Genomic DNA, 55,292 nt, shown 5'->3' with positions numbered 1-55,292 from the left:
AGGTGGCCAGGAACTTGTCCTTGTCGACGCCTTGGGTAGCAATGAAGTCAGCCATTTCGTCCGGCTTGGTCAGGCGCTTGCCTTGTTTCTGGATGGCGTCGAATACCGCGTTGTGGACCTTGTGCTCCACACCCATGGCTTCCAGGGTCAGGAACAGTTGGCCGTGGGCATCCCATGGGCCGCCGAACATGGCGGGGATGCGCTTGAAGTTCACGTCCTTGGGCAGCTTCTCGACCCAAGGGTTGATGACCGGCTCAAAAGCGTAGCAATGCGGGCAGCCGTACCAGAACAGCTCTACCACTTCGATCTTGCCCGGTACCGAAACCGGCACTGGGTTGGCCAATTCAACGTAGGTTTTACCGGCTTCAAGCGGCACGTCGGCAGCTTGTGCGGTCATGCCGAAGAGGCTGGCAGTGACGAGAGCGGCGCTGAGGATCAGATTACGCATGCTTTACTCCTGGACAAATAAAGTCGCCTCACGCGACCTTTGTTGTGACAGGTCTACGCGGGCATGAGTTCGTTAGTGTAACGGCAGCGGCCACAAAAAAGGGCGGCCTAAGCCACCCTTTTTATGCTTGCATCGATGGATTAATCGAGCGTTAACGTTGCGTGCACCTTAGTGCAGGCCCTGGATGTAGCTGGAGACCGCCGCAATGTCTTCATCACTCAGCTTGCGAGCGATGGTGCGCATGATTGCCGCGTCGCCATCATTGGCTCGCCCGGCCTCTTCCTTACGGAAATCGGTCAGCTGCTTGGCAATGTAGGTCGCGTGCTGGCCGCTCAGGTGCGGGAAGCCGGCGGCGGCTATGCCCGCGCCATTGGGCGAGTGGCAACCGGTGCAGGCAGGCAGGCCTTTATCCAGGTCACCGCCGCGGAACAGTTTCTCACCACGGGCCACCAGTTTCGGATCAGCAGCTCCCACACTGCCTTTCTGGCTGGCAAAATAAGCCGCGAGGTCTGCCAGGTCCTGGTCACTGAGGTTGGTCAGCAGGCCGGTCATTTCCAGGACCGTGCGCTTGCCATCCTTGATGTCGTGCATCTGCTTGGTCAGGTAACGCTCACCCTGGCCGGCCAATTTGGGGAAGTTCGGCGCCGGGCTGTTACCATCCGGCCCATGGCAGGCACCACATACGGCGGCTTTCGCTTGACCGGCAGTGGCATCACCTTTAAGGGGGCCCTCTGCGGCGACGGCAACACCGGTGATGCCCAAGGTCAACAGCAGACTCACGATCAGTTTGTTCATCAGCTAATCCAACTACGGCTAAGGGTTTAAGAGTTATCTACCGGGTTTACTCACCATCAACTCAATGATGGCCTGGTAATCCTCGGTACTGCAGTCCATGCACAAACCACGCGGCGGCATTGCCTTGAAACCCTGGGTCACGTGTTGCACCAGCGTGTCCATGCCCTGCGCCAGTCTTGGCGCCCAGGCTGCCTGGTCACCCCGTTTCGGGGCGTTCGGCAGTTGGCCGGCATGGCAAGCCACGCAAACTCGGTTGTACACCGCTTCCGGATCCTGTGTAGCCTGAGCGCCATACAGCGGAACCAGGGCACCGAAAGCGAGCAACCATCGGGTCATACATCGACCTTTTCAGGGTTTGAGAGCGTTTTGCGTTCTAATGCGCAATAAAGGTCTATCGCTCCCGTGAACTTCATCCTTCGCTGGGACAAAGCACACACAAAATCTGCGGCATTATATACTGGCGCTACTGAAACGGAAACGACACCGCTTGCCGCACCCTTTTTCGGCACCGCCCACATCGGAAATCTCATGCAACTCAAGAACCCCATCCTCGGCCTGTGCCAACAGTCCACCTTCATGCTCAGCGCCGCCAAAGTTGACCAATGCCCCGATGACGAAGGCTTTGAAGTCGCCTTTGCCGGTCGCTCCAACGCCGGTAAATCCAGCGCACTGAACACCCTGACCCACGCCAGCCTCGCACGCACCTCGAAAACCCCGGGCCGCACGCAGTTACTCAACTTCTTCAAGCTAGACGATGATCGGCGTCTGGTCGACCTGCCGGGCTATGGTTATGCAAAAGTACCTATCCCGCTGAAGCTGCACTGGCAGCGTCACCTGGAGGCTTACCTGGGTGGCCGGGAGAGCTTGAAGGGGTTGATCCTGATGATGGATATCCGTCATCCAATGACCGACTTCGACCTGCTGATGCTGGATTGGGCGGTCGCCAGCGGCATGCCGATGCATATCCTGCTGACCAAGGCCGACAAGCTTACCTACGGCGCCGCCAAGAACACCTTGCTCAAAGTGCAGTCCGAAATCCGCAAGGGTTGGGGTGACACAATCACCATCCAGCTGTTCTCGGCCCCCAAGCGCATGGGCCTGGAAGATGCCTATACCGTGCTGGCCGGCTGGATGGAATTGGCTGACAAAGGTGCGGAACTCGCCGAGTAACTTTTCTACGGGCAAAAAAAACCCCGGACTTCGTATGGGGAGGGGAAGTTCGGGGTTCAAGTACCGGACCGCTAGGGCGGGGTCCGGATATCTGCCAACACTTAACACAACATAGGAGCATTGAAGGGCTTCACCACCCATTCAGTAACTCTGAGTAGCAGTTCACAGGTTAAGTTCCGGCAGGTTCAAAAAACTATTGGAAATAACTGCAGCGGATTTCCGATCTAAAGCACTGCGCCACCACGCTCGGTGGTGGCGATGCCGCGAAATCAGTGCGCTTCGTCCCAGTTGTCGCCTACGCCAACGTCCACCACCAACGGCACATCCAACTGCGCGGCCGCGCTCATGTGCTCGCGAATCTTCTCGCTGACCTCGGCCACCAGATCCTCCCGCACTTCGAGCACCAGTTCATCGTGTACCTGCAGGATCACCTTGGCATCCAGGCCCGACGCGGTCAGCCAGTTATCCACCAGCACCATGGCCTTCTTGATGATATCCGCCGCCGTGCCCTGCATCGGCGCGTTGATCGCCGTGCGTTCTGCGGCCGCGCGCTCCTGGGGCTTGTTGGAGTTGATATCCGGCAAATACAGCCGACGTCCGAAGAAGGTTTCCACGTAGCCTTGATCGGCAGCCTGGGCGCGGGTGCGCTCCATGTACTCGCGAACGCCTGGGTAGCGGGCGAAGTACACATCGATGTAAGCCTTTGCGGTCTTGGTATCGACACCGATGTCCTTGCCGAGCTTCTGAGCCCCCATGCCGTAGATCAGGCCAAAGTTGATCGCCTTGGCACTGCGACGCTGATTGGAGGTGACCTCAGCCAATTCGACCTTGAACACCTCGGCCGCCGTGGCGGTATGCACATCCAGGTCGTTACGGAACGCATTCATCAGCCCCTCGTCCTTGGACAGGTGCGCCATGATCCGTAGTTCGATCTGCGAATAGTCCGCCGCCAGCAGTTTGTAGCCCTTGGGCGCGACAAACGCCTGGCGGATGCGCCGCCCTTCGGCGGTGCGCACCGGGATGTTCTGCAGGTTCGGGTCGCTGGAAGACAGCCGCCCGGTCGCCGCCACCGCCTGATGGTAAGAGGTGTGAACACGCCCGGTCCGCGGGTTGATCTGCTCCGGCAAGCGGTCGGTGTAAGTGCTTTTCAGCTTGCTCATGCTGCGGTACTGCATCAGTACCTTGGGCAGCGGATAGTCATCTTCGGCCAGCTTGGCCAGCACTTCCTCTGCCGTGGATGCCTGGCCCTTGCCCGTTTTTTTCAGCACCGGCAGGCCGAGTTTCTCGTAGAGAATCGCGCCGAGCTGCTTGGGCGAACCCAGGTTGAATGCTTCGCCGGCGATCTCGAACGCCTGGCGCTCCAGTTCGACCATCTTGTTGCCCAGCTCGATGCTCTGGACACCGAGCAGCTGCGCATCCACCAGCGCGCCCTGGCGTTCGATACGCGCAAGCACCGGCACCAGGGGTATTTCGATGTCCGTCAACACACTCGCCAGGCTCGGTATGGCGGTGAGCTGTGCGTGCAGTGCCTGATGCAGGCGCAGCGTCACGTCCGCATCCTCGGCGGCATAAGGGCCAGCCTGTTCGAGCGGGATCTGGTCGAACGTGAGCTGCTTGGCGCCTTTGCCGGCGATGTCCTGGAAACTGACGGTGTCGTAGTCCAGGTACTTCTTGGCCAGGCTGTCCATATCATGGCGGGTCGCAGTGGAATTCAACACGTAGGATTCAAGCATGGTGTCGAACGCGATACCGCGCACGCTGATGCCATTCGCCGGGTCGCCGCCGATGGCACAGTTGGCCAGGATATTCATATCGAACTTGGCGTGCTGGCCGACCTTGAGCTTGCTCGGGTCTTGCAATAATGGCTTCAAGGCCAGCAACACAGTGTCGCGATCCAGCTGCTGCGGCGCACCGATGTAGGAATGGGTCAGCGGGATGTAGGCGGCTTCATGGGGCTGCACGGCGAAGGAAACCCCCACCAGTTGCGCCTGCTGAGCGTCGATCCCGGTGGTTTCGGTGTCGAAAGCGAACAACTTCGCGTCGTTGAGCTTCTTCAGCCAGGCATCGAATGTGGCTTGGTCGAGGATCGTGGTGTAGGTCGTTTCTGCGGGTGCCGCGGGCGCGGCCTCAACAATGTCCTCGGCAACAGGCGCGGCCTTGAGCTCCACTCGCTTGGCATCGCGCTGAATCTCATCGAACCAGCTCTTGAACTCCAGCAGGGTGTAAAGCTCCAGCAACTTTTCGCGATCCGGTTCAATCAGGTGCAAATCGTCCAGACCCACGTCCAGCGGCACATCGATCTTGATCGTCGCCAACTGATAGGAGAGGAATGCCATCTCCTTATGCTCTTCCAGCTTCGCCGGCAGCGTCTTGGCACCGCGGATCGGCAGGGTCGGCACAATGTCCAACTGCTCATAAAGCTCTTTGAGGCCGCCGTTCACGCCCACCAGCAAGCCGGAAGCGGTCTTCGGACCAATGCCCGGAACGCCCGGGATGTTGTCGGACGAATCGCCCATCAACGCCAGATAGTCGATGATCTGCTCCGGAGCGACGCCAAATTTCTCCTTTACGCCTTCGATGTCCATCGAGCTACCGGTCATGGTGTTGACCAGGGTAATGTGCCCGTCGACCAACTGCGCCATGTCCTTATCGCCGGTGGAGATCACCACCGGACGGTCAGCGGCCGCACTGCTGCGGGCCAGGGTACCGATCACGTCATCGGCCTCGACGCCTTCGACGCACAGCAAAGGGAAGCCCAGGGCGATCACGCTCTGGTGCAGGGGCTCGATTTGCACGCGCATGTCATCGGGCATGCTTGGGCGGTTGGCCTTGTATTCGGCGTACATGTCATCGCGAAACGTCCCACCCTTGGCGTCGAACACTACCGCGAACGGGCTGTCCGGGTACTGCTTGCGCAGGCTTTTGAGCATGTTCAACACGCCCTTGACCGCACCGGTCGGCAGGCCTTTGGAAGTGGTCAGCGGTGGCAGCGCGTGGAACGCGCGGTACAGGTAAGACGAACCGTCCACCAGGACGAGGGGGGCTTGGCTCATGAGCAGGATCAACCTTTTCGGCGGGTCAGGCGCTAGAATAGCCGGACCAATGAAAACAAAGGGACAAGGTTATCATGCGTACATTCAATCGCCTGCTGTTGACCGGCCTGATTGCACTCGCTCCGATGGCTGCCATGGCGGCAGACAGCGCGCCTTCGGGTGATCCGGAAGTGACCATTCGCACGGAAGGCGACCGGACTATCCAGGAGTACCGTCAAAACGGTTTCCTGTATGCAATCAAGGTGACCGTAAAAGGCGCGCCTCCGTATTTCCTGGTACGCGCGGATGGAACCGACGCGAACTTCATCCGCTCTGACCAGCCGGATATGCTGATCCCGTCATGGAAGATCTTCGAATGGAAATGATTTCTTAACTTCAATTGGCGCCGCCCACTGCGGCGCCCGTACTGGCAGTTTTAACCATGTCTGTGTTCACCCCCCTGGCTCGGCCCGAGCTGGAAACCTTTCTCGCCCCCTACGGGCTCGGCCGCCTGCTTGACTTCCAGGGGATTGCCGCTGGTAGCGAAAACACCAATTTCTTTATCAGCCTGGAACAGGGCGAATTCGTCCTGACCCTGGTTGAGCGCGGCCCTGTCGCAGAGATGCCGTTCTTCATCGAACTGCTCGATGTGCTCCACGATGCCGACCTGCCGGTACCCTACGCCCTGCGCACCACGGACGGCGTCGCATTGCGCGAACTGAAAGGCAAACCGGCGCTGCTGCAACCGCGCCTGGCCGGCAAGCACATCAAGGACGCCAACTCACAGCATTGCGCCCAGGTCGGCGACCTGCTCGGCCATCTGCACCTGGCGACGCAAGGCGAGAAGGTGCTGGAGCGCAGGACCGATCGCGGCCTGGACTGGATGCTCAGCGAGGGTGCGCAGCTGATTTCGCACCTGGACGATGCACAGCAAAGCCTGCTGCAAGCAGTATTGACTGAAATCGAGGCCCATAAGGCCGAGATCCTCGCCCTGCCACGCGCCAACGTGCACGCCGACCTGTTCCGCGACAACGCGATGTTCGAAGGCACACACCTGACCGGCCTGATCGACTTCTACAACGCCTGCTCGGGCCCGATGCTGTACGACGTGGCAATCGCCCTGAATGACTGGTGTTCGGACGCCGATGGCGTAATTGATGGCCCGCGCGCCCGAGCGTTGCTGGGTGCCTACGCAGGCCTGCGGCCGTTCACGGCCAAGGAGGCCGAGCTATGGCCGACCATGCTGCGGGTGGCGTGCGTGCGGTTCTGGCTGTCGCGCCTGATCGCCGCTGAGTCCTTTGCCGGGCAGAATGTTCTCATTCACGATCCCGCCGAGTTCGAGCATCGGCTGGCGCAACGCCAAGACGTCACTGTCCACCTGCCGTTCGCCCTTTAACGGTTCAGGCGGGCAAAAAAATGTGGGAGGGGGCTTGCTCCCGATAGCGGTAGATCAGTCAACTTATGCACTGACTGGCACTCTGCTATCGGGAGCAAGCCCCCTCCCACATTTGATCTGCGCTGCGGCTTATAACGACTCCAGGCACCCTGCCAAGTCGTTCCCCAACTTCTCCAGCACCTGTTCGTAACCCTGGGCTGTGGCCGGGGTGTAGCCGCCCAGCGCATCCAATTCCGCCAGCTTCACCGGCAAACCTGCCACCAGGGTTTCGGCCAAACGTGGACGCAGCGGCGGTTCACTGAACACACAGGTCTTGCCCACTTCCTGCAAACGCGTACGCATCGCCGCCACATGCTGGGCGCCAGGCTGCACTTCGGCGGCAACGCTGAACACGCCGGTGTGCTTGAGCCCGTAGGCGTCTTCAAAGTAATCAAAGGCTTCGTGGAACACGAAGTAAGGTTTGTCACCGATGCTCGCCAGGCGTTTTTTCAGGCGCGCATCCAGTGCATCCAGGCGCTCGTCGAAAGCCTTGGCATTGCTCTGATAACGCGCGGCGTTCACGGGGTCCGCTGCACTGAGGTCAGCGGCCATACGCGCTGCGATCACCCGAGCGTTCACCGTGGACAGCCACAGGTGCGCATCCAGGCTCCCCGGGCGGTGATCATGGTCATGTTCGTCGGCATCGTCGGCGTGGGAATGGCTATCTTCGGCGAACCGACGCAATTTCATCCCCGGCAGGTCTTGAACTGCTACGGTCAGCGCGGTACGCCCCTTGAGCACGCGAGGCAGGAAGCCCTCCATGTCCGGCCCGATCCAATACAGCAGATCGACCGACTGCACGCGCCGTACGTCGGATGGGCGCAAGGCGAAGTTATGGGGCGATGCACCCGGCGGCAGCAATACCTCCGGAACCGCCACACCGTCCTGCACGGCAGCGGCAATCAACTGCAATGGCTTGATGCTCGTGAGCACCTTGACCTCGGCCTGAGCGGCGCCAGCGAGGAACAAACTGGTGACAAATACGACAAAAACGGGAAAAAGTCGGGACACGATGACCACTCAATGACGTAGGAACGGGTAACATAATAACGTCTCTATCAAATATCTGTCGCCGCTCATGCCTAAAACACCGCTTGCCAGCCGTCCACACGACCACTCTCACTGCGTGCATACCGCGCTGTCGGAGGCCGACACCCTGTGCGCACAGAAAGGCTTGCGCCTGACCGCCCTGCGTCGCCGGGTGCTGGAACTCGTCTGGCAGAGCCACAAGCCCCTGGGTGCCTACGACATCCTGGGTGTGCTCAGCGAGCAGGACGGCCGCCGGGCCGCGCCGCCGACCGTGTACCGCGCGCTGGATTTCCTGCTGGAAAACGGCCTGGTGCACCGCATTGCCTCGCTCAACGCCTTTGTCGGCTGCAACCACCCGGAGCACGCGCATCAGGGCCAGTTCCTGATCTGCCGCGAGTGCCACGCCGCCATCGAGCTTGAACAAAAAAGCATCAGCGATGCCATCATCAAGAGCTCCGCCGACGTAGGCTTCCGGGTCGAAGGGCAGACGGTCGAAGTGGTCGGCCTGTGCTCGGGCTGCCAGGGGGCTTGATGAGCAACGCGTTAATCCGCCTGGAGCAGGTCGGCGTCACGTTTGCCGGGCAGAACGTGCTGGATAACATCGCCTTGAGCGTCGAGCCGGGGCAGATCGTCACCCTGATCGGCCCCAATGGCGCCGGCAAGACCACCCTGGTGCGCGCCGTACTCGGCCTGCTCAAGCCCGACACCGGCAGCGTGTGGCGCAAGCCCAGGCTGCGCGTGGGCTACATGCCGCAAAAGCTGCATGTTGATCCGACCTTGCCCTTGTCTGTACTGCGGTTTTTGCGCCTGGTGCCCGGTGTGGACCGCGCCCGCGCGCAGGCCGCCCTCAAGGAAGTCGGTGCCGAGCAGGTCATCGACAGCCCGGTGCAAAGCATCTCCGGCGGCGAAATGCAGCGCGTGCTGCTGGCCCGTGCCCTGCTGCGCGAGCCCGAGTTGCTGGTGCTGGATGAACCCGTGCAGGGCGTCGACGTCGCCGGCCAGGCCGAGCTGTACAGCCTGATCACCCGCCTGCGCGACCGCCATGGCTGCGGCGTGCTGATGGTCTCCCATGATTTGCACCTGGTGATGAGCACCACCGACCAAGTGGTATGCCTCAACCGCCACGTGTGCTGCTCCGGCCACCCGGAACAAGTCAGCAGCGACCCGGCGTTCGTCGAACTGTTCGGCAAGAACGCCCAGAGCCTGGCGATCTATCACCACCATCACGATCACGCCCATGACCTGCATGGCGCTGTCGTTGACGATCCCGCGACGCCCCACACCCACGTTCATGGAGATAGCTGCAAGCATGGCTGATTTTCTGCTTTACGCCCTGCTGGCAGGCTTGGCTCTGGCGCTGGTGGCGGGCCCGCTGGGCTCGTTCGTGGTCTGGCGGCGCATGGCGTATTTTGGCGACACCTTGTCCCACGCCGCGCTGCTGGGCGTGGCCATGGGCTTCCTGCTGGATGTGAGCCCGACCATCGCCGTGACCGTGGGTTGCCTGCTGCTGGCGGTGCTGCTGGTGACCCTGCAACAGCGCCAGCCACTGGCCTCGGACACCCTGTTGGGCATCCTGGCGCCGAGCACGCTGTCCCTGGGCCTGGTGGTGCTGAGCTTTATGCATGAAGTGCGCATCGACCTGATGGCCTATCTGTTCGGCGACCTGCTGGCGATCAGCCCCACCGATCTTGCCTGGATTCTCGGCGGCAGCGCCGCAGTATTGGTGCTATTGGTCGCCCTGTGGCGCCCACTGCTGGCCATCACGGTGCATGAAGAACTGGCCAGGGTCGAAGGTTTGCCCGTACCAGCGTTGCGCATGGCCCTGATGCTGCTGATTGCCGTGGTGATCGCTGTCGCGATGAAGATTGTCGGCGTATTGTTGATCACATCGCTGTTGATCATTCCGGCCGCCGCCGCCCAGCGCCACGCCCGCTCGCCGGAGCAGATGGCAATCGGTGCCAGCCTGTTGGGGATGCTGGCAGTGTGCGGGGGCCTGGCGTTGTCATGGTTCAAGGACACACCGGCCGGACCGTCGATCGTAGTCACGGCGGCCGCCCTGTTTCTGCTGAGTTTTGTCCTGCCCCGTCGAGGGGTGTAGACTTGCTCGCTTTTTGCGCAAATAGAGAGTCGCAGGAATGAAGTTGTTCACCTCCCGTTATCTGCTCCTTGCCGCGTTTTCCCTGCTGCTGGGCGCCTGTCAAAGCACACCGCCCGCCGCCCCAGAGGCCCCGGATCCGCGTGCTGCGGCCATCGCGCAGCTGGAGCAAAACCTGGCCAGCAGTGAGCTGGCCACCGCCGAAGACCAACTGGCCGCGCTGCAGGCCCAGTCGCCCAATGACCCGACGCTGGAGCCCTACCAACGTCAATTGGCCGAGGCTTACCTGCAGCGCAGCCAGATTGTGCTGCAAAAAGGCGATGTAAACGCCGCCGCCACCGCCCTGAGCCGTGCCCGCGCGCTGATGCCCAAGGCGCCGGCGCTGACCGGTGGCGTCAACAGCGCCATCACCCACGCCCGTAAAGTCGAGCTGGATAAAGCCGAAGAGGCCCTCAAGGCCGCCGAAGCCAAGCCCGCTGCCAAGGTCATCGACCCGGCCGCGCCAAGCACCACCGTGGCGCTGAACCTTACTGATATTGAAGCGCTGCGCCATCAACTGGATGCGATTGCCACCGACGTGGTGAATTACCAGTGCGATGTGACGATCCAGGCGCCGCGCACCCAGGATTACCCGTGGCTGGCCACGTTGCTGACCAAACGGGTGAAGCGTATTGATTCAGGGTATGACCTGAAGATTCACCGGCAGATTCTGAAACATATTCCGGCGCAGGTTGTGCTGATCCCGCGCAAGGCGGAATAAAGCATCGGGGCGGTGCGACGATTCGACTTGCCCCCCCGATGGCGATCTAACAAACAACCAAAAAATCAGGCCGGAATCGCCTTAGCCTTCGGCTCACGATCCCAAACCCGATGCTGTGCAATCGCGGCAAAAAACGCCTTGAACGCTTTCGCATCCGAACCCACGATCAACCCCGCATCCGTCTCCAGCTTCAGCAGATCCAGCAGTGGCTTCACGTCACTGGCAACCGCAATCGCCTTCAGGTGTTTGTAGGCTTCCAGAACGTAATGCAATGCCACACCATCACCGCTCAGTGCTTTAACCGACTCTTTTCCGCCTGGAATAAATACGGCGTCAAACGCAATCGACGGCATGCCTTCCATCGACGCATCCACCGGCAGGCGCTTGCCATCCGCCGTCTTCACCGGCGCCGAGGTCGGCCCCAGCAACTTGGCATGGGCACCTTCTGCAGCCAGTGCTTTTTTCAGCGCATCGATTGCCGCGCCATCCACACCGTCAGCCGCGAGAATCGCGACTTTGCGCGTCTTGATATCGCCGGACAGCAGGTTCACCTGGCTCAATGCCGGCGACTCTTTCAGCGAAGACTCACGCGGCGCTACCGTGCCTTTGGTCGGCGCCGGCAGACCAAGGTTCTGCGCCACGCGCTTGGCCAGTTCCAGATCGATATTGGCCAGAATCTCGTTGACCTGACGCGCGCGGATAAACTCGCGCTCCACCTTGCCCAACTCGAAGCTGTAGGCCGCTATGATGTGCTCTTTCTCGTGGTGGCTCATGCTGTGGAAAAACAGCGCAGCCTGGGAAAAGTGGTCGCCAAACGACTCACTGCGCTCACGCACCTTATTGGCATCGACGCGCTCGTAATAGGTTTCGAAACCGCCTTCCTGGGCAGCCGGCGGCGTTTCTTTCGGCCAACCACCATCGATCGAATTCGGCTCGTACGCGGCTCGGCCCTTGTCGATCACGGTGCGGTGCTGGGCGTCGCGCTGGCCATTGTGGAAAGGCACTACAGGCCGGTTGATCGGCAGCTCATGGAAGTTCGGACCGCCGAGACGGCTGATCTGCGTATCCGTGTAGGAAAACAGACGACCTTGCAGCAACGGGTCGTTGGTGAAGTCGATACCCGGCACGATGTGGCCCGGGCAAAACGCGACCTGCTCGACTTCGGCAAAGAAGTTATCCGGGTTACGGTTCAGCACCATCTTGCCCAGCGGCGTGATCGGCACCAGTTCCTCGGGGATGATCTTGGTCGGATCGAGCAGGTCAAAGTCGAACTTATGCTCGTCTTCTTCCGCAACGATCTGCACACCCAGCTCCCACTCAGGGTAATCGCCGCTTTCAATCGCTTCCCACAGGTCACGGCGGTGGTAATCGGTATCTTTACCGGCAAGCTTTTGCGCTTCGTCCCACACCAGGGAACAGGTGCCGACCTTCGGGTGCCAGTGGAACTTCACAAAGCTGGACTTACCTTCGGTATTGATCAAGCGGAAGGTGTGAATGCCAAACCCCTGCATGGCACGCAGGCTTTTTGGAATGGCGCGGTCAGACATCGCCCAGATCACCATGTGCGCCGACTCCGGCTGCAACGAAACAAAATCCCAGAACGTATCGTGGGCCGAGCCGCCGGTAGGAATTTCGTTGTGTGGCTCAGGTTTTACCGCATGCACGAAGTCGGGAAACTTGATCGCATCCTGAATGAAAAACACCGGCATGTTGTTGCCGACCAGGTCGAAGTTGCCCTCGTCGGTGAAGAACTTCACCGCGAAACCGCGCACGTCACGCACCGTATCGCCCGAGCCACGCGGGCCCTGCACGGTGGAGAAACGCACGAACACCGGGGTTTTATGCTCGGGGTTACGCAGGAAACCTGCCTTGCTCAGCGCGGAATGGTTTTCATAGGTCTGGAAATAGCCATGGGCGCCGGTGCCCCGGGCATGCACGATGCGCTCGGGGATACGCTCATGGTCAAAGTGCGTGATTTTTTCACGCATGATGAAGTCTTCCAGCAGCGAGGGGCCGCGGGCACCGACTTTCAATGTGTTCTGGTTGTCGGAGATCTTCACGCCTTGGTTGGTACGCAGGGCCTGGCCGGTCGCATCGGAACGGAATTCCTCCAGGGCTTGCAGCTTGGCGTTGGTGTTGCCACGGTCCAGGGTGTCGGTGCCTGCAAGTTCACTCTTCGACGGGGTGGCTGGCTTCTTGGTACTCATCAGTCAAAACTCCTTATTCAAAGTGGCCAGAGCGGTCCCCGGCTCGTTTGAGCAAAACCCCAGGCACGGCACCTGGGAAATCGAGTTGCTTAAGTAGTGACTGACACGGTTTTCTGCCGTTCCTTTTTTATGACCTTTGATCGCGTTATTGCCAAATCACTGGTTGAATGCGAAATAAATGCTAAGAAACGCTATACGGACAGGCTAAAATGCGCGCCCGGCTAACCGCTGATCCCTTTTCAATGCGCCCCACAAGGTTCGCTACGTGATCGAGTTTCAAAACGTCCATAAAACCTACCGCGTCGCCGGTAAGGATATTCCCGCGCTGTACCCCACCAGCCTGCGCGTCGAAAACGGCCAGGTGTTTGGCCTGATCGGCCACTCGGGTGCAGGTAAAAGCACGCTGCTGCGCCTGATCAACCGCCTGGAAGAGCCCAGCGGCGGCCAGATCACGGTGGACGGCGAAGAAGTCACCGCCCTGGACGCCAACGGCCTGCGCCGTTTCCGCCAGCAGGTCGGGATGATCTTCCAGCACTTCAACCTGCTGGCGTCCAAGACCGTTGCCGACAATGTGGCCTTGCCACTGACCCTGGCCGGCGAATTGTCGCGCAAGGACATCGACCAACGTGTCGCCGAGCTACTTGCCCGCGTCGGCCTGTCGGACCACGCCGGGAAGTACCCGGCGCAGTTGTCCGGTGGCCAGAAGCAGCGCGTCGGCATTGCCCGCGCCCTGGCGACCAAGCCGAAAATCCTGCTATGCGACGAGGCCACCAGCGCCCTCGACCCGCAGACCACCGCCTCGGTCCTGCAATTGCTGGCCGAGATCAATCGCGAGTTGAAACTGACCATCGTGCTGATCACCCATGAAATGGATGTGATCCGCCGCGTGTGTGACCAGGTAGCCGTGATGGACGCCGGCGTGATCGTCGAGCAAGGCTCGGTGGCCGACGTGTTCCTGCACCCCAAGCACCCGACCACCAAGCGTTTTGTGCAGGAAGCCGAGCAGGTCGATGAAGGCGAGCAGCGTGATGACTTCGCCCATGTACCGGGTCGCATCGTACGGCTGACGTTCCAGGGTGAAGCGACCTACGCGCCATTGCTGGGTACCGTCGCCCGCGAAACGGGGGTGGACTACAGCATCCTCGCCGGCCGCATCGACCGCATCAAAGACATCCCCTACGGGCAACTGACCCTTGCGGTCACCGGCGGTGACATGGAAGCGGCCTTTGCCCGCTTTACCGCCGCAGACGTCCACATGGAGGTGCTGCGCTGATGGACGTTTTCTTGAGTTTCTTCGCCAATATCGACTGGTCCGAAATCTGGCTCGCCACCGGCGACACCATGATCATGCTGTTCGGTTCGCTGTTTTTCACCGTGGTATTGGGCCTGCCTTTAGGCGTGCTGCTGTTCCTGACCAGCCCACGCCAGCTGTTCGAGCAAAAAGGCCTGTACGCGCTGCTGTCGCTGGTCGTGAACATCCTGCGCTCGCTGCCGTTCATCATCCTGCTGATCGTGATGATCCCGTTCACCGTGCTGATCACCGGTACCTCCCTGGGCGTAGCGGGCGCGATCCCGCCGCTGGTCGTAGGGGCCACGCCATTCTTCGCGCGCCTGGTGGAAACCGCCTTGCGTGAAGTGGACCGCGGCATCATCGAGGCCACCCAGTCCATGGGGGCCAGCACCCGCCAGATCATCATCAACGCGCTGCTGCCCGAGGCACGCCCCGGCATCTTCGCGGCGATAACGGTGACGGCGATTACCCTGGTGTCCTACACGGCCATGGCCGGTGTCGTCGGTGCCGGAGGCCTGGGTGACCTGGCGATCCGTTTCGGTTACCAGCGCTTCCAGACCGATGTGATGGTGGTCACCGTGGTAATGCTGTTGATCCTGGTGCAAATTCTGCAAACCGTCGGCGACAAGCTGGTGGTGCACTTTTCTCGAAAATAACGGCCATTGCCGGTCAAAAGCCGGCACATGCCCGAACAAGGAGCTTGTTGGATGAAAAAACTACTGGTTGCTTTCGCCGCCGTTGCCGCGTTTTCCGCCCACGCCGCCGAGACCCTGAAAGTCGCTGCCTCGCCGGTGCCCCACGCGGAAATCCTGGAATTCGTGAAACCTGCCCTCGCCAAAGAAGGCGTGGACCTGCAAGTCAAAGTCTTCACCGATTACGTACAGCCCAACGTCCAGGTAGCGGAAAAGCGCCTGGACGCGAACTTCTTCCAGCACCAGCCATACCTGGATGAATTCAACAAAGCCAAAGGCACTCACCTGGTGAGCGTCGGCGCTGTGCACCTGGAGCCCCTGGGCGCTTACTCCAGCAAGTACAAAAAACTGGAAGACCTGCCTGACGGCGCCAACGTGGTGATCCCGAACGACGCCACCAACGGTGGCCGCGCGCTGTTGCTGCTGGCCAAGCACAACCTGATCACCCTGAAGGACCCGACCAACATCCTGTCGACCATCAAGGACATCACCGAAAACCCGAAAAACCTGAAATTCCGCGAACTCGAAGCCGCCACCCTGCCGCGCGTGCTGACCCAGGTCGACCTGGCGCTGATCAACACCAACTATGCGCTGGAAGCCAAGCTGGACCCGTCCAAGGACGCCCTGGTGATCGAAGGCAATGACTCGCCTTACGTGAACATCCTCGTGAGCCGCGAAGACAACCAGGATTCGGACGCGATGAAGAAGCTGATTGCAGCCCTGCACACCCCTGAGGTGAAGCAATTCATCCAAGAGAAGTACAAAGGCGCGATCCTGCCGGCGTTCTGATCCGACTCGGTCTCCAACACGCTGGAGATCAAAAAATGTGGGAGGGGGCTTACCCCCTCCCACATGTGTTGTGTATTGCCTTGTTACTTGCGCTGCAACAGCCCTGGCAGTTGCGCCACCAGCTTCTGGTTGTTCAACGGCGCACGGATAAAGCCGCGCTGGGTACCATCCGGACCGATCAGCGCCAGGTTGCCGCTGTGGTCGACGGTGTAGTTGGGCTTGCTGGTGTCTGCCGGGATGAACGGGATGCTCACGGCATTCGAGACCTTCTGCACATCCTCCACGTTCGCGCCGGCGAGGCCTTCGAATTGCGGGTCGAAGTAGCCCAGGTACTGCTTGAGCTGGGTCGGGGTGTCGCGGTTCGGGTCGACGCTGACCAGGATTACCTGCAACTTATCCACAGCCTCCTTAGGCAACTCGCTCTTGATCTGGCGCAGTTGGGCGAGGGTGGTCGGGCAGATGTCGGGGCAGAAGGTGTAGCCGAAGAACAGCAGGCTCCACTTGCCTTTCAACTCGTTGACCCGCACCGGCTGGCCGTCCTGGTTGGTCATGCTGACCGGCGGCAGCTGGCGGCTTTGCGGCAGCAGGATGATGCCGGCGTCGATCAACGCGGTAGGGTCGCCCTGGCCCTTGCCCGAGAGCACTTTGTTAACGGTCAGGCCCATGATCAACGCGACGATGGCCACCAGGATAAAGACGGTTTTTTGAGTTCGAGTCATAGGTTCAACAGTAAGTAGTGGTCTACGAGCAGGGCGATAAACAGCAGGAACAGGTACCAGATAGAGTACTTGAAGGTGTTGATCGCCGCGTGCGGCTGAGCGCCACGGTACAGCACCCAGGCCCATTGCAGAAAGCGTCCGCCCAAAACCAGCGCACAGGCCAGGTAGAGCGGGCCGCTCATGTGGATCACATAGGGCATCAGGCTCACCGCCAACAGGGCGAAGGTATAGAGCAGGATATGCACCTTGGTGTAGTGCTCGCCGTGAGTGACGGGCAGCATCGGGATATCGGCCTTGGCGTATTCCTCCTTGCGGTGAATGGCCAGGGCCCAGAAGTGCGGCGGGGTCCAGGCGAAGATGATCAGCACCAGCAACAAGGGTTCGGCGCTGACATGGCCGGTGACGGCAACCCAGCCCAACAGCGGTGGCGCGGCACCGGCCAGGCCTCCGATGACAATATTTTGCGGCGTCGCACGCTTGAGAAAACCGGTGTAGACCACCGCGTAACCGAGCAGCGAAGCCAGCGTCAGCCATGCCGCCAGGGGATTGGTGAACGCCAGCAACAAGGCCAATCCTGCAACGGCTAGAAACAAAGCAAAGGCCAGCGCCGCCACCGGCGACACACGCCCCTCCGCCAACGGTCGCTTATGGGTGCGGGCCATCACCGCATCAATCCGCCGGTCCACCACATGGTTCACCGCCGCCGCGCCACCGGCACACAGGGCTATCCCCAGGTTGCCGAAAACCAGCACCGCCCACGGCACACCGGCGCGGGTGGCGAGGAACATGCCGACCAGGGAGGTGATGAGCATCAGCACCACCACTTTCGGCTTGGTCAGCTCCAGGTAGTCGCGCCAGATCGCCTGGCTGTGGCGCGCGCCGATCAAGGTCGCCATGGCATCTCTCCTTTAAGGGTGATGAGGCCCGATACGTGTTTGCGCGGGCTGAAGCGCCAGCCGAAGGGCAACTGGTGACGCACCCGGACCAGACTGGTGCGGGCGTGGTAATTGACCAGCACCAGGGTCAATAACAACGCTGCACCGCCGGCGTTATGGCCGACCGCAACCGGCAGCGGCAGGTGGAAATACACGTTGCTCAGGCCCAGGCTGATTTGTGCCGCCAGGGCAATCAACAGCAGGCCCGCGAGCCGCGTCATACCCACCGCACGCAGCTGCCAGGCCAGCCCCGCAAGCACCAGGGTGACCAGCACTGCACCGATGCGGTGGGTCAGGTGGATAGCGGTGCGCGCGTCGCTGTCGAGCTGGCCGCCCAGGTAATTGGGGCCGATGTGCTGGGTCAGGTGAAAGCCGTTGGCAAAGTCCGCCGCAGGCCACCACTGGCCATGGCAGGTGGGCAAATCGATGCAGGCCACCGCTGCATAGTTGGAACTGACCCAGCCGCCCAAGGCGATCTGGCCGATCACCAGCACCAGACCCGCCGTGGCCCAATATTGCAGGCGCCTGGGCACGATCAACGCGGGCAACACCCCAGACAAGCGCAGGGTCAGCAGGAACAACAGGCTCAAGGTCGCAAAGCCGCCCAACAAGTGCCCCGTCACCACCTGGGGCCACAGCTTCAAGGTCACCGTCCACATGCCAAACGCCGCCTGGGCGAACACCACTATCAACAGAAACAACGGCAGTTTCACTGGCTGGCCCGGATCACGCCGATGGCTCCACGAACGCGCCGCCAACAGCACAATCAACAGGCCCAGGGTGCCGGCGAAGTAGCGATGGGTCATCTCCGCCCAGCCCTTGTCAGCCTCCACGGGCGTATCGGGAAAATGCAATTCGGCATGGGCCAGCTGGGCCTCGCTTTGCGGCACGCTGATAAAGCCGTAGCAGCCCGGCCAGTCCGGGCAACCGAGGCCGGCGTGGGTCAGGCGGGTGTAGGCGCCGAGCAGCACGACGATCAGCGCCAGCAGGGTGGCAAACAACGCGAGGCGAAATCCAGGTTTGGCCATGACGATGCCCTTATCCGATGTTCGACAGTTTCAACAGGTGGCGCAGGTCATTGAGCAAGTCCTTGCCCTTGACCTTGGCGTCGTAGCGCAGCACCAGGTTGCCGTGGGGGTCGACGATCCACAGTTGCGCAGCGCCCGGCGCGGCGGCGTTTTTGGTGAAGGTCGAGAGATCCAGTGAGTAGCGCTGCAATTGCGGGTATTCGGCCTTGAGCTTGGTGTCATAGTCGGCAGCGACCGGTTGCGCACTGGCCAAGGCATGGCTGGCGCGTGAAGCGTCGCGCCCCAGGCCGATCTGCAACTGGCGCGCGAGGTACACCAGTTGCTGGCAATCGGCGGCGCAGGCGCCAGGCGCGGTGACCAGCAACTGCCAGCGCTGTTCATCGGCCTGCACGCCAATATCGGCGCGGGTCTGACCGTTACCGATCATTTCTCCGTGGTAGCTGCGACTGTCCGGCACCCAGAACTGCAGTTTGTACATGAAGGTGGCCAGCACCATCGGACCGATCACCATCAGCAGGATCAGCATCAGCTGCCAGCGGCCTTTGCGCCGATCAGGCACCTCAGACATGTTGAGTGGATTCGTGGCCGTTCCCATGGGGCTTCTCCTTTGTGGTGTGCCATCCGAGGTAGAGGTAAAGAGCCAGTAGCGCCAGGGACATGGCGAACCACTGCACCGCGTAGGCCAAGTGTTTTTCCGGCCCCATCGCAACGATGGGCCAGGTGGTTTCGTACGTGCCGGGGCCGGCTTCGGTGCGCAGCTCATAGGCAAAACCGTTGCGGCCCAGCTCAGCCCACAGCGCGGCGGGGTGCAACGCGGTCAACAGGCGCGGCCATTGCGCGGTCGTGGGGTCCGCATGCAGCTGGAAGGTTTCGCCGGGCGCGACATACACCCAGGCGTCGAGATTTAAAGGCTGATCCGGGGTGGTGAAGACGGGCGGGGTGCGCCGATCCGGCCACGGCAACCAGCCCCGATTGAGCAATAACCACAGGCCGCTGGCCTGGTCATGAAAGGGTTGCAGCAACTCGACACCTGCCTTGCCGTCGCGCATGCGGTTATCCAGCAATACGCTGTGCTCGGCATCGAATTGCCCGCGCAGATGCACGCGGCGAAAGGCCGGGTCCGCCATATCCCCGAGTTGCACACTGCTGATCGGCTCAGCGGCGCGGCGTTCGGCATAGCTGTCCACCAGCAACTGCTTCTCATGGCCGCGCGACAGCTGCCAGACGCCCAAGCCCACCATCAAAGGCAGCAGAATCATCACCACCACAGTCGGTGCGATACCTGGACGAAAGCGTTTCATGGCGCTGGCTATACTTGTTTTCATTGCCCGCCCATCCCCTTAATGCCCACCAACGCCAGGAACCAGACCATGCTCAAAGCAGCCATTGCCCTGATGCTGATCGCGACCGTCGTGAGCCTGTTCAGTGGCCTGTTCTTCCTGGTCAAGGACGAGGGCAACTCCAACCGCCTCGTGACGGCCTTGACCGTGCGTGTGGTACTGGCCGTGATCACCGTGGCATTGATCGCCTGGGGATTTTTCAGCGGCCAGCTGGTATCTCATGCGCCCTGGTAAGTCGCCTCAGAGCACATAGACGAAGAAAAACAGCCCGATCCACACCACATCCACGAAGTGCCAATACCAACTGGCCGCCTCGAAACCGAACTGATGCTCGGCATTGAAATGCCCGCGCAGGATGCGCATCAGCATCACAAACAAAATGATGGTGCCGATGGTCACGTGAGCACCGTGGAAGCCCGTGAGCATAAAGAACGTCGCGCCGTACACCCCCGAACCCAAGGTCAGGCCCAGTTCTTTATAGGCATGGATGTATTCCTCGGCCTGGAACCCGAGGAATGCCAGGCCCAGCAAGACGGTGATCGCCAGCCAGATTTTCAGCGCGCCGCGATGCCCCTTGCGCAAGGCGTGGTGGGCAATGGTGATGGTCACGCTGGAACTCACCAGCAGGATGGTGTTCACCAACGGCAAGCCCCACGGGCTGATGGTGCCCTCCGGCGCGGGATAGAGCTTCGGGTCCGGGTTGTTGAGCAACGGCCAGGCAAACTCGAAGTTCGGCCACAGCATGTGCGCAATGCCTTTGGGGCCTTCGCCGGCCAATGCGGGACCGGACAAATGGCGCACGTAGAACAGCGCACCGAAAAACGCGATGAAGAACATCACCTCGGAAAAAATGAACCAGGTCATGCCCCAGCGAAACGAGCGGTCCATCTGGGCGCTGTACAAACCGGCGCGGCTTTCCTTGATCACTGCACCGAACCAGCCAAACAGCATGTAGGCCAGCAACAGCCCTCCGACGAAAAAGATCCACGGCCCGTGGGATTCAGGGCGTGCCGCCTTCAGGTCGTTGAACCACACGGCCAGGCCATACACGGTGACCAGCATGCCAATCGTGGCAATTATCGGCCATTTGCTTTGCGCTGGTACGTAGTACGTATCATGAGTCGACATGTATTCGCTCTCCTGATTGAGCGGGCAAACAGTAGCTAGCCGCCGGTACGGACAGCCACGGGCGGTTGGCGCGCAGTGATATCAAACAGCGTGTACGCCAGGGTCAAATGCTTCACATCCTTGGGCATGTCACGGTCGACAATAAAACGCACTGGCATCTCGATGCGTTGGCCTGGCTGCAGCACTTGCTGGGTGAAGCAAAAGCATTCGGTCTTGTGGAAATACATCGCCGCTTCGGCGGGGGAAATGCTCGGCACCGCCTGGGCGGTCATCGGCTTGTCAGTGGGGTTGTAGGCCACGAACAGCATCTCGGTGACGGCACCGGGGTTGACCACCACCTCGTCAGCCTTGGAATGAAACTCCCAGACCATGTCGATGGCATTGGTGGACAGGAACTGCACCCGTACCTGGCGCGTGAGGTCGACGACCTGCTCGCCTTCGTACTGCCCGGCCGTCTTGCCGTTGATGCCGAACGCCTTGCACATCACGTCGTAGATCGGCACCAGGGCAAAGCCGAAGGCGAACATCGCTACCACCAGGATCAGCAGGCGGGTAACCAGGCGCTTGAGGGGCACGGAGTCAGCCATGACCACCTCCGCTTACCCTGTTCATTTGACCTCCGGTGGCGTGGTGAAGGTGTGGTACGGCGCGGGCGAGGGCACGCTCCACTCCAGGCCTTCGGCGCCATCCCACGGCTTGGCCGGCGCGGGCGGGCCGCCACGGATGCACTTGATCACGATAAACAGGAAGAAGATCTGCGTGGCGCCAAACATGAACGCGCCAATCGACGAGACCATATTGAAGTCGGCGAACTGCAGGTTGTAGTCCGGCACCCGACGCGGCATACCGGCCAGTCCCACGAAGTGCATCGGGAAGAACGCCATGTTCATGCCCACGAAAGACAACCAGAAATGCAGCTTGCCCAGGGTTTCGTCGTACATGTGGCCGGTCCATTTCGGCAGCCAGTAGTAGGCCGAGGCGAAGATGCCAAAGATCGCACCAGGCACCAGTACGTAATGGAAGTGCGCCACCACGAAGTAGGTGTCGTGATACTGGAAGTCCGCCGGGGCAATCGCCAGCATCAATCCGGAGAAGCCGCCGATGGTGAACAGGATCACGAAGGCCACGGCAAACAGCATCGGCGTCTCGAAGGTCAGGGAGCCTTGCCACATGGTGCTGACCCAGTTGAACACCTTCACGCCGGTGGGCACCGCAATCAGCAACGTGGCGTACATGAAGAACAACTCGCCGACCAACGGAATGCCCACCACGAACATATGGTGCGCCCACACGATAAACGAGAGGAACGCGATGCTCGCCGTGGCGTAGACCATCGACGTATAGCCGAACAACGGCTTGCGCGAGAAGGTCGGGATAATCGAACTGACGGCGCCAAACGCCGGCAGGATCATGATGTACACCTCGGGGTGGCCGAAGAACCAGAACACATGCTGGAACAGCACCGGATCACCGCCACCGGCCGCGCTGAAGAAGCTGGTGCCGAAGTGGATGTCCATCAACATCATGGTCACGCAGCCGGCCAGCACCGGCATCACCGCGATCAGCAGGAATGCGGTGATCAGCCAGGTCCAGACGAACAGCGGCATTTTCATCAAGGTCATGCCGGGCGCACGCAGGTTGAGGATGGTGGCAACCACGTTGATCGCACCCATGATCGAGCTGATGCCCATCAAGTGGATGGCGAAGATGAAGAACGTCACGCTTTCCGGTGCGTAGGTGGTGGAGAGCGGGGCGTAGAACGTCCAGCCGAAATTCGGCCCGCCACCGGGCGTGAACAGGGTCGAGACCAGCAGCAGGAACGCTGCCGGCAGCAGCCAGAAGCTGAAGTTGTTCATGCGCGGCAAGGCCATGTCCGGCGCGCCGATCATCAGCGGAATCATCCAGTTGGCCAGGCCGACAAACGCCGGCATTACCGCCCCGAACACCATGATCAGGCCGTGCATGGTGGTCATCTGGTTGAAAAACGCCGGCTCGACGATCTGCAGGCCAGGCTGGAACAGCTCGGCACGGATCACCATGGCGAACGAGCCGCCGAGCAGGAACATGGTGAACGCGAACCACAGGTACATCGTGCCGATGTCCTTATGGTTGGTGGTCAGCACCCAGCGCATCAAGCCTTTGGCGGGGCCGTGGGCATGGTCACCGGCGTGGCCATGGTCATCGATCACAGCGCTCATGGCCGTTCTCCTGCAAGCGAGTGGGCGGGGCGGTTCGGGGCATACGCAATGAATGAAGTCATTTGCTTTCCGCCTGCTTGATGGCCAGCACGTCTTTAGGCGTGACCATGTCGCCTTTGTTGTTACCCCAGGCGTTGCGCTCGTAGGTCACCACGGCGGCGATATCCACTTCCGAGAGCTGCTTGCCGAATGCGGCCATCGCCGTACCGGGCTTGCCGTGGTAGACGAGGCTCAGGTGACCTTCCTTGGGCCCGGTGGCGATTTTCGAACCCTTGAGGGCCGGGAACATCGGTGGCAGGCCCTGGCCTTCGGCCTGGTGACAGGCCACGCAGGTGGTGTGGTAAACCTTGTCGCCGCGGGCCACCAGCTCTTCCAGCGTCCACTCCTTGGAGGTCAGCTCCTTGAGCTTGGCGGCCTCTGCCTTGCGCTCGCCGAGCCAAGTGTCGTAGTCGGCCTTGGACTTGACCTCTACCACGATGGGCATGAAACCGTGGTCCTTGCCACACAGTTCGGCGCATTGGCCACGGTAGATGCCAGGCTTCTCGACGCGGGTCCAGGCTTCGTTGACGAACCCCGGGATGGCGTCACGCTTGACCGCAAAGGCCGGCACCCACCAGGAGTGGATCACGTCGGCGGCGGTCACCAGGAAGCGCACCTTGGCGCCCACCGGCAGCACCAGCGGCTGGTCGACTTCCAGCAGGTAATGTTCGCCCTTGGTGGCCTGGTTATGGATCTGCTCGGCGGGCGTGGCCAGGTTGCTGAAGAACTCCACGTCCTGGCCCAGGTATTTGTAGTGCCACTTCCACTGATAGCCGGTGACCTGGATATCGATATCCGACTCGGTACTGTCGTAGATATCGATCAAGGTCTTGGTCGCCGGAATGGCCATCGCGACCAGGATCAGCAAGGGCACCACGGTCCAGAGGATTTCCACGGTGGTGCTTTCGTGGAATTTGGCCGCAACCTGGCCCGTAGAGCGGCGATGAAGGATCATCGACCAGAACATCGCGCCAAAAACGAAAATGCCGATCACTACACAGATCCAGAAAATGGTCATGTGCAGGTCGAACACAGCGTGACTGACTTCAGTTGCCCCTGGCGCCATATTCGTTGTCCAGGCGGCGTGCGCCTGGCCGAATACCGACCACAACAGGAGGCCCATCCAAACATGTGGATGTCGCGTCATTGCGGGTTCCCCTTATCGTTCTTGTTATCCCGCCGGTTTGCACCTGCGTCGAAGGGAGCGGCTTCCATACTGCTTACAACCGCTTAGCCTTACCTGCTTATGCAGTCTGGCGTCATCAGCTAATCGCGTACAAACCCGAGTATAGACACGCTCTGCAACCCCGCAATGTGTAGGGGCAAATGAGCAAAAATGAGTGGCCAGGCCTAATAAAACCGGGGTGCGGAATCGTTTATCCGACCAACGATGGCAATTCGATATAACGCCTGTGCATAACCATGAAATAATTATGACAAATGCGTCTTAGGCGCTCGTATAAACGAGCTACCTTATGCTGTCCCTATTCCTACGCCTGCTTCACTGGAGCCTTCATGAACACCGCCGCATTGCGCGAGCAGATTTCCCGTGCCCATCAACACGAATCCAGCACTGGCCAGTTGGCCAAGCAGCTGGAAGAGCAATTGCCGCACCTGCATTCGGCCATTTCCCTGGCTGATGGCGATCGCAACATTGTCATGACCCGTTTCGTCACGGCCTACATCGATCTCGTGCCGGACCTGCTGGACGCCGCCAACGACGTGGCCCGCGAGGCCGGCATCGAAAGCCAGATCAAGCCAGTGCTGAAAATCGCCGAGCATTTCTTCCTGCAGCCCCCCGCGATCCTGGCCGGCCATGAAGGGCTCGACGGTCTGCTGGACGAGGCTTACCTGGCCCATCGCCTGGTGGAAGAGGTCAACGATTTGTATATCAAACACTTTGGCCGGCCACTGATTCCAGCAGATACCACCGTGGCCAACGTGATTGCCCATCAGTTGATCGGCGAAGCATTCGCCAACCAGCTGGATGAAGCCGTTCATCATGCGGTGGATGAAATGCTCAACGAAGACAGCTTTGCACTGGAGTCTGTCGAAGCGTATCGCGAACAGCTGAAAAGCCCGGCAACGGAAGCCGCGTGGAAGCGCTGGCCATGCCTGTCCCGCCAGCTGGGGGTTGAGTTGGCGTTGGACCAGCCGGCTTAAATCCTGAATTCGACACAGAACGAATGTGGGAGGGGACTACACCCCTCCCACATGTTGATCCGGTTCCGTCAGCCGACTGAGGGCGCCGAGCCGATCCCTGTCGTCATCCTGACCCGGCCTTCGAGCCTGCGCTTCAACCCACGCGCCTCGATCACCAGCCTCGAGCCCTTGGCCGCATTCGCCCGGTCCCATTCCTCCAGCAACTCCAGGCAGGAATGGTCGATATAACTCAGGTTACTCAGCGGTACGTGCACAGTCGTGCCCGGAGGCACCGTCGCCAGCACCCGGGTCAACGCCGGCACTTTCAGGAAAGTCGCCGCACCGGTCAAACGCAGCTCCATTTCCCCCTCCGGGGGCAGGTCGATCAGACTGACTTTCAGGCGCGAGGCCTTGAGCGCCAGCTTGACCAGTGTGAGCCCGAAGCCCACCAGCACACCGGTCAGCAGGTCGGTGAAAATGATCGCCAACGCCGTGGCCGCGTAGGTAAACATCGGCATACGCCCATAACGACCGAGGGCCTTGAAGGCCTTGATGTCCACCAGCTTGATCCCGGTGTACACCAACACACCCGCCAGGCTTGCCACAGGAATGCTTTGCAGCACGCTCGACAGCAACAGTACGAACCCCAACAGCCATACGCCATGGAACATGGCTGACAACCGCGTGGTGGCACCGGCCTGCACGTTGGCCGAGCTGCGCACGATCACACCGGTCATCGGCAGGGCACCCACCAGGCCGCACAACATGTTGCCCACGCCTTGGGCGGACAATTCCTTATCGAAATCGGAACGCTGGCCGCTGTGCATGCGGTCGACCGCTGCCGCAGAGAGCAAGGTTTCGGCACTGGCGATAAACGCCACCGCAAACGCAGCGATCAACAACTGAGGGTCAGCCAGGTTCAACAGGTCGCTGGGACGCAGCCAATCGATGGCGTCGGCGAGGTTCTCCGGGACTTCCACACGCTTGACCTGCAGCGCCAGCACCAGGCTGGTCACCGTTGCCAGGCCCACGCCCAACAGGGCTCCGGGCACGAAACGCAGGGTTTGCGGACGGAATTTATCCCACAGGTACATCACCAGCATCGTCGACAAACCGAGCAATCCGGCCTGCCAACCCAGTCCGCCGCCCAAGGTAGGAATCGCCTGCACCAGCGCGGCGGGGAAGCCCGCCAGGTTATCCAGCCCGGAGGGCTTGGGCGCACCGTCGAGCATCACATGGATCTGCGATAGCACAATCAATACACCGATCCCCGCCAGCATACCGTACACCACCGCCGGCGCCGTGACGCGGAACCAGCAACCCAGGCGCAGGCGCCCGGCCACCAGTTGCAGGAAGCCGGCCAGCAGCAGGATCGGCCCGAGCATCAGCATCCCATGCTGGCGCACCAGCTCGAACACCAATACCGCCAGCCCCGCCGCCGGGCCGCTGACCTGCAGCGGCGAGCCCGCCAACCAGCCCACCACCAGGCCACCGATAATCCCGGTGATCAGGCCCTTGGCCGGCGGCATGCCGGACGCGATGGCGATCCCCATGCACAGGGGCAGGGCGACCAGAAACACAACCACGGAGGCGAGCAGCTCCCGTGGCAATACAGCTTTCAATTGAGCAGCACGCATGATGGCTCTCCCGAGGTATTCGCCGGGCGCGGCAAAGCCTGGCTGCATCCATGGCAGCCACCGCTTTACCCGGCAGGGAAGTGTTTAGAAGCGCGCTTTAGGCGTCGCGGAAGGAATCGGCCCTTCGCCGCTTAACGGTCGGAATGCCGACTGATCAGCATCGTAGGCTCGAATTTCACTGGTCTCGATGTTGTAGATCCAGCCGTGAATAAACAGCTGACCGTTGGCCATGCGCGACGCCACCGAAGGATGGGTGCGCAAATGCTGCAGTTGGGCGATGACGTTTTCTTCGGTGAGCACTTTCATGCTCTCGCCTTCGTTGGCACAGTCGCAATTGTCCTCGACCATGGACTTGGCGACTTCGGCGTGCCGCAGCCAGGCCCTTACCGTTGGCATCTTCTCCAGGCTGGCGGGGTTGAGGACCGCGCGCATGGCGCCACAATCGGAGTGCCCGCACACGATGATGTGCTGCACGCCCAGGGCCAGTACTGCGTACTCGATGGCAGTGGAAACACCGCCGTTCATCTGCCCATAAGGCGGCACGACGTTACCGACGTTGCGGGTCACGAACAGGTCGCCGGGAGAGCTTTGGGTAATCAGCTCAGGCACGATGCGCGAGTCGGCGCAGGTAATGAACATCGCCCGCGGGCTCTGGGCCGTGGCGAGTTTCTTGAAGAGTTCTTCCTGCTGAGGGAAGACGTCGTGATGGAAATGCAAAAAGCCGTCAACGATGTGTTTTAGCGCTGCATCGGCAGACTCTGCCACCTGAGGGGCTGAAGCCGACGCAGCCAACGGCTGTTTATCCTTGTCACTCATGATTCATCCTCTTGATTAATGCAGGGGAGTTTTCAGGTCAGTTCGACGCCAGGCCAGTGAAATAGTTGTAAAAGCCACCAACCAGACTGCCGACTCATCAGTCACTCGCTGAACAAGGTAACCACCGAAACTTAACTCAAACTGAATGAACCGCTCTAGATCGCGGGTTTCAGTGATGTCAAAACGCGACTATTCCTACAGGAACGGTGCATTCTGCCTTTTCAGTCTACAACAATGCCATCTGTCTGCCCGGTGGACAGAACGCCGTGCAATCCAGATTGAAGCCTTCTCTGCGATCGAGCCCCAGGCGTTTGATCGCCTTGCTGAAGCGCTGGGCCAGCAGGTCGGCAAACGGCCCCTCGCCCCGCATGCGGACACCGAACCGGCTGTCGTAGACCTCACCACCGCGCACCTGGCGCACCAGGCTCATCACATGGGCCGCACGCTGCGGGTAATGCGCCGCCAGCCACTCCTCGAACAGCGGCGCCACCTCCAGCGGCAGGCGCAACATCATGTACGCCGCACTCTGCGCACCGGCGGCATGGGCTTCGGTAAGCAGGCTTTCCAACTCGCTGTCGTTGATCATCGGGATCATCGGCGAGCACAGCACGCCCACCGGGATGCCCGCCTCGCGCATCACCCGTATGGCCCGCAACCGTGCCTTGGGCGCGGCGGTGCGCGGCTCCAGGATGCGCTTGAGCTCATCATCCAGGCTGGTGAGACTGATCATCACCGCCACAAGGCGTTGCCTGGCCAGCTCCGCCAGCAGGTCCAGGTCACGCAGGATCAACGAGCCCTTGGTGATGATGGTGACCGGGTGCCGATAGCGCAGCAGCACTTCGAGGGTTTGCCGGGTGATCCTGTACTCACGCTCGATAGGCTGGTACGGGTCGGTGTTGGAACCCAGGTTGATCGGCGCACACACATAGCCCGGCTTCGACAACTGCTGTTCCAGCACGTCGGCCGCATTGCTCTTGGCGATCAGCCTGGTTTCGAAATCCAGCCCCGGTGACATGTCCCAATAGGCATGACTGGGCCGTGCATAACAGTAAATGCAGCCATGTTCGCAGCCACGATAGGGATTGATGGAGCGGTCGAACGGCAGGTCCGGAGAGTTGTTGCGGGTGATGATGGTCTTGGCCGTTTCGATGCGCACTTCGGTGCCCTGGGTCGGCGGCACTTCCTGGTACCAGCCGTCGTCCTCCGCCACGCTGACGGTGGGCGCAAAGCGGTTATGCAGGTTGGTGGCCGTGCCCCGACCACGGGGCGGCAGCGGAGTAGACATGAAAGCGCCTCGATACTGTTTTTATATACAGTATCGAGGCGCGAGGTTCCTGACCAGTGCCGTCTGGCGGTCAGTGCTTTTGTGTGACCTGCCCCAGGTCATCGCCCGAGGTGGTGCGCATGTCGTTCTTGCGCAGGTCGGCCACGTCACTGGCTTTCACTGCGGCCCCCTGGTTACCCCAACTGCCACGGATGAAACTGACCACATCCGCCACTTCCTGGTCCGACAGGCGCCAGGCGAACGCCGGCATGGTAAAGGTCGACGGCGCCGTGTGAGTGGCCGGCAACGTGCCGCCGTTCAACACGATGTTGATCAACGACGTGGCGTCCGCAGTCTGCACCACCGGGTTGCCCGCCAACGCCGGGAACACCCGCGTGTAACCATGGCCATCGGTACGGTGGCAGGCCGCGCAGTTGTCGATGTACACCGAGGCGCCGGGCTTGCTGTCATCGCCCTTCCACAGCGCCTCGGCCACCTGCTTGTCATACTGGTGCGGCTGGTCCTGCGGGTCCACCGCCGGCAGGCTCTTGAGGTAACGGGCGATAGCGGTCAGGTCGTCCTGGGACATGTACTGCATGCTATGCACGACCACGTCGCTCATACCACCAAATACCGCGCTGCGATCACTGCGACCGGTCTTGAGGAATTGCACCAGCTGCGCCTCGCTCCAACTGCCGAGGCCGTCCTTGTGGTCACCGCGCAGGCTCTTGGCGATCCAGCCTTCCAGTGGCGCGCTGCCGGACAGGAAGGCCTTGCCGTCAGTCGCGCTCAGGGCTTTTTCCTGCATGGTCAGGGCGCGTGGTGTATGGCACGCGCCACAGTGGCCAAGGCCTTCCACCAGGTAGGCGCCACGGCTGATCACCGGGTCTGCGTCGGCCACGACAGGCTTATCCACCACCTCAGGGGCAAACATCCAGCGCCACGCCGCCAGCGGCCAACGCATGCTCAACGGCCACGGAATGTCGCTGTCCTTGTTCACCTGGGCGACCGGTTCCACGCCCTTCATGAAGTACGCATACAACGCCTGCATATCGCTTTCGCTGACACGCGCATAGGACGGGTAGGGCATCGCCGGGTAAAGCGTACTACCACTCTTGGCGACACCGTGACGCACGGCCTTGTCGAAGTCCTCGAAGCTGTAGTCGCCCAGGCCGGTCTTGTCCGGGGTGATGTTGGTGGAATAGATCACACCGATGGGGGTTTCCATCGGCAGGCCACCGGCGAACGGTTTGCCGCCCTTGGCGGTGTGGCAGGCCACGCAGTCGCCGGCGCGGGCCAGGTATTCGCCCTGCTTGATCAGGTCGGTTTCGGCGGCACTGATCGAGCAGCTGCTGAGCAGGGCAAACGTCGCGATAACAAATGCTTTCATGGTCATCGCTCCTTATGCCTGAACCAGCGGGCCGGGGTTTTTCAGGTACTGCTCGCGGATCGCCCGGGCCGACCAGTAAGTCAATGCCGCCACCAGGCCGGTAGGGTTGTAGCCCAAGCCCTGTGGGAAAGCGGATGCGCCGGGGACAAACACGTTGTGCACATCCCAGCACTGCAAGTAGCGGTTCAGCGCACTGGTCTTCGGGTCGGTCCCCATGATCGCGCCACCGTTGAGGTGGGTGGTCTGGTAGGACGCGGTGTTGAAGTGCTCACCGACTTTTTTGCCCAGCACGGCTATCGCCTTGGGGTTCATCGCTTCGGCGACCTTGCCCATTTTCTCAACCATGAAGCGGTTCATCTTGATGTCGTTTTCCTGCCAGTCGAACGTCATGCGCAGCAACGGCAGGCCGTAGGCATCACGGTAGACAGGGTCCAGATCCAGGTAGTTACCCCGGTAGGATTGATGGGCACCGTGAGCATCCATCGACACCTGGTGGGTGTAGTAATCGGCGGTGGCGCGCTTCCAGGCACTGCCCCAGGCCGGAGTGCCGGGCGGGTTGGACGTACCGGCAATCGGCCGGCTGCCGGCCTGGTTGACCCACATCGGCGAACCGCCCACAAAGCCATGGGGCCCGTGATCGAAGTTGTCGGCGTTGAAGTCATCGATGGCCACGCCATTGCCGCCGGCACCGATAAAGTTGTTGGTATGGGTGTCCTTGTCGAAGAACGCCTTGATGGTGGCCATGTTCTGGTAGGCAAAGTTCCTGCCCACCACACCCTCATTGGTCATCGGGTCGTAAGGCTTGCCGATGCCCGACAGCAGCATCAGCCGCACGTTGTGGAACTGGAACGCGCCGAGGATCACCAGGTCTGCCGGTTGTTCGCACTCTCGGCCCTGGGCGTCGATGTAGGTCACGCCGGTGGCCTTGCTCTTGGTGCTGTCCAGATTGACCTTGAGCACGTGGGAGTTGGGCCGCAGCTCGAAATTCGGCACCTGGCGCAGCGCCGGCAGGATGTTCACGTTCGGCGAGGCCTTGGAGTACATGTAGCACACGTAGCCGCTGCAAAAACCGCAGAAGTTGCACGGGCCCATCTGCGCGCCGTAGGGGTTGGTGTAAGGTCCCGAGGTATTGGCTGACGGCAGGTTGTAGGGCTTGTACCCGACGCTGGCGGCGGCTTTCTGAAACAGCTGTGCGGAGACTGTGTTCTTTTGCGCTTCCAACGGAAACGGGTTGGAACGGTCCGGCGCATAGGGGTTGCCGCCACGACCTTCGCCCACCACCTGGCCTTTCACGGTCCAGGCCTGGCCTGAGGTGCCGAAGACTTTTTCCGCATAGTCGAAAAACGGCTCCAGCTCTTCGTAGCTCACGCCGAAGTCCTGGATGGTCATGTCCTTGGGAATGAAATGCTTGCCGTAGCGTTCCTCGTAATGGCTGCGCATGCGCAGTTCAATCGGATCGACACGGAAATGCACGCCCGACCAGTGCAAGCCCGCACCGCCCACGCCGTTACCCGGCAAAAACGCGCCGAGCTGACGGTTAGGCAAGGCAACGTCATTCACGCTATGGCGAATCGTCACCGTCTCCTTGGAGATGTCCTGGAAGAGTTTTTTACGCACGCTGTAGGTCAGTTCGTCGATGACCTGGGGATAGTTGCCGTCCGGGTAAGTGTCCTGCATCGGGCCGCGCTCCAGCGCTACCACGTTCAGCCCGGCTTCCGTCAGCTCCTTGGCCATGATCGCGCCGGTCCAGCCGAAGCCGACAATCACCGCATCCACTTTCTTCATGATGATCGCCACGTTTATGCCCTCTCGCCGCGGATGGATACTGCCGGGAAGGGGTACTGCTCGTTGCGTTCCACCCAGTCCATGAAATCGGCGCGGGCGCCGGGGAAGCCAATCATGGTCCAGCCGACCATGCCTTTGTTGCCACCATGGATCGGGTCGCAGAAGAAGCCTTCCTTGGTGTTTTGCAGCAGCAGGTTGAAGAACATCTTCGGCGGCACCGCGTCAAAATGTGCCGTAACCTCACTGCCGCCCGCCTCCAGGCGCCGCAACATATCGTCTCGGGTAGCGCTGTCTTGCGCAGCAAAAACTTTGCCGTTGAACGCCTTCGACCAGGCATCCGTCGCGGCAATACCCAGGCGATAGATGTCCTTGGGCACCAACTTGCTCTGCCAGCCCATCTCCGGTGGCGCATCGGCATTAAACGGGCCTTGCATGAACCACAGGGCACCGCTGGCGTAAGGCGTGTTCATCTGCCGGTCGATGTACTCCGGCGCGCCAGCTTCCAGGGCGCCGGGGCCTTGGGCATCGGCCGGGATCAGACGCTCGACGGCAGCGTTGATAAACGCCCATTCCTCGGCAGTGAAATAGCTTGGCTCGTAGGCTTTTTCGCTGGCCGCAGGCTTGGCTGGCGCAGCCTCGACCGGCGCAGGCGTCGCCATCAGCATCGAACCGCCAAGGCCGGTGCTGGCAACCGTGACCACCGGGATCAAGGTCAAGGATTTGCGTAGAAAGTCACGCCGGGGGTTGTCTTGATCTTGATCAGACATGGTGGCACCTCATCATGTGGTCACGGGGTTATCAGCCGCTTCTAGGGAGTGGCTTGGCGTTGTCGGGCGGCGATCTGGATCCAGGTGATCCAGGGAGATAGAGCGCAGCGCGCAAACAATAGTTACAAATGATAGCAGCCTAAGCATCGAGAGAATCGCTTCAGCGACTAAAGATTGAGGATTCACGATTCTTTGACGCACACCTCACACCTCCTTGACCCGCCGTGACCGACTCTGGGCGCCATCAACCACTCCCTATAGGGTGACGTCGCCCATGTACAAGCATCATTGGTTGCCGGCCCTGGGTCTGGCGTTCATGGCACTGTTCACCACAGCTTTTGCGCGGGCCGATGACGCTACGTCCCTGCGTTCTCCAGAATGGGCGCAGCCAGTGGGCGACCGCTACAACCTGCATCAAATGACGCCCACGCTCTATCGCAGCGCATTGCCGGATAGCAAGGCAGCGCCGTTGCTGGAACAGCTCAAGATCGGCACCGTGATCAACTTCCTGCCCGAGTCCGATAGCAACTGGCTGAAGGCGCCAGGCATCCGTCAGGTTCAGTTGAGTTATCGCACCAACCATGTGGATGACTCTGACGTGCTGGCGGCACTCAGGGCGATCAAGGAAGCGGAAGCTGACGGCCCGGTGCTGATGCATTGCAAGCACGGCTCTGACCGCACCGGCCTGATGGCGGCGATGTATCGCGTGGTGATTCAGGGATGGAGCAAGGAGGATGCGCTGAACGAGATGACCTTGGGCGGTTTCGGCACCAGTAACGGCTTCAAGGACGGCGTTCGCTACATGATGAGGGCCGATATCGACAAGTTGCGCACAGCCTTGGCGAATGGCGATTGCAGCACCAGCGCGTTTGCCCTGTGTTCAATGAACGGCTGGCTCAATACATCAAGCCAGAAGGAGAAACCATTTTAGGAGCGAGGGTGCTCGCGAAGAACGTTAACGATGACGCAGGCCTTCTGGAGGAACGCGGCGCTCTCTGATTCTTCGCGAGCAAGCTCGCTCCTAGAGGGGGGTTGTGCGGTTTCTTCAGTCTTTCTTCAGCTTGGGATTAGGGAAGAACTGCACCGCCTGCACCTTCGGGTCCGGCGCTTTCAACGCCGATGTATTGACCCGCGTGCCCAATTCCTTGGGCACCGACAGACCTTGATCATTCAGCGTATCGGTGTACCCGCAGGCCACGCACTCACGATGCGGCACGCTGTCCTCGGTCCACATCTTCAACTTGTCCGGTTCGCTGCACGCCGGGCAGACCGCCCCGGCGATAAATTGCTTTTTGGTAATCACAGGCCCTTCACTCATGCTGCTGCGTCCTCACTCAGGCCGCTGTGGCGCAAGAGTGCGTCAATCGACGGGGCACGTCCGCGGAAGTCGACGAACAGCACCATCGGCGCCTGGGAGCCGCCGCGCGCCAGGATCGCCTCACGGAATGCACGGCCGGTCTCTGCGTTGAGCACGCCGTCTTCTTCGAATTTGGAGAAGGCATCCGCCGACAGCACTTCGGCCCATTTGTAGCTGTAGTAGCCCGCGGCATAACCGCCAGCGAAGATGTGCGCAAAGCTGTTGGGGAAACGGTTGTAGGCCGGAGGACGCATCACCGACACCTCATCGCGCACGCCTTCGAGCACCTGGGCCACGCTGCGGCCATCGCCATGGGTGGCATGCAATTCGAAATCGAACAGCGAGAACTCCAACTGGCGCACCATCATCAGGCCGGACTGGAAGTTCTTCGCCGCGAGCATTTTTTCCAGCAGGTCCTGGGGCAGTGGCTCACCGCTTTCATAATGACCGGAGATCAGCGCCAGGCCTTCGGGCTCCCAGCACCAGTTCTCCATGAACTGGCTTGGCAACTCCACCGCATCCCACGCCACGCCATTGATACCGGACACGCCGGCATGCTCGACGCGGGTCAGCAGGTGATGCAGGCCATGGCCGAATTCGTGGAACAGGGTGGTCACTTCATCGTGGGTCAGCAGGGCAGGCTTACCGCTGTCGGCCGGGGTGAAGTTGCACACCAGGTTCGCCACCGGGCTTTGCAGCACACCGTCGATGGTGCGACGACGGTCGCGCGCGCCGTCCATCCAGGCACCGCCACGCTTGTTGGCGCGGGCGTACAGGTCGAAGAAAAAACGCCCGACGTGCTGGCCGTTTTCCTTGATTTCAAACAGGCGAACATCCGGGTGCCAGGTGTCGAAGCCTTTTTGCTCGGCAATCTCGATGCCGTACAAACGCTGCACGATGGCGAACAGGCCGCCCAGCACCTTGTCGATCGGGAAGTAGGCGCGCAGGGCTTCCTGGGACACGCTGTAGCGTTGCTCACGCAGCTTTTCGCCGTAGAAACCGCTGTCCCAGCTTTGCAGGTCGGCGCAGCCTTGTTCGGCGGCGTAGGCCTTGAGCTGTTGCAGGTCCTGGGCAGCGAACGGCTTGCTGCGCTTGGCCAGGTCACGCAGGAAGCTCAACACCTGGTCGCTGGACTCGGCCATCTTGGTGGCCAGGCTCAGCTCGGAGAACGAGGCGTAACCCAGGAGCTTGGCCAGTTCCTGACGCAGATCGAGGATCTGTTCCATCACCGGGCCGTTATCGTTCTGACCGGCATTCGGACCTTGGTCTGACGCACGGGTGCAGTAGGCCGCGTAGATTTCTTCGCGCAGGGCGCGGTCCTGGGCGTAGGTCATGACCGCGTAGTAGCTCGGAAACTCCAGGGTGATCAGCCAACCGTCGAGGCCTTTGGCCTGCGCGGCAGCGGCCATCTGCGCCTTGGCCGAATCGGTCAGGCCGGCGAGGGTGGCTTCCTCGGTGACGTGCTTGGTCCACGCCTGGGTGGCGTCCAGCAGTTGGTTGGAGAATTTGCTGCCCAGCTCGGAAAGCTTGCTCTGCACTTCGGCATAACGTTTTTGCTGCTCAGGCGGCAAGTCGATACCCGAGAGGCGGAAGTCGCGCAGGGAGTGTTCAAGAATAGTTTTTTGCGCCACGTCGAAACCGGCGGCTTCCGGGCTGTTGGCCAGGGCTTCGAAGGCTTGGAACAGCGCGCGGTTCTGGCCCATCTCGGTGGAGTAGGCGCTCAATGCCGGCAGGCACGCCTCGTAGGCTTCGCGCAGCTCGGCGCTGTTGCACACGGCGTTGAGGTGGCTGACCGGGCTCCAGGCGGCGCCCAGGCGATCATTCAATTCGTCCATGGCCAGCACCAGGCCGGCCCATGTCGGATTTTTACCCTGGCTTTGCAGGATGCCTTCGATGGCAACACGGTTGTCGGCGAGGATCTGTTCGATGGCCGGTTGCACGTGCTCGGCACGGATCGCCGAGAACGGCGGCAGGTCGTAGGACTGCAGAAGAGGATTGTTCGCGCTCACGGTTGGCACCTTGGCTGAAGAAACATGTAAGAACAAAGATGGGGCCATCTTAATTACAATCAACGCCCACCGCAGCTATCAGCACATAAGAGAGAGGCTATCGTGACCCTTCGCACCTATCAGAACCACACGCCAACCCTGGGCGCCGGGGCTTTTGTCGATATTTCGGCGGTGGTGATCGGCGATGTCGAAATCGGCACCGACAGCTCGGTCTGGCCGCTGACCGTGATTCGCGGCGACATGCACCGCATCCGTATCGGCGCGCGCACCAGCGTGCAGGACGGCTGCGTGCTGCACATTACCCATGCCGGACCGTTCAATCCTGGCGGTTTCCCGCTGCTGATCGGCGATGACGTGACCATCGCCCACAAGGTCATGCTGCATGGCTGCACGGTGGGCAACCGGATTTTGATCGGCATGGGCAGCATCGTGATGGACGGCGCCGTGGTGGAAGACGACGTCATCATCGGCGCCGGCAGCCTGGTGCCACCGGGCAAGAAACTCGACAGTGGTTTTTTGTATGTGGGCAGCCCGGTTAAACAAATCCGCCCGCTGACTGACAAGGAACGCGCCTTTTTCACCTACAGCGCCGCCAACTACGTGAAGCTCAAAGACCTGCACCTGGCTGAAGGATTCGACCAATGACCCTCCCTTACCAAACCGTCCTGTTCGACCTGGATGGCACCCTCACCGACCCACGCGAGGGCATCACCCGCTCGATCCAGTACGCCCTTGGCAAACTGGGCATCGACGAACCCGACCTGACCCAACTCGAACACTTCATCGGCCCGCCGTTGCTGCAAGCCTTCATGCAGTTCTACGACTTCGATGAGGCCAAGGCCTGGGAGGCGGTGAATTTCTACCGCGAGCGCTTCAAGGTCACCGGGCTGTATGAAAACCGCGTATTCGAGGGCGTGATGCCGCTGCTCGAAGACCTGGACAAACAGGGCCGCCAGTTGTACGTCGCCACATCCAAGCCCTGGGTGTTTGCCCGCGAGATCGCGCGGCATTTCGATTTTGCCAGGCACTTCAAGGTGATCTACGGCAGTGAACTGGACGGGACACGCACCAACAAGGTTGAGTTGATTGCGCATGTGCTCCGCGAAGAAGGCCTGGATCCGGCCACTACCTTGATGATCGGTGATCGTAAGCACGACCTGATCGGGGCGCGCAGCAATGGCGTGGATTCGGCGGCCGTCGGTTATGGGTTTGGCAGTTTCGAAGAGTTGAACGCCGAAGCGCCGACCTGGCATTTCGAGACGTTGGCGCAGATGCATCAGGCGTTTTTGATGCGGCCCTGAGGCCGCCATCGGGGGCAAGCCTCCTCCCACATTGGGAGCGGCTTGCCCGCCGATGAGGCTCTACCGATCAGTACCTTCCAACCGCCTCAACGCAGCCTTGCGCTGCCCCACCGGCAACTCGCCCATCTTCTCCACTGCGGCGTAAAACTTGCGCCAATCCCCGCCTTCCTGCCTGAACAACGCCGCAAACGCCGGCACCCACCGGTCATACAGCCCGAACGGCAACAACCGCGCATTGTTCATCGGCAGGTTCATCCAGGCGTCATAACGCTTGTCCCCGCCCCATTGGCTATCGCGCATCTGCCGGTACTCACGGCGCAACGCCTCGAATTCGGCCGCCTTGGCCTGGCGCATCGCCTCGACGGACAGCAGTTGCACGTAGAGTTTTTCCAGGCGCTTACGGGTATCGAGGATCAGTTGGGTAAATTGGTCCCGCTGCTGCCGCGTCGAGCTGCCAAGCGGCGCCAGGCCCTGAGCCGCGCGCCACTGGCGGGTGCCTTCCTGCTCGACGAAGCTGGCAAACGACTCGTTGAATTCGGTGTCATCCTTCACGTAGAACCGCTGGTGCGCCAGCTCATGGAAAATCAGCGTGGCCAGGCGTTCGTCGCCCCAGTTCATCATCGAATTCATGATCGGGTCGTTGAACCAACCCAGGGTGGAATAGGCTTCGACGCCACCTATCGATACGTCCATGCCTTGCTGGCGCAACAACGCCGCCTCACCCCGTGCCGCGCCCTGGCTGTAATAGCCGCGATAGGCCACGCAACCGGCAATGGGGAAGCAATGGGTTTGAGGCGCCAGGGAAAATTCCTGCGTGGCGAAGACATTCCAGACCACATAAGGTCGGCCGATATCGGCATACAGCCGGTAACTTTGGTTGTCAGGCAGATTCAGGTGTTCGCTGGCGAAGGTTCGAGCTTTCTGTGCTTGAGCCAGATGATCACGCAGCCCCTGCGGCCGCGACGGATCGGCGATGACCTCGGCAACCGGCTCCCGGGCTCGCAACAGCTGCCACTGACCACCTGCCAATTGGCTGTAGTAACTGACGCTGGAGCAGCCACTGAGCAGCACGACTATCAACCCTGGAAGAAAACGCCTGACCATGCCCCGACCGCTCCTGGGTGATGTGTTCGCCAGACTATCGCGCCTGAAGGGGATTTTTCCACGGCGTGGCGTGTTTATACTCAAAGCTCTCCTTGCGTTGAGTACCTGCCATGCGCCAGCTCCTGCTTCCCGTCGTCGCCCTGTTGCTCAGCGCCTGCGCTTCGACCCCCCTGCCGCCGGTCGATCCGCATCAGGCCTGGGTCGATTTCGCTACGCCAACGCCGGGAGCCAAGCTGGTGATGGCGCAGCGCCTGGATGGTAAGAACCTGCCGGACGGACGCTACTTCCAGGTTTCACCGGGCAGTCACGAGTTGATGGTGCGCTTTGATTTCGAGGTGCCGACCGGCGGCAGCCTCAATGGCTTTGGGCAAACGGCCGACCGCACCTGTTTCATCACTCTGCAGTACGACCATTTCGAGGCTGGCCAACGCTATCGCCTGGAAGGGCGCTCATTGGCCTTCACGCCGAATATCCGGCTGTATAACGCCGCTCGCCAATTGCTGGCGGAAGAACGCAGCGTCAACTGTCTCTGATCAATCGTTGTTCTTCTGATAGATGATGGCTTTGGTACCGTTCTCACAGCTGCCGACGACCATGGCGACGTCGTGCTTGTCAGCCTCTTCCTTGCTGACAATTTCCAAGGTGTAGGACGGAACTGCGTTCGCCTGGATCTTGACCTCAATCTCTTTCCTGAGCTCTTCGCAGTCTTTTGGTGCGGCCACAGCCGATGTGGCCAACACACCGCAAATGATCGCCAAAGCAAAACGTTTCATGTGTGAAGCTCCCTGAATGCATGCGCACGGGTGTGCGCCTAAGGCTGCATAGGCTATAGGACCACATTCGGGAAACACGAGTTCTGATTTAACGCAGAACAAAATGTGGGAGGGGGCTGGCCCCGGTACAAACCGGGGACATCGTTTACATTTCTAACCGGGGACATGGTTTACAGGCTAATACGCATGATCAGGAGGTAACTGATCATGCCCTGGAACCAAGAGTCCCCCATGAATCAAAGAATCAAGCTGGTAGCTGATTGGCTTTCTGGCAACTTCACCAAAAGCCAGTTGGCACGCCGCTTTGACGTTAGCCGACCTACCGTCGATAAGTGGATTGCCCGGCACGACGGCGATTTGAGGTCTTTATCCGAACTGTCCCGGCGACCTCACAACAGCCCAAATAAAACCGACGACGAGATTTTGGCCCGTGTAGTCGCGATGAAGGAGGCTCACGATAAATGGGGGCCGAAAAAGCTTCTCGAGCTATTACGGCTGGAAGATCCCTCCGTCACCTGGCCCTCTCCAAGTACGGCCGGTCAATGGCTTGACCGACTTGGGCTCGTCAAAAAGCGGCGCTTCAAACGCCGACACAGCATTTCCCACGCACAAATGCGAAAGGCCGACGAACCTAACAAGACGTGGTGTGCTGACTACAAAGGGCAGTTCAAGATGCTTAATGCTCAGATGTGCTTCCCTTTGACCGTCACAGACCATGCGTCGCGGCTGATTTTAGCGTGCAGGGCCCATCCCAAGATCATGACCCAGCCTGTAAAACAGGCCTTTGAGAGGCTTTTTCAGGAGTACGGCATGCCGGAAGTTATCCGTTCGGACAACGGGGTACCGTTCGCCTCTCCTGGCCTGGCAAGAATATCCACACTGGCAGTTTGGTGGATTCGGCTGGGTATTTATCCCGAGCGAACCATGCCGGGAAGACCCGCCCAGAATGGTCGCCATGAACGAATGCACCGTAGCTTGAAACTTGAGTTGCCCTTAGGGAAAAACTTAGTCGAGCAGCAGCTTTTGCTGGAGCATTTCAGGCATGAGTTTAATTACGTACGCCCTCACGAAGCGCTCGGCATGAAACGTCCGGGAGACTTGTATGTGCCGTCCACCCGAATTTATCCAGGATGCTTGCCCGATGTGGAATATCCGGCAGAAATGAAAGTTCGAAGCGTCAGGCAGGACGGATCGATCAAGTGGAACGGCAAGTTGGTATTTATCAGCGAGGCGCTGTCCGGGGAAAGGATAGGGCTCAAAGAAGCTGAAGATGAAGCTTGGGATTTGTACCTGTGTGATTATCCCTTGGGGAGGCTTGGACGAGGTATGACCCGCGTCCAGGCCTCAAATGTGTAAACGATGTCCCCGGTTTCAGATGTAAACGATGTCTACGGTTCTACACCCCTCCCACACTGGACCTGCAGTGTCAGTTGACCAGCGTGGCATCCAGGCTGATCTTCGCATTCAGCACCTTGGACACCGGGCACCCTTCCTTGGCCTTCTTGCTCAATTCATCGAACTGCGCCTGGCTGGCACCTGGAATCTTGGCCTTGAGCACCAAGTGCACGGCGGTGATCGCGAAGCCGCCATCGACCTGGTCCAAGGTCACTTCGGCCTGGGTGTCGATGCTGTCAGCCTTGAGCCCGGCGTCGCCGAGAATCATGGAAAAAGCCATGGAGAAACAGCCGGCGTGGGCCGCGCCAATCAGTTCTTCAGGATTGGTACCCTTGCCGCCTTCGAAACGGGCCTTAAAGCCGTAGGGCGCTTCGCGCAGCACGCCGGTTTCGGTGGAAATGGAGCCCAGGCCAGTCTTCAGATCACCTTCCCAATGCGCGGATGCCTTTTTAACGATACTCATAGCTTTCTCCTCGAACGGTGGTTTTGCGTCGGTAAGGTTCTGAGGATAGACGCGCCGGCAAAGTTCAGTTGTAAGAGAAACCTAGCAATTAAGTAGGAAATTTCATTGCTGCTATTGAATCTCGGGTATATGCCCTCATTGCATAGGGCATGCACATGAAGCGGCAGGTTTTGGTTCGTCTAAGAAGCCTGCGCCCCCATTGGAGAAGCAGGCTTATGAAATCGCTGTCCGACGTAAAGTTCTCGACCCTCGACCTGGTGCCGGTGCGCGCCAACGGCAGCCCGGCGCAGTCGTTGCGCAATTCCCTGGATTTGGCCCAGCATGTGGAAAAGTTCGGCTACAACCGTTTCTGGGTGGCGGAACACCACAATATGGATGGCATCGCCAGCTCGGCCACCTCGGTATTGCTGGGTTACCTGGCCGGCGGTACCTCGACGATTCGCGTCGGCTCCGGCGGCGTGATGCTGCCCAACCATGCACCGCTGGTGATCGCCGAGCAGTTCGGCACCCTGGAAAGCCTCTACCCCGGACGTATCGACCTGGGCCTGGGTCGCGCACCCGGCTCCGACCAGATGACCGCTCGCGCCCTGCGCCGTGAACGCTCCGGCAGCGCGGATGACTTCCCGGAAGACGTGGCCGAGCTGATGGCCTACCTCGGCCCACGCACACCGGACCAACGGGTGATTGCGGTGCCCGGCACCGGCACCAACGTACCGGTATGGCTGCTGGGTTCCAGCCTGTTCAGCGCGCAACTGGCGGGCGAACGCGGTTTGCCCTACGCCTTCGCCTCCCATTTCGCACCGCGTTTGATGCACGAGGCGATTCGCGTGTACCGCAACCACTTCAAGCCCTCGGCCGTGCTGGACAAGCCTTACGTGATGCTCGGCATTCCATTGGTTGCCGCCGACACCGATGAGCAGGCCGACTACCTGGCCACCTCGGTGTACCAGCGCATCCTTGCCTTGATGCGCGGGCAAAGCCTGGTGCAGCGCCCACCGGTGAAAACCATGGACGGCCTGTGGCTGCCCCATGAAAAAGACGCCGTCGGCAGTTTCCTCGGACTGGCAATGGTGGGCAGCCCGGCGAAGATCCGTGCCAAGCTGGAAGTACTGATCGAACAGACCGGCGCCGACGAATTGATCTTCACCTGCGACCTGTACGAGCACGCCGATCGGATTCATTCCTACGAGCTGCTGGCGCAGTTGATGAAGGGCTAAACCCCCAGGCGAAAAAAAACCGACGCACCTGTGCGTCGGTTTCAAGCCTGCCACACGGGATTAACCGCGCTTGTAGACGATTTCCTTGGTACCACCCTCACAGGTGCCAACCACTTTAGCGTCGGTCGAGGCGCCTTTATCCACGACTTCCAGCGAATAACCCGAAGCGCCCTTGGCGTCGATTTTCGCTGCAATTTCACTTTTCAGCTCTTCACAAGGCTTGCCCGCCGCCAGGGCTGTGCCCGCAATGCTCAACAAACCTACCGCTAACAGGAACTTCTTCATCCGTCACTTTCCTTGCGCTGATTGAAACGAGCGTGCCGACGCTGCAGGCATCGGCACCCATTGTTTGTAGCGCAGGTTATGGCAATCGGCCAGCCGGCAAGTTCAACCGACGCGATCAACTACTGGCAATTCGAAACCCCACCTTGAGCGTGACCTGATAGTGGGCGACCTTGCCGTCCTTGATATGACCACGGGTCTCCGTCACCTCAAACCACTCCAAGTGCTTGATGCTCTTGTTGGCTTCGGCCAGGGCATTGTTGATTGCGTCTTCGATGCTGGTGGTGGATGAACCTACCAATTCGACTTTCTTGTAGGTGTGATGATCAGACATGGTGTTTCTCCTGAGGGTCGTCAATAAAGCCTAGCAGTCATTGTTCATACTGCTTCTGGCGACCGTTCCTACCCGAAAGTTCAGATTTACTGCACTTTCTGAAAACGCTGGAGTCGGTATCTACACACGCCACTCAATCACTTCAGGAGAATTCACATGGCCAACACTTCTTTACGCAAAGCGTCGCTGGAAAGCATGGAAGCCGAGATTTCGAGCCTGCTCAAGTCCCTTGAGAGCCTCAAGGACGATGCGTCGGATGAGTCGCGCAAAACCCTGAAGGCCCTGAAAAGCAATGCCGAGAATGCCCTCAAGCATTCCCGTCACCTGATCAGCGATGCCTACGAAGAAAGCAAAGTCAAAATCCGCGAAACCGGTGTTGCCACCCGGGACTACGCACAAGAGCACCCATGGACCACCGCCGGCGTCGCCGTTGGCGCACTGGGCCTGCTGGCGGCTTACCTGCTGTGCAAACGCGGTGACTGATTGACCGGCTACACCGGCTGGCGCGCCAGCTCAGCCTTGAGCCAGTGCGCCAATTGACCCGCGCGCCCGTCTGCGGCGCGCTTGGGTAGCCACAAAGCCAGGTGCGCCGGGGTTTCACTGAAACCCCACGGCGCCACAAGGCGACCCGCACGCAGGTCCTCTGCTACCAGCGGTTCTGGCGCAATCGCCACACCCAACCCTGCAACCGCCGCCTCCAGCAAATAATACAAATGCTCAAAACCCTGGCCGTGTTTCAACGCGCCGGGCTCGATGCCGTGCTGTTGCGCCCAACTGGGCCAGGCTTGCGGACGGGACGTGGTGTGCAATAAAGCTTCGCCACACAAGGCGTGCGGCGGCGCCTGGCGCAGGCGCTGGTAGCCGGCAAAACGCGGGCTCATCACCGGGCCGATACGCTCGCTCGCCAGTTCATATACCTGCATATCCGCCGGCCACGGCGGTTCGGCGAAGACCAGCAGGGCATCGAGACCGGGGCGTCGGGGGTCAAGGTCGCCGTCGCCCGCCGACAGGTGCAGGCGCAGGTCCGGCAGATCGGCATTCAAGCGTCCCAGGCGCGGGATCAACCAACGCGCCAGCAGACTGCCTGAGCAGCCGAGCACGAAAGGCGCGTCGGCGCTGGCCTGGGTGAGTTCGGCGCACACGTCCCGCAAGCGCTCGAACGCCTCCGCGCTGGCATCTCGCAACCGCACACCTGCATCTGTGAGTTTAAGGCCGCGCCCGTCCTTGATGAACAGGCTGACACCTAAATGCTCCTCCAGCACTTTCAACTGGCGGCTGACCGCACCGTGGGTCACGTGCAATTGCTCGGCAGCCTGGCTGACGCTGTTGAGGCGGGCAGTGGCTTCAAATGCGCGCAGGGCATTGAGGGGCGGGAGGTCGCGGCTCATCTGTGAGTTTTCCTGACAGGTTGCAGCGATCTTATCGGTTTTCAGCGCCGGATGTGAGGGGTAGAGTGGCCGTCATTGCTTCCCATACAGAATTTCTACCTGGAGCGTCCCATGACTCAGTCCCAGACCGATCTGCGCAACGGCCCTGATGCCAACGGCCTGTTTGGCGCGTTTGGCGGCCGCTACGTCGCCGAAACCCTGATGCCGTTGATCCTCGACCTGGCCCGCGAATACGAAGCGGCCAAGATCGATCCGGCGTTCAACGAAGAGTTGGCCTACTTCCAGCGCGACTACGTCGGCCGCCCCAGCCCGCTGTATTTCGCCGAGCGCCTGACCGAGTTCTGCGGCGGCGCCAAGATCTACCTCAAGCGCGAAGAGCTGAACCACACCGGCGCGCACAAGATCAACAACTGCATCGGCCAGATCCTGCTGGCGCGGCGCATGGGCAAGAAACGCATCATCGCCGAGACCGGCGCCGGTATGCACGGTGTGGCGACCGCCACCGTGGCCGCGCGTTTCGGCCTGCAGTGCGTGATCTACATGGGCACCACCGACATCGAGCGCCAACAGGCCAACGTGTTCCGCATGAAGCTTTTGGGCGCTGAAGTGATCCCGGTGGTCGCCGGCACCGGCACCCTCAAGGACGCCATGAACGAAGCCCTGCGCGACTGGGTGACCAACGTCGACGACACCTTCTACCTGATCGGCACCGTGGCCGGCCCGCACCCGTACCCGGCGATGGTGCGCGACTTCCAGGCCGTGATCGGCAAGGAAACCCGCACCCAGCTGCAAGCCCAGGAAGGCCGCCTGCCGGACAGCCTGGTGGCATGCATCGGCGGTGGCTCCAACGCCATGGGCCTGTTCCACCCATTCCTGGACGACACCAGCGTCGAGATCATCGGCGTTGAAGCCGCCGGCCACGGCATCGAGACCGGCAAGCACGCCGCCAGCCTCAACGGTGGCGTACCGGGCGTGCTGCACGGCAACCGTACCTTCCTGCTGCAGGACGACGACGGCCAGATCATCGACGCCCACTCGATTTCCGCCGGCCTCGACTACCCCGGCATCGGCCCGGAACACGCCTGGTTGCACGATATCGGCCGCGTCCAGTACACCTCGGTGACCGACGATGAAGCCTTGGACGCGTTCCACAAATGCTGCCGCCTGGAAGGGATCATTCCTGCCCTGGAAAGCGCCCATGCCCTGGCCGAAGTGTTCAAGCGCGCACCGACCCTGCCGAAGGATCACCTGATGGTGGTCAACCTGTCCGGCCGTGGCGATAAAGACATGCAGACCGTGATGCACCACATGGAACAGTCTCAGCAGGAGAAACACTAAATGAGCCGCCTGCAAACCCGCTTTGCGCAACTCAAGGAACAAAACCGCGCCGCCCTGGTGACCTTCGTCACGGCCGGTGACCCGGGTTATGACACCTCGCTGGCGATCCTCAAGGGCTTGCCCGCTGCGGGCGCCGATGTGATCGAGTTGGGCATGCCCTTCACCGACCCGATGGCCGACGGCCCGGCCATCCAACTGGCCAACATCCGCGCACTGGAAGCCAAGCAGAACCTGCTGAAAACCCTGCAGATGGTGCGAGAGTTCCGCAAGGACAACAACGACACCCCGCTGGTGTTGATGGGCTACTTCAACCCGATCCACAAATACGGCGTGCCTAAGTTCATCGCTGACGCCAAAGAGGCCGGCGTCGACGGCCTGATCGTGGTCGACATGCCGCCCGAGCATAACGGCGAGCTGTGCGACCCGGCCCAGGCCGCAGGTATCGACTTTATTCGCCTGACCACGCCGACCACCGATGACGTGCGCCTGCCGACCGTGCTCAACGGCAGTTCCGGGTTCGTGTACTACGTATCCGTGGCCGGTGTGACAGGCGCCGGCGCCGCGACCCTGGAACACGTCGAGGAAGCCGTGACCCGCCTGCGTCGGCATACCGACCTGCCGATCAGCATCGGTTTTGGTATCCGCACACCGGAACAGGCGGCCGCCATCGCGCGCCTGGCCGATGGCGTGGTGGTGGGCTCGGCCCTGATCGATCACATCGCCAATGCCAGTAACGATCAACAAGCAATCGATGGCGTATTGAGCCTGTGCGCGGCGCTGTCGGAAGGTGTGCGCAACGCCCGTAAGTAAGCGCCATGTAGCGAGAGGTAAAGTTCCTGATACAGAGGAATCAACGCGCGCAATCACGGCCTAAACAGCAAGACCAAGGGATTTCGAACCGCGTTCGAGATCCCTTTTTTGTTTGTGTGCCCTGAGGAATACCCGATGAAAATGCCTAAATCCGTGATTGCAGGCCTTGGTGTGCTGGTGCTTGGCGCCAGCGCCCTGGTGCAAGCCGCGCCGCCTGACCAGCGGGGTGACGACCGTGGCGGCCCGCAGGGCCAGCACGAGCAACGTGGCGACGACCATCGCGGCCCGCAGGACAACCGTCGCGGAGGCCCGCCCCAGGACTTCGGCCCGGTACGCCAGATCATTCACGATAACCACGGCCAGTTCTCCCGTGGCGCACCGCCGCCGCCGAATGTGCGCCTGGTGCGCGGCCAACCCCTGCCGCGCGGCTACTACGGCGAGCGCCTGGACAACCGTGCGCTGGCGCGCCTGCCGGTTTACCCGGGTTATGAGTGGCGCCGTTCGGGGCCGGATGTGGTGTTGATCGCGGTGGGTACCGGTATCGTCTATGAAATTCTGGACGGCGTGCTGAACTGATCCGGGCTTTTTCCATATAGGCTAGGCTTGAGGGGGAACACACCCCCTCAACACACTTCGTGCCTATTGCCGTCTAACCACCTCTGCAAGTCACGCCTTCTTGCGTTGCCGGTCGTTAAGTTAGCTGCATCAGAAGTCATTATCGTCTCCCAGGAGTCCATCATGGCATTTGATCTCATCACCCCCTCGGACCGTCGTCATTCCACGTTGCAAAAGGGTTTCAACCTGCGCTGGCCATTGGGCAACGTCCAGGGCGAGTCTTCACCCAACGGCGCCAGCCAGATCTACCTCTGCCACACCCCACAAGACATCATCGACGCAGCCGCCCAGGCCCTGGCTGTGCCCAATGGCCGTATCACGGTGCGCAGCGGCGGGCATTGCTATGAAGGATTTGTCTCTAACAAGATGCCGGATGTGCCAGGCGAGGTGTTGTCGATCCTGGACATCGGCCAGATCAACCAATTGGCCTACGACCCCAACGGCCTGATCAGCTCAGTGCTGGTACCCGCTTCGCCCCATCGCTATGCATTCCGCCTGGAGCCCGGCTGCCAGAACTGGGACACCAGCGTCGCGCTGTACAAATTGGCAGGCAAGGCGCTGCCCAGTGGATCCTGCTATTCGGTGGGACTGGGCGGGCATATCTGCGGCGGCGGCTATGGGTTGTTGTCGCGTAAATACGGGCTGGTCTGCGACTGGCTGGACGGCGTCGACTTGCTGGGCGCCAATGGACCCGGCCCGGGTCTTGAACCTGTCCATGTCTCCCGTAACAGCCTCGACACTGATGAGCTGGACCTGTTCGCCGCCTGTTGCGGCGCCGGTGGTGGGCAGTTCGGCATCATCACCAGTTACTATTTCAAGACGCTGCCGCCAGCCCCGGACGAAGTGCTTTGGCTGCCATTGGAATGGGACTGGTCAGACCTCACACGCGCCGCCCTCGAACGTTTGCTGCACGCCTATCAAAACTGGTTCGTGGACCATCAGGCCGACCCGGCAACCTGGGGCCTGGCCACCAAACTGGAAATGCGTCATCTGAACACTGGCAACGTGACCCTGGGCATCCACTACGTCGACAAGGACGGGAAGCTCGATGACCTGGCGCCTTTCGACGACTTTGTCAGCAGCATGCAGACCGCGGTGGGTGTCGGTGCGACGGAGTCGCTCCTGCCGTTCCACGTCGCGCATCAGCCACGTGGCGGGCAAAAGGGCCGCTGGGTCGACTCCCTGCAGAGTGCCCATGAGGCCGCCAGGCGCTTGGACTGGCTGTACGCCACCCAATCGCTCAACGGTTCCGGTGACAATCAGCGCGGGCGGTATAAATCGGCGTATCAGAAAGGCGGGTTTACACAGCGCGTGCTGGACGCGATCTGGACGACGCTGACCTTGCCGGACCCTGAGCAATACCTGACCCAGAGCCTGATCCAGATCCAGTCGTTCGGCGGGCGCATCAACCAGATGGACGGCCCGATCCTGGCGCAGACGTCAGCCGCGCAACGCTCCTCGTACCTCAAATGGCAACCGCAGTGTTACTGGCACGCCGACGATGACGCCATCGACCGCGCCCATGCCGACTGGATCCGCGGCCTCTATTACGCTGCATTCACCAACGGTGTTCCCAATGACCCGGAGTTCGAGGGCTGCTACATCAACTACCCCGACCTGGACATGACCCACCTCGGTGGCAATCCCGCGAACCCCAGGAACCCTCTGTGGTATGGAATTTTCTTCCCCAACACGATCATCGAGAACCGCCTGCGCCGAACCAAGCAACGCTGGGATCCATTGAATGTGTTCCGTAACGAAATGTCGGTGCCCTGAGCCCGGCCAACGGGCGGCCCGCAGGCCGCCCACTGCTTACAGCTCGATCCGCTCGACCTTGCCCACCAGCAGCACATAGGAGAGTGCGCCCAACAGCGCCAGCACGGCGATGTAGGTGATCGCCGGCGCAAACGAATCGCCACTGGCCAGGAAACCGATGACGATCGGCGTGGCAATCGCCGCCAGGTTGCCGATGAAGTTGAACACCCCGCCGGTCAGTCCCAGCAGACGTGCCGGGGCAAGCGTCGAGACCAGCGACCAGGTGATCGAGGCCAGGCCATTACCGAAGAACGCCAGGGCCAGGAAGGCGATGACCAACGGTGTCGATTCGACGAAGTTGGCGCCAATGATCGCCGTAGAGATCAACAGGCCGCTGATGATCGGCAACTTGCGGGCAAACCCCACCGAGGCGCCACGGCGGATCAGCCAGTCGGAAAACAACCCCGAACACAGCACGCCGACGAAAGCCGCGAGGAAGGGCAGTGACGCGAGCATGCCGGACTTGATGAAGTCCATGCCGCGGTATTTCACCAGGTAGGTCGGGAACCAGGTCAGGAAGAACCACAACGTGGAGTTCAGGCAGAACTGCCCCAGGTAGATACCCCACAACTTGCGCTTGCTCAGGACGATGCCCAGGTCGACCCAGCTGAAGGGCGCCTTGCTCTTGCTCGCTTGTGCGCTCAAGTCCACCAGCCCGCCACCTTCGCGGATCAATTCGATTTCAGCGGCGTTGACGCCTTTGAAATCACGGGGCTCGCGATACAGGGCATACCAGATTGCCGCCCACAGAATGCCCACGCCACCGGTCACGACAAATACCATGTGCCAGCCGTAATGGTGCTGCAACCAGGCCAGGACCGGCGTCAGGAACGCCAGCCCGACAAACTGCCCGGAGGTGTAGAAGCCAATGGCCGTGGCGCGCTCACGCTCGGGGAACCAGCTGGTGACCACGCGACTGTTGATGGGGTAAGCCGGTGCTTCCAGGGCACCCACCGCCATGCGCAGCACAAACAGCGCAATGAAGCTGGCGGCAAAACCGAGCATCACGGTGGCGATAGACCACAGCAACAGGGCGGCGGTGTAGAGGATACGCGGCGGCACCCGGTCCACCAGCCAGCCGCCGGGGATCTGCATGGCGGCGTACGTCCAGCCGAACGCGGAGAAAATCAGCCCGACATGTACCGGGTCGATACCCAGTTCGCTGGTCAGCGCCGGGGCGGCAATCGACAGGTTGCTGCGGTCGAGGTAGTTGATCACGACGGTGATAAACAGCAGCACCATGATGAAGTAGCGCTTTCGGGTAGGCGTGACTAAAGAAGCCTGCCCGCTCAAGGATTCAGGTTGCATGGTAGGTGCCTCTTCTTATATTTGTTGAGGAAGGGACTTCTGCAGAAACCGGATCAACATGTGGGAGGGGGCAAGCCCTCTCCCACATGTTTGACCGCGTTCTTTCAGGCAGACATCACCACTCGGCAAAGCTGCCGTCGGCGTGGCGCCAGATCGGGTTGCGCCAGCGATGGCCGATGGCTGCGCGTTCGATCACGTATTCCTCGTTGATCTCGATCCCCAGGCCCGGCCCGTTGGGGATTTTCACAAAGCCCTGGTCATAGTCGAACACGCCCGGGTCGCGCACGTAGTCGAGCAGGTCGTTGCTCTCGTTGTAGTGAATGCCCAGGCTTTGCTCCTGGATAAACGCGTTGTAGCAAACCGCATCCAGTTGCAGGCACGCCGCCAAGGCAATCGGGCCCAGCGGGCAGTGCAGGGCCAGGGCCACGTCGTAGGCTTCGGCCATGTTGGCGATCTTGCGGGTTTCGGTGATACCGCCCGCGTGGGAAGCGTCCGGCTGGATGATGTCGACGTAGCCTTCGCTGAGCACGCGCTTGAAGTCCCAGCGCGAGAACAGACGCTCACCCAGGGCAATCGGGGTGCTGGTCAGCGGCGCCAGTTCCTTGAGGGCTTCGTAGTTTTCGCTGAGCACCGGCTCTTCGATAAACATCAGTTTGTACGGGTCCAGTTCTTTCATCAGCACCTTGGCCATGGGCTTGTGCACACGGCCATGGAAGTCGACGCCGATGCCGACGTTAGGGCCGACCGCATCGCGCACGGCCGCGACGTTGGCCAGGGCCAGGTCGACTTTTTCGAAGCTGTCGACAAACTGCAACTCTTCGGTGCCGTTCATTTTCACCGCAGTAAAGCCACGGGCCACGGCCTCTTTGGCGGCGCGGGCGGTGTCGGCCGGGCGGTCGCCACCGATCCAGGAGTACACGCGGATCTTGTCGCGTACCTGGCCACCCAACAGGTCGCTGACCGATACGCCCAGGGCCTTGCCCTTGATGTCCCAAAGCGCCTGGTCGATGCCGGCGAGGGCGCTCATGTGCACGGCGCCGCCACGGTAGAAGCCGCCGCGGTAGAGCACGGTCCAGATATCTTCGATATTGCGTGGGTCCTTGCCGATCAGGTAATCGGACAGTTCCTCGACCGCCGCAGCCACGGTGTGAGCGCGGCCTTCGACTACGGGCTCACCCCAGCCGGTCACGCCCTGGTCGGTCTCGACCTTGAGGAAGCACCAGCGCGGCGGGACGATAAAGGTCGTCAGTTTGGTGATTTTCATCTGTTATCTCTCTTATAGATGCAGCGCCAGGGGCGCGGAACTTGATCTCAGCTCAGGGCTTTCCAGGCGGCGACATAAGCCTGGGCGCGGCTCGCTACCTGATCCACTGTCATACCCGGTTTGAACAACCCGGAACCCAGCCCGAACCCCTTGGCGCCGGCGTCGATAAACACCTGCATGTTGTCCGGGGTAATGCCGCCCACCGGCAGCAGCAACGTGCCTGCCGGCAATACCGCCAGCCACGCCTTGATCACAGAAGGGCCCATTTGCTCGGCCGGGAACAGCTTCAAGACGTCGGCGCCTTCGTCCAGCGCGGCGAACGCTTCGGTGGGCGTGGCCACCCCCGGCGACAGGTACAGGCCAGCGGCCTTGGCGGCGCGCAGGACCTTGGCATCGCTGTGGGGCATTACGATCACTTGGCCACCAGCGGCCTTCACCTGCTCGACCTGCGCAGGCGTCAACACCGTACCGGCGCCGATCAGGCAATCGGCGGGCAGGCTGTCGCGCAGGGTGCGGATGCTGGTGTAAGGGTCCGGCGAGTTGAGCGGGACTTCGATCACGCGAAAACCGGCGTCGTACAGCACCTGGCCGACCGCCTGGGCTTCGTCCGGGCGCACACCGCGCAGGATCGCGATCAAACCGTTTTGTGCCAGTGCTTGCTTGAGCATGTCAGGCCTCCGTTGCAGGTTGAGTGAGCCCGGCGGCCACTGCCAGTTGCCACAGGCCGCGCTCGGTCGCTTCCTGCGCCAGGCTGACGTGGGCGAAACCGCAGAGGGCGAGGGCGCGTTGGTAGCGCACGCAAAGCGGGCCAGCGCCCACCAGGATGATGGGGATGTGCCGTGCACTGGCTGGCAAGCCGGCCAGTTCATGGCCGATCAGCAGGCCGGACAGGTAATCGGGCTGCTGCTCAGGGGTGAGTTCGGCGGTCAGGCCCAGGGTGCGCGCACTGAACAAGGTCGACAGCACGCCGCGCTGGCCATCGTTCGACAGCGCCACTTGAACGCCGCGGTCAAAAGCCTCGGCCTGAAACTGCGCGGATACCTTTTGCGTACGCCCCAGCAGGCTGTGCTTGCTCAGCACCGCGAACAGTTCACCGGTCATGAAGGTATCGAAGTGGGTGATGCAACCTTCCACCACCTCGACCCATTTGGAATGGCTGCCGGGCAGGCCGATCAACATTTCACCGTTGGCCGACAGGCTTTGCAGCACACCCAGCACCTGGGTTTCTTCACCGCGCATCACATTGGGCAAACCGACCTGCTCGATCACGCCGGGCACGATACGCACATCGACGCCGCGCAGGCTGCGCACCGTGTGCAACGCCTGGCCCAGGCTGGCGACGTCGACCGGCGTATTGCGATATGCCGCCTCGCTCCAGCCCTGGGCGCTGCCGACCATGCCGCAGGCGATCACTGGAAGATGGGGTTGGGCGTCGAGCCAGTCGCCGCATGCCGCATCGAACGCCAACTCGAAGCCATCGCTGCAGTGCACACCGCCGATGTCCCGGGGCTCACTGGGCAAATGCATGATGCCCGACGCCAGCGAGCGCTGTTCCAGCACGACGCCTGCGGGCCCGAGTTTATAAGCACGAAGGGAGCTGGTCCCCCAATCGAGCGCGATCAATTGCGCCTGCATCGCTTCACCTGAAATGAGTGGGTGCTGAAAAAAGCAGATGGGCGAATATAAACCTATGGCCGGCAATATCTCAATATATAAATAACAGTCCCATATATTGAGACAAGACAAGATAAATCCTACAACTTCCTCGCCTTTTACTGCGGGAAGGGGCGGTTTTTATCTGATAAGGGGAGGTTAAAAAACCGACAGGTCCAGCTCGCGCATCGCACCCATCCAGATCGCGTGATCGGTGTGATCCTTCAGCTCATCGCCGGTTTCGGGGTGCAGGAACACCACCAGCCCATTGCGATGCAGCGCCAGCCACGGCAGCACCACGCCAATGTACTCGGCATCGAACGCCAGCTGGCAGCTCCAGTCCGGGTGCGGGCCTACGGGCCGTTCATGCACACGGCCCATGCGCAGCGGGAACAGTTTCGCGCCGTCTTCACATAGGGTGCGCGCCTGGTCGATGGTGCTGGCGTCAAAGTAGATATGGGCATGGTAGCCCTTGATACGTTGCATGACGGACTCCGGATCCAATGTGCGGCAAATCCTAGACCGCAATCGATGGCAGGGCCAGTCCGGTCAGGGACTGCGCGCTGCTGGCCTGTTCTGCCTGCAACCAGTCGACGAAACGTTCGACCAACTGCCCACGCCGCTTGCGCTGGGGCTGCACCACGTAATAGCCAAAGCGCGAAATCACCGTGTTGCCGATCGGTCGGCACAACCAGTTCTGTTCCAGCAGGTTATCCACCAAATGGCGCCAGCCGATCGCCACCCCTTGGCCGGCAATCGCTGCCTGGATCAATAAGGTGTAGTTGTCGAATCGCAGCTGGCCGGGCGTGGGTGCGGCGGTGATACCCAGCTCGCGGAATACACCACTCCAGTCGAACCACTGGCTGTTGTTTTCCTGGCGCAGGTGCAGCAACGGGTAGTCGGGCAAGGTGTGCACAGTCAAAGGCCTGGCCTGCTCCTTGAGCCATTGCGGGCTGCACACCGGGAACACTTCCTCGTTGAACAGCCAAAGGCTGTCGCCCTGCTTGAAGCGGCCATCGCCAAACAGCACTGCCACATCGATGTCACTGCGCAGTGTCGCGTGGTTGCGCTCGCTGGTCACCAGGCTCACGTCCACCTGCGGGTTGGCGGCGTGGAAGCGATGCAGGCGCGGCATCAGCCAATAGGCGGCGAACGCAAAGTCTGTGGCCACTTGCAGCACTTCGTGCTGGTCCAGCTGGGTAATCACACTGAGGCCCTGGTTGATGTTCTGCAAACCGCCTTGCACATGCTCGAACAGCAGGGCGCCGGCGTCGGTCAGTTCGATGCCCCGATAGATGCGGTCAAACAGGCGGATCGTCAGTTGTTCTTCAAGGCGCTTCATCTGCTGGCTGATCGCCGGCTGAGTGGTACCCAGCTCCATCGCAGCGGCGGTAAAGCTGCGATGGCGCGCGGCCGCCTCGAATGCGCGTAGCAGGTCGAGGGACAGGTCTCCAAGGGCTTCATACATAAGCTGCGCTTATCCTAGACATTGCTCGTCATGGGCTTTACCCCATTTTCCATGGGCTGCATGCTCATTCGCATAAACACTGCCTATGGAATGCCGAAGACCCATGAAGCGCAAGAACATTCTTTTCATCATGGCCGATCAAATGGCCGCGCCGATGCTGCCGTTCTACGGACCTTCCTCCATCAAGCTGCCGAATTTGAGCCGCCTCGCCGCACAGGGCGTGGTGTTCGACGCGGCCTATTGCAACAGCCCACTGTGTGCCCCCTCACGCTTCACCCTGGTCAGCGGCCAATTGCCGAGCAAGATCGGCGCCTACGACAACGCGGCGGATTTTCCCGCCGATGTGCCGACCTATGCCCACTACCTGCGGCGCCTCGGTTATCGCACCGCGCTGTCGGGCAAGATGCACTTCTGCGGTCCCGACCAACTGCACGGCTATGAAGAACGCCTGACCAGCGACATCTACC

At 60.9% G+C, this 55,292-nt stretch carries 59 protein-coding genes (2 of these 59 running past the window's edge); 24 read left to right on the top strand and 35 right to left on the bottom strand.

Going from position 1 to position 55,292, the window contains the following annotated elements; translation table 11 throughout:
- The 3 genes from dsbA to BLW22_RS30455 all read right to left on the bottom strand — a co-directional run.
- Positions 1-448, bottom strand: partial view of a thiol:disulfide interchange protein DsbA gene (gene dsbA / locus BLW22_RS30465; RefSeq protein ID WP_027608027.1) — the 5' portion only. It extends 188 nt beyond the left edge of the window; the window shows 448 of its 636 coding nt (coding positions 1-448); the start codon lies at positions 446-448; the stop codon falls past the left edge of the window.
- Between the two features lie 168 nt (positions 449-616).
- Positions 617-1,243, bottom strand: coding sequence for a c-type cytochrome (locus BLW22_RS30460; RefSeq protein WP_065926859.1), 627 nt, complete (start codon positions 1,241-1,243; stop codon positions 617-619).
- 33 nt (positions 1,244-1,276) lie between these two features.
- On the bottom strand, positions 1,277-1,579 hold the full coding sequence (locus BLW22_RS30455; protein ID WP_027608029.1) for a c-type cytochrome: 303 nt from the start codon (positions 1,577-1,579) through the stop codon (positions 1,277-1,279).
- Positions 1,580-1,771: 192 nt separating this feature from the next.
- Between BLW22_RS30455 and yihA the strand changes: the two genes are divergently transcribed.
- On the top strand, positions 1,772-2,413 hold the full coding sequence (gene yihA / locus BLW22_RS30450) for a ribosome biogenesis GTP-binding protein YihA/YsxC (protein WP_027608030.1): 642 nt from the start codon (positions 1,772-1,774) through the stop codon (positions 2,411-2,413).
- Between the two features lie 269 nt (positions 2,414-2,682).
- Here yihA and polA read toward each other — a convergent pair whose 3' ends face one another.
- Positions 2,683-5,466: a DNA polymerase I gene (gene polA, locus BLW22_RS30445; protein WP_065926858.1), complete on the bottom strand. Its 2,784-nt coding sequence runs from the start codon at positions 5,464-5,466 to the stop codon at positions 2,683-2,685.
- Positions 5,467-5,540: 74 nt separating this feature from the next.
- Between polA and BLW22_RS30440 the strand changes: the two genes are divergently transcribed.
- Both BLW22_RS30440 and BLW22_RS30435 read left to right on the top strand, forming a co-directional pair.
- Entirely contained in the window at positions 5,541-5,831 is a 291-nt protein-coding gene (locus tag BLW22_RS30440) for a DUF2782 domain-containing protein (protein ID WP_060756492.1), read from the top strand.
- A gap of 56 nt (positions 5,832-5,887) precedes the next feature.
- Complete coding sequence (locus tag BLW22_RS30435; RefSeq protein ID WP_074848104.1) at positions 5,888-6,841, top strand: homoserine kinase; 954 nt, start codon at positions 5,888-5,890, stop codon at positions 6,839-6,841.
- 129 nt (positions 6,842-6,970) lie between these two features.
- Here the strand turns inward: BLW22_RS30435 and BLW22_RS30430 are convergent, their stop codons facing one another.
- Positions 6,971-7,900: a zinc ABC transporter substrate-binding protein gene (locus BLW22_RS30430; protein ID WP_065926856.1), complete on the bottom strand. Its 930-nt coding sequence runs from the start codon at positions 7,898-7,900 to the stop codon at positions 6,971-6,973.
- A 58-nt stretch (positions 7,901-7,958) separates the two neighbouring features.
- On the opposite strand from BLW22_RS30430, the gene zur reads away from it, so the two are divergent.
- The 4 genes from zur to BLW22_RS30410 are packed head-to-tail and all read left to right on the top strand — an operon-like array spanning position 7,959 to position 10,764.
- Complete coding sequence (gene zur / locus BLW22_RS30425; protein WP_026136513.1) at positions 7,959-8,441, top strand: zinc uptake transcriptional repressor Zur; 483 nt, start codon at positions 7,959-7,961, stop codon at positions 8,439-8,441.
- On the top strand, positions 8,441-9,226 hold the full coding sequence (znuC, locus tag BLW22_RS30420; RefSeq protein ID WP_065926855.1) for a zinc ABC transporter ATP-binding protein ZnuC: 786 nt from the start codon (positions 8,441-8,443) through the stop codon (positions 9,224-9,226). The genes zur and znuC overlap by 1 nt, the downstream gene beginning before the upstream one ends.
- Positions 9,219-10,007 carry a zinc ABC transporter permease subunit ZnuB gene (gene znuB / locus BLW22_RS30415; protein WP_027608036.1) on the top strand — a complete coding sequence of 263 codons (789 nt, stop codon included), beginning with the start codon at positions 9,219-9,221 and terminating at the stop codon, positions 10,005-10,007. Before znuC ends, znuB begins: the two co-directional genes overlap by 8 nt.
- Before the next feature lie 37 nt (positions 10,008-10,044).
- Positions 10,045-10,764, top strand: coding sequence for a PA5502 family lipoprotein (locus BLW22_RS30410; protein ID WP_065926854.1), 720 nt, complete (start codon positions 10,045-10,047; stop codon positions 10,762-10,764).
- Positions 10,765-10,829: 65 nt separating this feature from the next.
- Here the strand turns inward: BLW22_RS30410 and katE are convergent, their stop codons facing one another.
- Complete coding sequence (gene katE, locus BLW22_RS30405; protein WP_074848103.1) at positions 10,830-12,971, bottom strand: catalase HPII; 2,142 nt, start codon at positions 12,969-12,971, stop codon at positions 10,830-10,832.
- A 265-nt stretch (positions 12,972-13,236) separates the two neighbouring features.
- Between katE and BLW22_RS30400 the strand changes: the two genes are divergently transcribed.
- Genes BLW22_RS30400 through BLW22_RS30390 form a run of 3 tightly spaced genes read left to right on the top strand, consistent with a single transcriptional unit; the run spans position 13,237 to position 15,743 of the window.
- Positions 13,237-14,244, top strand: coding sequence for a methionine ABC transporter ATP-binding protein (locus BLW22_RS30400; RefSeq protein WP_065946464.1), 1,008 nt, complete (start codon positions 13,237-13,239; stop codon positions 14,242-14,244).
- On the top strand, positions 14,244-14,918 hold the full coding sequence (locus tag BLW22_RS30395) for a methionine ABC transporter permease (RefSeq protein WP_065926851.1): 675 nt from the start codon (positions 14,244-14,246) through the stop codon (positions 14,916-14,918). The genes BLW22_RS30400 and BLW22_RS30395 overlap by 1 nt, the downstream gene beginning before the upstream one ends.
- A 51-nt stretch (positions 14,919-14,969) precedes the next feature.
- A complete protein-coding gene (locus BLW22_RS30390) occupies positions 14,970-15,743 on the top strand; it encodes a MetQ/NlpA family ABC transporter substrate-binding protein (RefSeq protein WP_065926850.1) in 774 nt (257 codons plus the stop codon).
- An 83-nt stretch (positions 15,744-15,826) separates the two neighbouring features.
- Here the strand turns inward: BLW22_RS30390 and BLW22_RS30385 are convergent, their stop codons facing one another.
- From BLW22_RS30385 to BLW22_RS30365, 5 genes are read right to left on the bottom strand one after another with little or no spacing between them, the layout of a single operon-like run.
- Positions 15,827-16,462 carry an SCO family protein gene (locus BLW22_RS30385; RefSeq protein ID WP_065926849.1) on the bottom strand — a complete coding sequence of 212 codons (636 nt, stop codon included), beginning with the start codon at positions 16,460-16,462 and terminating at the stop codon, positions 15,827-15,829.
- Positions 16,459-17,358, bottom strand: coding sequence for a heme o synthase (gene cyoE / locus BLW22_RS30380; RefSeq protein WP_065926848.1), 900 nt, complete (start codon positions 17,356-17,358; stop codon positions 16,459-16,461). Before cyoE ends, BLW22_RS30385 begins: the two co-directional genes overlap by 4 nt.
- A complete protein-coding gene (locus tag BLW22_RS30375) occupies positions 17,346-18,425 on the bottom strand; it encodes a COX15/CtaA family protein (protein WP_065946463.1) in 1,080 nt (359 codons plus the stop codon). The genes cyoE and BLW22_RS30375 overlap by 13 nt, the downstream gene beginning before the upstream one ends.
- A gap of 10 nt (positions 18,426-18,435) precedes the next feature.
- Entirely contained in the window at positions 18,436-19,020 is a 585-nt protein-coding gene (locus BLW22_RS30370) for a hypothetical protein (RefSeq protein WP_065946462.1), read from the bottom strand.
- Entirely contained in the window at positions 18,986-19,750 is a 765-nt protein-coding gene (locus tag BLW22_RS30365; RefSeq protein WP_065926845.1) for an SURF1 family protein, read from the bottom strand. The genes BLW22_RS30370 and BLW22_RS30365 overlap by 35 nt, the downstream gene beginning before the upstream one ends.
- A gap of 45 nt (positions 19,751-19,795) precedes the next feature.
- On the opposite strand from BLW22_RS30365, the gene BLW22_RS30360 reads away from it, so the two are divergent.
- Positions 19,796-19,999, top strand: a complete 204-nt coding sequence (locus BLW22_RS30360) for a twin transmembrane helix small protein (protein WP_016978774.1) — start codon at positions 19,796-19,798, stop codon at positions 19,997-19,999.
- Between the two features lie 6 nt (positions 20,000-20,005).
- Here the strand turns inward: BLW22_RS30360 and BLW22_RS30355 are convergent, their stop codons facing one another.
- From BLW22_RS30355 to coxB, 4 genes are read right to left on the bottom strand one after another with little or no spacing between them, the layout of a single operon-like run.
- Positions 20,006-20,893 carry a cytochrome c oxidase subunit 3 gene (locus BLW22_RS30355; RefSeq protein WP_027608047.1) on the bottom strand — a complete coding sequence of 296 codons (888 nt, stop codon included), beginning with the start codon at positions 20,891-20,893 and terminating at the stop codon, positions 20,006-20,008.
- Positions 20,894-20,928: 35 nt separating this feature from the next.
- Positions 20,929-21,480, bottom strand: a complete 552-nt coding sequence (locus BLW22_RS30350) for a cytochrome c oxidase assembly protein (RefSeq protein ID WP_065926844.1) — start codon at positions 21,478-21,480, stop codon at positions 20,929-20,931.
- A gap of 21 nt (positions 21,481-21,501) precedes the next feature.
- Entirely contained in the window at positions 21,502-23,091 is a 1,590-nt protein-coding gene (gene ctaD / locus BLW22_RS30345; protein WP_024072609.1) for a cytochrome c oxidase subunit I, read from the bottom strand.
- Positions 23,092-23,149: 58 nt separating this feature from the next.
- On the bottom strand, positions 23,150-24,277 hold the full coding sequence (gene coxB, locus BLW22_RS30340) for a cytochrome c oxidase subunit II (protein WP_074848101.1): 1,128 nt from the start codon (positions 24,275-24,277) through the stop codon (positions 23,150-23,152).
- 368 nt (positions 24,278-24,645) lie between these two features.
- On the opposite strand from coxB, the gene BLW22_RS30335 reads away from it, so the two are divergent.
- A complete protein-coding gene (locus BLW22_RS30335; protein ID WP_065926842.1) occupies positions 24,646-25,293 on the top strand; it encodes a hypothetical protein in 648 nt (215 codons plus the stop codon).
- 68 nt (positions 25,294-25,361) lie between these two features.
- Here BLW22_RS30335 and BLW22_RS30330 read toward each other — a convergent pair whose 3' ends face one another.
- The 6 genes from BLW22_RS30330 to BLW22_RS30305 form a co-directional block, all read right to left on the bottom strand.
- Positions 25,362-26,909, bottom strand: a complete 1,548-nt coding sequence (locus BLW22_RS30330) for a SulP family inorganic anion transporter (RefSeq protein ID WP_065946461.1) — start codon at positions 26,907-26,909, stop codon at positions 25,362-25,364.
- Between the two features lie 84 nt (positions 26,910-26,993).
- Entirely contained in the window at positions 26,994-27,725 is a 732-nt protein-coding gene (locus tag BLW22_RS30325; RefSeq protein ID WP_027608119.1) for a carbonic anhydrase, read from the bottom strand.
- A 226-nt stretch (positions 27,726-27,951) separates the two neighbouring features.
- Positions 27,952-29,010 (bottom strand): PA0069 family radical SAM protein, encoded by a 1,059-nt coding sequence (locus BLW22_RS30320; RefSeq protein WP_065926840.1) that lies wholly within the window; start codon positions 29,008-29,010, stop codon positions 27,952-27,954.
- 70 nt (positions 29,011-29,080) lie between these two features.
- The gene (locus BLW22_RS30315) at positions 29,081-30,379 is read right to left on the bottom strand and encodes a cytochrome c (RefSeq protein WP_027608121.1); all 1,299 of its coding nucleotides are present in this window, start codon (positions 30,377-30,379) and stop codon (positions 29,081-29,083) included.
- Between the two features lie 12 nt (positions 30,380-30,391).
- A complete protein-coding gene (locus BLW22_RS30310) occupies positions 30,392-32,164 on the bottom strand; it encodes a GMC family oxidoreductase (RefSeq protein ID WP_262417211.1) in 1,773 nt (590 codons plus the stop codon).
- 14 nt (positions 32,165-32,178) lie between these two features.
- Positions 32,179-32,931 carry a gluconate 2-dehydrogenase subunit 3 family protein gene (locus BLW22_RS30305; RefSeq protein WP_027608123.1) on the bottom strand — a complete coding sequence of 251 codons (753 nt, stop codon included), beginning with the start codon at positions 32,929-32,931 and terminating at the stop codon, positions 32,179-32,181.
- A gap of 274 nt (positions 32,932-33,205) precedes the next feature.
- Between BLW22_RS30305 and BLW22_RS30300 the strand changes: the two genes are divergently transcribed.
- On the top strand, positions 33,206-33,862 hold the full coding sequence (locus BLW22_RS30300; RefSeq protein ID WP_074848097.1) for a phosphatase domain-containing protein: 657 nt from the start codon (positions 33,206-33,208) through the stop codon (positions 33,860-33,862).
- Positions 33,863-33,976: 114 nt separating this feature from the next.
- On the opposite strand, the gene BLW22_RS30295 is transcribed toward BLW22_RS30300, so the two are convergent.
- A complete protein-coding gene (locus tag BLW22_RS30295; RefSeq protein ID WP_027608125.1) occupies positions 33,977-34,249 on the bottom strand; it encodes a YheV family putative zinc ribbon protein in 273 nt (90 codons plus the stop codon).
- Positions 34,246-36,345, bottom strand: coding sequence for an oligopeptidase A (prlC, locus tag BLW22_RS30290; RefSeq protein WP_174556988.1), 2,100 nt, complete (start codon positions 36,343-36,345; stop codon positions 34,246-34,248). Before prlC ends, BLW22_RS30295 begins: the two co-directional genes overlap by 4 nt.
- A 54-nt stretch (positions 36,346-36,399) precedes the next feature.
- On the opposite strand from prlC, the gene BLW22_RS30285 reads away from it, so the two are divergent.
- Both BLW22_RS30285 and BLW22_RS30280 read left to right on the top strand, forming a co-directional pair.
- Positions 36,400-36,942 carry a gamma carbonic anhydrase family protein gene (locus BLW22_RS30285; protein ID WP_065926836.1) on the top strand — a complete coding sequence of 181 codons (543 nt, stop codon included), beginning with the start codon at positions 36,400-36,402 and terminating at the stop codon, positions 36,940-36,942.
- Complete coding sequence (locus tag BLW22_RS30280; protein WP_065926835.1) at positions 36,939-37,598, top strand: HAD family hydrolase; 660 nt, start codon at positions 36,939-36,941, stop codon at positions 37,596-37,598. Before BLW22_RS30285 ends, BLW22_RS30280 begins: the two co-directional genes overlap by 4 nt.
- A 60-nt stretch (positions 37,599-37,658) precedes the next feature.
- Here the strand turns inward: BLW22_RS30280 and BLW22_RS30275 are convergent, their stop codons facing one another.
- Complete coding sequence (locus BLW22_RS30275) at positions 37,659-38,702, bottom strand: aminopeptidase (RefSeq protein ID WP_074848096.1); 1,044 nt, start codon at positions 38,700-38,702, stop codon at positions 37,659-37,661.
- A 110-nt stretch (positions 38,703-38,812) separates the two neighbouring features.
- Between BLW22_RS30275 and BLW22_RS30270 the strand changes: the two genes are divergently transcribed.
- A complete protein-coding gene (locus tag BLW22_RS30270; RefSeq protein WP_065926833.1) occupies positions 38,813-39,235 on the top strand; it encodes a PA0061/PA0062 family lipoprotein in 423 nt (140 codons plus the stop codon).
- On the opposite strand, the gene BLW22_RS30265 is transcribed toward BLW22_RS30270, so the two are convergent.
- Positions 39,236-39,475, bottom strand: coding sequence for a DUF1161 domain-containing protein (locus BLW22_RS30265; protein WP_017734725.1), 240 nt, complete (start codon positions 39,473-39,475; stop codon positions 39,236-39,238). It abuts the gene before it with no gap.
- 207 nt (positions 39,476-39,682) lie between these two features.
- Here BLW22_RS30265 and BLW22_RS30260 point away from each other — a divergent pair, with 207 nt between their 5' ends.
- Complete coding sequence (locus tag BLW22_RS30260; protein ID WP_065924691.1) at positions 39,683-40,831, top strand: integrase core domain-containing protein; 1,149 nt, start codon at positions 39,683-39,685, stop codon at positions 40,829-40,831.
- Between the two features lie 70 nt (positions 40,832-40,901).
- Here the strand turns inward: BLW22_RS30260 and BLW22_RS30255 are convergent, their stop codons facing one another.
- Positions 40,902-41,333 carry an OsmC family protein gene (locus BLW22_RS30255; protein ID WP_065926832.1) on the bottom strand — a complete coding sequence of 144 codons (432 nt, stop codon included), beginning with the start codon at positions 41,331-41,333 and terminating at the stop codon, positions 40,902-40,904.
- A gap of 215 nt (positions 41,334-41,548) precedes the next feature.
- Between BLW22_RS30255 and BLW22_RS30250 the strand changes: the two genes are divergently transcribed.
- Positions 41,549-42,550, top strand: a complete 1,002-nt coding sequence (locus tag BLW22_RS30250; protein ID WP_021491416.1) for an LLM class flavin-dependent oxidoreductase — start codon at positions 41,549-41,551, stop codon at positions 42,548-42,550.
- Positions 42,551-42,610: 60 nt separating this feature from the next.
- Here the strand turns inward: BLW22_RS30250 and BLW22_RS30245 are convergent, their stop codons facing one another.
- Together BLW22_RS30245 and BLW22_RS30240 are read right to left on the bottom strand one after the other, a co-directional pair.
- Positions 42,611-42,835, bottom strand: coding sequence for a DUF1161 domain-containing protein (locus BLW22_RS30245; RefSeq protein WP_005783407.1), 225 nt, complete (start codon positions 42,833-42,835; stop codon positions 42,611-42,613).
- 115 nt (positions 42,836-42,950) lie between these two features.
- Positions 42,951-43,166, bottom strand: a complete 216-nt coding sequence (locus BLW22_RS30240; RefSeq protein WP_027608132.1) for a dodecin — start codon at positions 43,164-43,166, stop codon at positions 42,951-42,953.
- 156 nt (positions 43,167-43,322) lie between these two features.
- Here BLW22_RS30240 and BLW22_RS30235 point away from each other — a divergent pair, with 156 nt between their 5' ends.
- Positions 43,323-43,649, top strand: coding sequence for an ElaB/YgaM/YqjD family protein (locus BLW22_RS30235; RefSeq protein WP_003170746.1), 327 nt, complete (start codon positions 43,323-43,325; stop codon positions 43,647-43,649).
- Between the two features lie 8 nt (positions 43,650-43,657).
- On the opposite strand, the gene BLW22_RS30230 is transcribed toward BLW22_RS30235, so the two are convergent.
- On the bottom strand, positions 43,658-44,554 hold the full coding sequence (locus tag BLW22_RS30230) for a LysR family transcriptional regulator (RefSeq protein WP_065926831.1): 897 nt from the start codon (positions 44,552-44,554) through the stop codon (positions 43,658-43,660).
- A gap of 111 nt (positions 44,555-44,665) precedes the next feature.
- Between BLW22_RS30230 and trpB the strand changes: the two genes are divergently transcribed.
- The 4 genes from trpB to BLW22_RS30210 all read left to right on the top strand — a co-directional run bounded on the left by trpB (position 44,666) and on the right by BLW22_RS30210 (position 49,093).
- Positions 44,666-45,892, top strand: a complete 1,227-nt coding sequence (trpB, locus tag BLW22_RS30225; RefSeq protein ID WP_027608134.1) for a tryptophan synthase subunit beta — start codon at positions 44,666-44,668, stop codon at positions 45,890-45,892.
- Positions 45,893-46,702 (top strand): tryptophan synthase subunit alpha, encoded by an 810-nt coding sequence (gene trpA / locus BLW22_RS30220; RefSeq protein ID WP_065926830.1) that lies wholly within the window; start codon positions 45,893-45,895, stop codon positions 46,700-46,702. It begins immediately after the preceding gene.
- Positions 46,703-46,837: 135 nt separating this feature from the next.
- Positions 46,838-47,278 carry an anti-virulence regulator CigR family protein gene (locus tag BLW22_RS30215; RefSeq protein WP_027608136.1) on the top strand — a complete coding sequence of 147 codons (441 nt, stop codon included), beginning with the start codon at positions 46,838-46,840 and terminating at the stop codon, positions 47,276-47,278.
- Between the two features lie 162 nt (positions 47,279-47,440).
- Positions 47,441-49,093 carry an FAD-binding oxidoreductase gene (locus BLW22_RS30210; protein ID WP_074848093.1) on the top strand — a complete coding sequence of 551 codons (1,653 nt, stop codon included), beginning with the start codon at positions 47,441-47,443 and terminating at the stop codon, positions 49,091-49,093.
- 36 nt (positions 49,094-49,129) lie between these two features.
- Here BLW22_RS30210 and BLW22_RS30205 read toward each other — a convergent pair whose 3' ends face one another.
- The 6 genes from BLW22_RS30205 to BLW22_RS30180 all read right to left on the bottom strand — a co-directional run bounded on the left by BLW22_RS30205 (position 49,130) and on the right by BLW22_RS30180 (position 54,825).
- Complete coding sequence (locus BLW22_RS30205) at positions 49,130-50,440, bottom strand: MFS transporter (RefSeq protein ID WP_027608138.1); 1,311 nt, start codon at positions 50,438-50,440, stop codon at positions 49,130-49,132.
- 115 nt (positions 50,441-50,555) lie between these two features.
- The gene (gene dgoD, locus BLW22_RS30200; protein ID WP_003170741.1) at positions 50,556-51,704 is read right to left on the bottom strand and encodes a galactonate dehydratase; all 1,149 of its coding nucleotides are present in this window, start codon (positions 51,702-51,704) and stop codon (positions 50,556-50,558) included.
- Positions 51,705-51,751: 47 nt separating this feature from the next.
- Entirely contained in the window at positions 51,752-52,372 is a 621-nt protein-coding gene (locus BLW22_RS30195; protein WP_053127387.1) for a 2-dehydro-3-deoxy-6-phosphogalactonate aldolase, read from the bottom strand.
- A gap of 1 nt (position 52,373) precedes the next feature.
- Positions 52,374-53,339, bottom strand: a complete 966-nt coding sequence (locus tag BLW22_RS30190) for a 2-dehydro-3-deoxygalactonokinase (RefSeq protein ID WP_065926828.1) — start codon at positions 53,337-53,339, stop codon at positions 52,374-52,376.
- A gap of 177 nt (positions 53,340-53,516) precedes the next feature.
- Positions 53,517-53,843 (bottom strand): DOPA 4,5-dioxygenase family protein, encoded by a 327-nt coding sequence (locus BLW22_RS30185; protein WP_027608141.1) that lies wholly within the window; start codon positions 53,841-53,843, stop codon positions 53,517-53,519.
- A 31-nt stretch (positions 53,844-53,874) separates the two neighbouring features.
- Complete coding sequence (locus tag BLW22_RS30180; RefSeq protein WP_074848091.1) at positions 53,875-54,825, bottom strand: choline sulfate utilization transcriptional regulator; 951 nt, start codon at positions 54,823-54,825, stop codon at positions 53,875-53,877.
- A 103-nt stretch (positions 54,826-54,928) separates the two neighbouring features.
- Between BLW22_RS30180 and betC the strand changes: the two genes are divergently transcribed.
- Positions 54,929-55,292, top strand: the beginning of a protein-coding gene (gene betC, locus BLW22_RS30175) for a choline-sulfatase (protein WP_074848089.1). Its footprint extends 1,151 nt past the window's final position; only the first 364 of its 1,515 coding nucleotides appear in the window; it begins with the start codon at positions 54,929-54,931; its stop codon lies beyond the right edge, outside the window.

It is taken from the genome of Pseudomonas marginalis, from assembly GCF_900105325.1.
GTDB classification, from domain to species: Bacteria; Pseudomonadota; Gammaproteobacteria; order Pseudomonadales; family Pseudomonadaceae; genus Aquipseudomonas; species Aquipseudomonas marginalis.
Note: the sequence above shows the minus strand (reverse complement) of the source record. Positions and strands in the feature narration are given on the sequence as shown.

Coding starts and splice junctions, on each gene's coding strand:
- BLW22_RS30460 (WP_065926859.1), bottom strand. CDS start 1,243: ATGAACAAACTGATCGTGAGTCTGCTGTTGACCTTGGGCATCACCGGT.
- BLW22_RS30455 (WP_027608029.1), bottom strand. CDS start 1,579: ATGACCCGATGGTTGCTCGCTTTCGGTGCCCTGGTTCCGCTGTATGGC.
- yihA (WP_027608030.1), top strand. CDS start 1,772: ATGCAACTCAAGAACCCCATCCTCGGCCTGTGCCAACAGTCCACCTTC.
- polA (WP_065926858.1), bottom strand. CDS start 5,466: ATGAGCCAAGCCCCCCTCGTCCTGGTGGACGGTTCGTCTTACCTGTAC.
- BLW22_RS30440 (WP_060756492.1), top strand. CDS start 5,541: ATGCGTACATTCAATCGCCTGCTGTTGACCGGCCTGATTGCACTCGCT.
- BLW22_RS30435 (WP_074848104.1), top strand. CDS start 5,888: ATGTCTGTGTTCACCCCCCTGGCTCGGCCCGAGCTGGAAACCTTTCTC.
- zur (WP_026136513.1), top strand. CDS start 7,959: ATGCCTAAAACACCGCTTGCCAGCCGTCCACACGACCACTCTCACTGC.
- znuC (WP_065926855.1), top strand. CDS start 8,441: ATGAGCAACGCGTTAATCCGCCTGGAGCAGGTCGGCGTCACGTTTGCC.
- znuB (WP_027608036.1), top strand. CDS start 9,219: ATGGCTGATTTTCTGCTTTACGCCCTGCTGGCAGGCTTGGCTCTGGCG.
- BLW22_RS30410 (WP_065926854.1), top strand. CDS start 10,045: ATGAAGTTGTTCACCTCCCGTTATCTGCTCCTTGCCGCGTTTTCCCTG.
- katE (WP_074848103.1), bottom strand. CDS start 12,971: ATGAGTACCAAGAAGCCAGCCACCCCGTCGAAGAGTGAACTTGCAGGC.
- BLW22_RS30395 (WP_065926851.1), top strand. CDS start 14,244: ATGGACGTTTTCTTGAGTTTCTTCGCCAATATCGACTGGTCCGAAATC.
- BLW22_RS30390 (WP_065926850.1), top strand. CDS start 14,970: ATGAAAAAACTACTGGTTGCTTTCGCCGCCGTTGCCGCGTTTTCCGCC.
- BLW22_RS30385 (WP_065926849.1), bottom strand. CDS start 16,462: ATGACTCGAACTCAAAAAACCGTCTTTATCCTGGTGGCCATCGTCGCG.
- cyoE (WP_065926848.1), bottom strand. CDS start 17,358: ATGGCGACCTTGATCGGCGCGCGCCACAGCCAGGCGATCTGGCGCGAC.
- BLW22_RS30375 (WP_065946463.1), bottom strand. CDS start 18,425: ATGGCCAAACCTGGATTTCGCCTCGCGTTGTTTGCCACCCTGCTGGCG.
- BLW22_RS30370 (WP_065946462.1), bottom strand. CDS start 19,020: ATGGGAACGGCCACGAATCCACTCAACATGTCTGAGGTGCCTGATCGG.
- BLW22_RS30365 (WP_065926845.1), bottom strand. CDS start 19,750: ATGAAAACAAGTATAGCCAGCGCCATGAAACGCTTTCGTCCAGGTATC.
- BLW22_RS30360 (WP_016978774.1), top strand. CDS start 19,796: ATGCTCAAAGCAGCCATTGCCCTGATGCTGATCGCGACCGTCGTGAGC.
- BLW22_RS30355 (WP_027608047.1), bottom strand. CDS start 20,893: ATGTCGACTCATGATACGTACTACGTACCAGCGCAAAGCAAATGGCCG.
- BLW22_RS30350 (WP_065926844.1), bottom strand. CDS start 21,480: ATGGCTGACTCCGTGCCCCTCAAGCGCCTGGTTACCCGCCTGCTGATC.
- ctaD (WP_024072609.1), bottom strand. CDS start 23,091: ATGAGCGCTGTGATCGATGACCATGGCCACGCCGGTGACCATGCCCAC.
- coxB (WP_074848101.1), bottom strand. CDS start 24,277: ATGACGCGACATCCACATGTTTGGATGGGCCTCCTGTTGTGGTCGGTA.
- BLW22_RS30335 (WP_065926842.1), top strand. CDS start 24,646: ATGAACACCGCCGCATTGCGCGAGCAGATTTCCCGTGCCCATCAACAC.
- BLW22_RS30330 (WP_065946461.1), bottom strand. CDS start 26,909: ATGCGTGCTGCTCAATTGAAAGCTGTATTGCCACGGGAGCTGCTCGCC.
- BLW22_RS30325 (WP_027608119.1), bottom strand. CDS start 27,725: ATGAGTGACAAGGATAAACAGCCGTTGGCTGCGTCGGCTTCAGCCCCT.
- BLW22_RS30320 (WP_065926840.1), bottom strand. CDS start 29,010: ATGTCTACTCCGCTGCCGCCCCGTGGTCGGGGCACGGCCACCAACCTG.
- BLW22_RS30315 (WP_027608121.1), bottom strand. CDS start 30,379: ATGAAAGCATTTGTTATCGCGACGTTTGCCCTGCTCAGCAGCTGCTCG.
- BLW22_RS30310 (WP_262417211.1), bottom strand. CDS start 32,164: ATGAAGAAAGTGGATGCGGTGATTGTCGGCTTCGGCTGGACCGGCGCG.
- BLW22_RS30305 (WP_027608123.1), bottom strand. CDS start 32,931: ATGTCTGATCAAGATCAAGACAACCCCCGGCGTGACTTTCTACGCAAA.
- BLW22_RS30300 (WP_074848097.1), top strand. CDS start 33,206: ATGTACAAGCATCATTGGTTGCCGGCCCTGGGTCTGGCGTTCATGGCA.
- BLW22_RS30295 (WP_027608125.1), bottom strand. CDS start 34,249: ATGAGTGAAGGGCCTGTGATTACCAAAAAGCAATTTATCGCCGGGGCG.
- prlC (WP_174556988.1), bottom strand. CDS start 36,345: ATGGCCCCATCTTTGTTCTTACATGTTTCTTCAGCCAAGGTGCCAACC.
- BLW22_RS30280 (WP_065926835.1), top strand. CDS start 36,939: ATGACCCTCCCTTACCAAACCGTCCTGTTCGACCTGGATGGCACCCTC.
- BLW22_RS30275 (WP_074848096.1), bottom strand. CDS start 38,702: ATGGTCAGGCGTTTTCTTCCAGGGTTGATAGTCGTGCTGCTCAGTGGC.
- BLW22_RS30270 (WP_065926833.1), top strand. CDS start 38,813: ATGCGCCAGCTCCTGCTTCCCGTCGTCGCCCTGTTGCTCAGCGCCTGC.
- BLW22_RS30265 (WP_017734725.1), bottom strand. CDS start 39,475: ATGAAACGTTTTGCTTTGGCGATCATTTGCGGTGTGTTGGCCACATCG.
- BLW22_RS30260 (WP_065924691.1), top strand. CDS start 39,683: ATGCCCTGGAACCAAGAGTCCCCCATGAATCAAAGAATCAAGCTGGTA.
- BLW22_RS30255 (WP_065926832.1), bottom strand. CDS start 41,333: ATGAGTATCGTTAAAAAGGCATCCGCGCATTGGGAAGGTGATCTGAAG.
- BLW22_RS30250 (WP_021491416.1), top strand. CDS start 41,549: ATGAAATCGCTGTCCGACGTAAAGTTCTCGACCCTCGACCTGGTGCCG.
- BLW22_RS30245 (WP_005783407.1), bottom strand. CDS start 42,835: ATGAAGAAGTTCCTGTTAGCGGTAGGTTTGTTGAGCATTGCGGGCACA.
- BLW22_RS30240 (WP_027608132.1), bottom strand. CDS start 43,166: ATGTCTGATCATCACACCTACAAGAAAGTCGAATTGGTAGGTTCATCC.
- BLW22_RS30235 (WP_003170746.1), top strand. CDS start 43,323: ATGGCCAACACTTCTTTACGCAAAGCGTCGCTGGAAAGCATGGAAGCC.
- BLW22_RS30230 (WP_065926831.1), bottom strand. CDS start 44,554: ATGAGCCGCGACCTCCCGCCCCTCAATGCCCTGCGCGCATTTGAAGCC.
- trpB (WP_027608134.1), top strand. CDS start 44,666: ATGACTCAGTCCCAGACCGATCTGCGCAACGGCCCTGATGCCAACGGC.
- trpA (WP_065926830.1), top strand. CDS start 45,893: ATGAGCCGCCTGCAAACCCGCTTTGCGCAACTCAAGGAACAAAACCGC.
- BLW22_RS30215 (WP_027608136.1), top strand. CDS start 46,838: ATGAAAATGCCTAAATCCGTGATTGCAGGCCTTGGTGTGCTGGTGCTT.
- BLW22_RS30210 (WP_074848093.1), top strand. CDS start 47,441: ATGGCATTTGATCTCATCACCCCCTCGGACCGTCGTCATTCCACGTTG.
- BLW22_RS30205 (WP_027608138.1), bottom strand. CDS start 50,440: ATGCAACCTGAATCCTTGAGCGGGCAGGCTTCTTTAGTCACGCCTACC.
- dgoD (WP_003170741.1), bottom strand. CDS start 51,704: ATGAAAATCACCAAACTGACGACCTTTATCGTCCCGCCGCGCTGGTGC.
- BLW22_RS30195 (WP_053127387.1), bottom strand. CDS start 52,372: ATGCTCAAGCAAGCACTGGCACAAAACGGTTTGATCGCGATCCTGCGC.
- BLW22_RS30190 (WP_065926828.1), bottom strand. CDS start 53,339: ATGCAGGCGCAATTGATCGCGCTCGATTGGGGGACCAGCTCCCTTCGT.
- BLW22_RS30185 (WP_027608141.1), bottom strand. CDS start 53,843: ATGCAACGTATCAAGGGCTACCATGCCCATATCTACTTTGACGCCAGC.
- BLW22_RS30180 (WP_074848091.1), bottom strand. CDS start 54,825: ATGTATGAAGCCCTTGGAGACCTGTCCCTCGACCTGCTACGCGCATTC.